The 56,933-nt window shown below is 70.9% G+C and carries 44 protein-coding genes; 19 read left to right on the top strand and 25 right to left on the bottom strand.

Annotation, left to right across the window (positions count from 1 at the left end):
• The first annotated feature begins 3 nt into the window (after positions 1 to 3).
• Entirely contained in the window at positions 4 to 879 is an 876-nt protein-coding gene (locus GTY96_RS02455; protein ID WP_143898116.1) for a DUF2058 family protein, read from the top strand.
• 73 nt (positions 880 to 952) lie between these two features.
• Here the strand turns inward: GTY96_RS02455 and GTY96_RS02450 are convergent, their stop codons facing one another.
• Positions 953 to 2,134, bottom strand: a complete 1,182-nt coding sequence (locus GTY96_RS02450; protein ID WP_143898114.1) for an acyl-CoA dehydrogenase family protein — start codon at positions 2,132 to 2,134, stop codon at positions 953 to 955.
• A gap of 54 nt (positions 2,135 to 2,188) precedes the next feature.
• Positions 2,189 to 3,190, bottom strand: a complete 1,002-nt coding sequence (locus GTY96_RS02445) for a DUF1028 domain-containing protein (RefSeq protein ID WP_161663741.1) — start codon at positions 3,188 to 3,190, stop codon at positions 2,189 to 2,191.
• Positions 3,191 to 3,376: 186 nt separating this feature from the next.
• Here GTY96_RS02445 and GTY96_RS02440 point away from each other — a divergent pair, with 186 nt between their 5' ends.
• Positions 3,377 to 4,141 carry an SDR family NAD(P)-dependent oxidoreductase gene (locus GTY96_RS02440; RefSeq protein ID WP_161663740.1) on the top strand — a complete coding sequence of 255 codons (765 nt, stop codon included), beginning with the start codon at positions 3,377 to 3,379 and terminating at the stop codon, positions 4,139 to 4,141.
• 87 nt (positions 4,142 to 4,228) lie between these two features.
• On the opposite strand, the gene GTY96_RS02435 is transcribed toward GTY96_RS02440, so the two are convergent.
• Together GTY96_RS02435 and GTY96_RS02430 are read right to left on the bottom strand one after the other, a co-directional pair.
• The gene (locus tag GTY96_RS02435; RefSeq protein WP_143898107.1) at positions 4,229 to 6,049 is read right to left on the bottom strand and encodes a methyl-accepting chemotaxis protein; all 1,821 of its coding nucleotides are present in this window, start codon (positions 6,047 to 6,049) and stop codon (positions 4,229 to 4,231) included.
• Between the two features lie 204 nt (positions 6,050 to 6,253).
• Positions 6,254 to 6,994, bottom strand: coding sequence for a PP2C family protein-serine/threonine phosphatase (locus GTY96_RS02430; protein ID WP_143898104.1), 741 nt, complete (start codon positions 6,992 to 6,994; stop codon positions 6,254 to 6,256).
• Positions 6,995 to 7,493: 499 nt separating this feature from the next.
• Between GTY96_RS02430 and GTY96_RS02425 the strand changes: the two genes are divergently transcribed.
• Entirely contained in the window at positions 7,494 to 8,528 is a 1,035-nt protein-coding gene (locus GTY96_RS02425; protein ID WP_161663739.1) for a hypothetical protein, read from the top strand.
• Between the two features lie 61 nt (positions 8,529 to 8,589).
• Here GTY96_RS02425 and GTY96_RS02420 read toward each other — a convergent pair whose 3' ends face one another.
• The 3 genes from GTY96_RS02420 to GTY96_RS02410 form a co-directional block, all read right to left on the bottom strand.
• Complete coding sequence (locus GTY96_RS02420) at positions 8,590 to 9,882, bottom strand: hypothetical protein (protein WP_143898102.1); 1,293 nt, start codon at positions 9,880 to 9,882, stop codon at positions 8,590 to 8,592.
• A gap of 39 nt (positions 9,883 to 9,921) precedes the next feature.
• Complete coding sequence (locus GTY96_RS02415; RefSeq protein ID WP_143898099.1) at positions 9,922 to 10,806, bottom strand: hypothetical protein; 885 nt, start codon at positions 10,804 to 10,806, stop codon at positions 9,922 to 9,924.
• A gap of 161 nt (positions 10,807 to 10,967) precedes the next feature.
• Entirely contained in the window at positions 10,968 to 12,101 is a 1,134-nt protein-coding gene (locus GTY96_RS02410; RefSeq protein ID WP_161663738.1) for an aminotransferase class I/II-fold pyridoxal phosphate-dependent enzyme, read from the bottom strand.
• A 166-nt stretch (positions 12,102 to 12,267) separates the two neighbouring features.
• Here GTY96_RS02410 and GTY96_RS02405 point away from each other — a divergent pair, with 166 nt between their 5' ends.
• Together GTY96_RS02405 and GTY96_RS02400 are read left to right on the top strand one after the other, a co-directional pair.
• On the top strand, positions 12,268 to 12,774 hold the full coding sequence (locus tag GTY96_RS02405) for a peroxiredoxin family protein (protein ID WP_143898097.1): 507 nt from the start codon (positions 12,268 to 12,270) through the stop codon (positions 12,772 to 12,774).
• A gap of 49 nt (positions 12,775 to 12,823) precedes the next feature.
• On the top strand, positions 12,824 to 13,864 hold the full coding sequence (locus GTY96_RS02400; RefSeq protein ID WP_143898095.1) for an SDR family NAD(P)-dependent oxidoreductase: 1,041 nt from the start codon (positions 12,824 to 12,826) through the stop codon (positions 13,862 to 13,864).
• 27 nt (positions 13,865 to 13,891) lie between these two features.
• On the opposite strand, the gene GTY96_RS02395 is transcribed toward GTY96_RS02400, so the two are convergent.
• Positions 13,892 to 15,001 (bottom strand): MJ1255/VC2487 family glycosyltransferase, encoded by a 1,110-nt coding sequence (locus GTY96_RS02395; protein ID WP_161663737.1) that lies wholly within the window; start codon positions 14,999 to 15,001, stop codon positions 13,892 to 13,894.
• 72 nt (positions 15,002 to 15,073) lie between these two features.
• On the opposite strand from GTY96_RS02395, the gene GTY96_RS02390 reads away from it, so the two are divergent.
• Both GTY96_RS02390 and GTY96_RS02385 read left to right on the top strand, forming a co-directional pair.
• A complete protein-coding gene (locus GTY96_RS02390) occupies positions 15,074 to 15,385 on the top strand; it encodes a hypothetical protein (RefSeq protein WP_161663736.1) in 312 nt (103 codons plus the stop codon).
• A 107-nt stretch (positions 15,386 to 15,492) separates the two neighbouring features.
• On the top strand, positions 15,493 to 16,392 hold the full coding sequence (locus GTY96_RS02385) for a LysR family transcriptional regulator (protein WP_143898089.1): 900 nt from the start codon (positions 15,493 to 15,495) through the stop codon (positions 16,390 to 16,392).
• A gap of 34 nt (positions 16,393 to 16,426) precedes the next feature.
• On the opposite strand, the gene rsmB is transcribed toward GTY96_RS02385, so the two are convergent.
• From rsmB to GTY96_RS02365, 4 genes are read right to left on the bottom strand one after another with little or no spacing between them, the layout of a single operon-like run.
• Positions 16,427 to 17,743 (bottom strand): 16S rRNA (cytosine(967)-C(5))-methyltransferase RsmB, encoded by a 1,317-nt coding sequence (gene rsmB, locus GTY96_RS02380; protein ID WP_143898087.1) that lies wholly within the window; start codon positions 17,741 to 17,743, stop codon positions 16,427 to 16,429.
• Entirely contained in the window at positions 17,740 to 18,690 is a 951-nt protein-coding gene (locus GTY96_RS02375) for a type II 3-dehydroquinate dehydratase (RefSeq protein WP_201755761.1), read from the bottom strand. Before GTY96_RS02375 ends, rsmB begins: the two co-directional genes overlap by 4 nt.
• Before the next feature lie 49 nt (positions 18,691 to 18,739).
• Positions 18,740 to 19,675: a methionyl-tRNA formyltransferase gene (gene fmt, locus GTY96_RS02370; protein WP_161663735.1), complete on the bottom strand. Its 936-nt coding sequence runs from the start codon at positions 19,673 to 19,675 to the stop codon at positions 18,740 to 18,742.
• A gap of 48 nt (positions 19,676 to 19,723) precedes the next feature.
• Entirely contained in the window at positions 19,724 to 20,314 is a 591-nt protein-coding gene (locus GTY96_RS02365; RefSeq protein WP_143898084.1) for a signal protein, read from the bottom strand.
• 103 nt (positions 20,315 to 20,417) lie between these two features.
• On the opposite strand from GTY96_RS02365, the gene GTY96_RS02360 reads away from it, so the two are divergent.
• On the top strand, positions 20,418 to 22,013 hold the full coding sequence (locus GTY96_RS02360) for a HEAT repeat domain-containing protein (protein ID WP_161663734.1): 1,596 nt from the start codon (positions 20,418 to 20,420) through the stop codon (positions 22,011 to 22,013).
• 198 nt (positions 22,014 to 22,211) lie between these two features.
• Here GTY96_RS02360 and GTY96_RS02355 read toward each other — a convergent pair whose 3' ends face one another.
• Positions 22,212 to 24,410, bottom strand: a complete 2,199-nt coding sequence (locus GTY96_RS02355) for an FUSC family protein (protein WP_161663733.1) — start codon at positions 24,408 to 24,410, stop codon at positions 22,212 to 22,214.
• 113 nt (positions 24,411 to 24,523) lie between these two features.
• Positions 24,524 to 25,156, bottom strand: a complete 633-nt coding sequence (rpsD, locus tag GTY96_RS02350; protein WP_143898081.1) for a 30S ribosomal protein S4 — start codon at positions 25,154 to 25,156, stop codon at positions 24,524 to 24,526.
• 344 nt (positions 25,157 to 25,500) lie between these two features.
• Between rpsD and GTY96_RS02345 the strand changes: the two genes are divergently transcribed.
• Positions 25,501 to 27,288, top strand: coding sequence for a M4 family metallopeptidase (locus GTY96_RS02345; protein WP_143898074.1), 1,788 nt, complete (start codon positions 25,501 to 25,503; stop codon positions 27,286 to 27,288).
• A gap of 69 nt (positions 27,289 to 27,357) precedes the next feature.
• Here GTY96_RS02345 and GTY96_RS02340 read toward each other — a convergent pair whose 3' ends face one another.
• Positions 27,358 to 29,805 (bottom strand): arylsulfatase, encoded by a 2,448-nt coding sequence (locus GTY96_RS02340; protein WP_235685288.1) that lies wholly within the window; start codon positions 29,803 to 29,805, stop codon positions 27,358 to 27,360.
• A gap of 92 nt (positions 29,806 to 29,897) precedes the next feature.
• Positions 29,898 to 30,932 (bottom strand): aldo/keto reductase, encoded by a 1,035-nt coding sequence (locus GTY96_RS02335; RefSeq protein ID WP_161663732.1) that lies wholly within the window; start codon positions 30,930 to 30,932, stop codon positions 29,898 to 29,900.
• 165 nt (positions 30,933 to 31,097) lie between these two features.
• Here GTY96_RS02335 and GTY96_RS02330 point away from each other — a divergent pair, with 165 nt between their 5' ends.
• The 4 genes from GTY96_RS02330 (at position 31,098) to GTY96_RS02315 (ending at position 36,652) form a co-directional block, all read left to right on the top strand.
• Positions 31,098 to 32,909, top strand: coding sequence for an ABC transporter ATP-binding protein (locus GTY96_RS02330; RefSeq protein WP_143898069.1), 1,812 nt, complete (start codon positions 31,098 to 31,100; stop codon positions 32,907 to 32,909).
• A complete protein-coding gene (locus tag GTY96_RS02325) occupies positions 32,906 to 34,717 on the top strand; it encodes an ABC transporter ATP-binding protein (protein WP_161663731.1) in 1,812 nt (603 codons plus the stop codon). Before GTY96_RS02330 ends, GTY96_RS02325 begins: the two co-directional genes overlap by 4 nt.
• A gap of 204 nt (positions 34,718 to 34,921) precedes the next feature.
• Positions 34,922 to 35,710, top strand: coding sequence for an SDR family NAD(P)-dependent oxidoreductase (locus GTY96_RS02320; protein WP_161663730.1), 789 nt, complete (start codon positions 34,922 to 34,924; stop codon positions 35,708 to 35,710).
• 63 nt (positions 35,711 to 35,773) lie between these two features.
• Positions 35,774 to 36,652 carry an aldo/keto reductase gene (locus GTY96_RS02315; protein WP_161663729.1) on the top strand — a complete coding sequence of 293 codons (879 nt, stop codon included), beginning with the start codon at positions 35,774 to 35,776 and terminating at the stop codon, positions 36,650 to 36,652.
• 10 nt (positions 36,653 to 36,662) lie between these two features.
• On the opposite strand, the gene GTY96_RS02310 is transcribed toward GTY96_RS02315, so the two are convergent.
• The gene (locus GTY96_RS02310) at positions 36,663 to 37,259 is read right to left on the bottom strand and encodes a TetR/AcrR family transcriptional regulator (RefSeq protein ID WP_161663728.1); all 597 of its coding nucleotides are present in this window, start codon (positions 37,257 to 37,259) and stop codon (positions 36,663 to 36,665) included.
• 106 nt (positions 37,260 to 37,365) lie between these two features.
• On the opposite strand from GTY96_RS02310, the gene GTY96_RS02305 reads away from it, so the two are divergent.
• Positions 37,366 to 38,973, top strand: coding sequence for an FAD-dependent oxidoreductase (locus GTY96_RS02305; protein ID WP_161663727.1), 1,608 nt, complete (start codon positions 37,366 to 37,368; stop codon positions 38,971 to 38,973).
• Between the two features lie 55 nt (positions 38,974 to 39,028).
• Positions 39,029 to 40,405: a spondin domain-containing protein gene (locus GTY96_RS02300; RefSeq protein WP_161663726.1), complete on the top strand. Its 1,377-nt coding sequence runs from the start codon at positions 39,029 to 39,031 to the stop codon at positions 40,403 to 40,405.
• A gap of 24 nt (positions 40,406 to 40,429) precedes the next feature.
• On the opposite strand, the gene GTY96_RS02295 is transcribed toward GTY96_RS02300, so the two are convergent.
• Both GTY96_RS02295 and GTY96_RS02290 read right to left on the bottom strand, forming a co-directional pair.
• The gene (locus GTY96_RS02295) at positions 40,430 to 41,821 is read right to left on the bottom strand and encodes a TerB family tellurite resistance protein (RefSeq protein ID WP_255441806.1); all 1,392 of its coding nucleotides are present in this window, start codon (positions 41,819 to 41,821) and stop codon (positions 40,430 to 40,432) included.
• A gap of 178 nt (positions 41,822 to 41,999) precedes the next feature.
• On the bottom strand, positions 42,000 to 42,866 hold the full coding sequence (locus tag GTY96_RS02290; protein ID WP_143898057.1) for a metal-dependent hydrolase: 867 nt from the start codon (positions 42,864 to 42,866) through the stop codon (positions 42,000 to 42,002).
• Positions 42,867 to 43,076: 210 nt separating this feature from the next.
• Between GTY96_RS02290 and GTY96_RS02285 the strand changes: the two genes are divergently transcribed.
• The 3 genes from GTY96_RS02285 (at position 43,077) to GTY96_RS02275 (ending at position 46,660) form a co-directional block, all read left to right on the top strand.
• Positions 43,077 to 44,927: an HSP90 family protein gene (locus GTY96_RS02285; protein WP_161663725.1), complete on the top strand. Its 1,851-nt coding sequence runs from the start codon at positions 43,077 to 43,079 to the stop codon at positions 44,925 to 44,927.
• Positions 44,924 to 46,036, top strand: coding sequence for a hypothetical protein (locus tag GTY96_RS02280; protein WP_161664119.1), 1,113 nt, complete (start codon positions 44,924 to 44,926; stop codon positions 46,034 to 46,036). Before GTY96_RS02285 ends, GTY96_RS02280 begins: the two co-directional genes overlap by 4 nt.
• Before the next feature lie 261 nt (positions 46,037 to 46,297).
• Positions 46,298 to 46,660 (top strand): hypothetical protein, encoded by a 363-nt coding sequence (locus tag GTY96_RS02275; protein ID WP_161663724.1) that lies wholly within the window; start codon positions 46,298 to 46,300, stop codon positions 46,658 to 46,660.
• Between the two features lie 439 nt (positions 46,661 to 47,099).
• On the opposite strand, the gene GTY96_RS02270 is transcribed toward GTY96_RS02275, so the two are convergent.
• Positions 47,100 to 47,432, bottom strand: coding sequence for a hypothetical protein (locus GTY96_RS02270; RefSeq protein WP_161663723.1), 333 nt, complete (start codon positions 47,430 to 47,432; stop codon positions 47,100 to 47,102).
• A gap of 245 nt (positions 47,433 to 47,677) precedes the next feature.
• Positions 47,678 to 47,977 (bottom strand): hypothetical protein, encoded by a 300-nt coding sequence (locus tag GTY96_RS02265; protein WP_161663722.1) that lies wholly within the window; start codon positions 47,975 to 47,977, stop codon positions 47,678 to 47,680.
• Positions 47,978 to 48,388: 411 nt separating this feature from the next.
• Here GTY96_RS02265 and GTY96_RS02260 point away from each other — a divergent pair, with 411 nt between their 5' ends.
• Positions 48,389 to 49,630 carry a Kelch repeat-containing protein gene (locus tag GTY96_RS02260; protein ID WP_161663721.1) on the top strand — a complete coding sequence of 414 codons (1,242 nt, stop codon included), beginning with the start codon at positions 48,389 to 48,391 and terminating at the stop codon, positions 49,628 to 49,630.
• Between the two features lie 372 nt (positions 49,631 to 50,002).
• Here GTY96_RS02260 and GTY96_RS02255 read toward each other — a convergent pair whose 3' ends face one another.
• From GTY96_RS02255 to GTY96_RS02240, 4 genes are all read right to left on the bottom strand, one after another.
• Positions 50,003 to 52,300: a Tex family protein gene (locus GTY96_RS02255; protein WP_161663720.1), complete on the bottom strand. Its 2,298-nt coding sequence runs from the start codon at positions 52,298 to 52,300 to the stop codon at positions 50,003 to 50,005.
• Positions 52,301 to 52,464: 164 nt separating this feature from the next.
• Positions 52,465 to 54,600, bottom strand: a complete 2,136-nt coding sequence (locus GTY96_RS02250; RefSeq protein WP_143898044.1) for an alkaline phosphatase D family protein — start codon at positions 54,598 to 54,600, stop codon at positions 52,465 to 52,467.
• Positions 54,601 to 54,892: 292 nt separating this feature from the next.
• Positions 54,893 to 55,978, bottom strand: coding sequence for a recombinase RecA (gene recA / locus GTY96_RS02245; protein ID WP_143898042.1), 1,086 nt, complete (start codon positions 55,976 to 55,978; stop codon positions 54,893 to 54,895).
• A gap of 112 nt (positions 55,979 to 56,090) precedes the next feature.
• The gene (locus GTY96_RS02240) at positions 56,091 to 56,708 is read right to left on the bottom strand and encodes a hypothetical protein (RefSeq protein ID WP_161663719.1); all 618 of its coding nucleotides are present in this window, start codon (positions 56,706 to 56,708) and stop codon (positions 56,091 to 56,093) included.
• Between the last annotated feature and the right edge of the window lie 225 nt (positions 56,709 to 56,933).

Below are 56,933 nucleotides of genomic sequence, written 5' to 3'. Positions count from 1 at the left end.
CCCATGCAGAACCTGCGAGACAAGTTGTTGAAAGCGGGCCTCGTCTCCGAGGAGCAGGCCAAGAAGTCCGACGCCACGCCCACGCCCTCGCGGCGCCCGGAGGACCACCGGGGGAGCGCTCCACGCGCGCCTGCCCAGCGGGGACGTGATGAGAATCGGACAGCCGGAGGCCCGCCCCGAGGTGCCGGAGGTCCACCCCGCCGCGAGGGCGGTGGAGGCCCGCCCCGAGGTGCCGGAGGTCCGCCCCGCCAGGGCGCGGGCGGTCCGCCGCGTCAGGGCGGAGGCTTCCGGGGGCCGCAGGGCGGGTTCGCCGCGTCCGGGCGTCCCCCGGCCACGACCGACAAGCCCATCCCCAAGCTGCCGCCCATGCCGGGCTCCAAGGCCTACCAGCGCGCCGAGTCCAAGAAGCAGGTGGAGCTGGACCGGGCCCTGCGTGAGCTGGTGCTGGGCGCCCAGGTGCCGCAGGAGCCGGGCGAGACGGCCTTCTACTTCATGACGCGCAAGGGAAAGCTGCGCCGCATGGAGCTGAGCCCCGCGCAGGCCAAGCAGCTGGAGGACGGCGAGCTGGGCGTGGTGGAGCGCCCGGAGCCCGCTCAAATCGAGCACTCGCTGGTGCCCTCCACGGTGGCCGAGCAGATGTACGCGCTGTCCGCCAAGGCCGTGCGCTTCTTCAACCGCAAGGAGAACCCCGTCGGCTTCATGAACGACGAGGAGCTCAAGGCGCAGCAGGCCGCCGAGGCCTCCGGTACCGCCACGGAGGTCCCCGACGAGCCCGAGGCCTCCGAGGCTCCGGAGGGCGGCGACACCTCCGAGGACGCGCCCGAGGCCTCCGAGGACACCCCCGCCGAGCCGTCCGGCGAGGGCAGCCCCCAGTCCTGACGTCTCCTTCCCGTGCCCTCCCCTCCTTCCCCTCCGGGAGCGAGGGGAGGCGCGGCTTCCACCGGCGTCCGCGTCAGCCGAACGCGTCGATGCCGGTGATGGCCTTGCCCAGCACCAGCGTGTGCACCTCGTGGGTGCCCTCGTAGGTGAAGACGGACTCCAGGTTCAGCATGTGGCGCACGGGCGGGTAGTCGTCCGTGATGCCGTTGGCGCCGTAGATGCTCCGGGCCACCCGGGCGATGTCGAGCGCGCTCTTCACGTTGTTGCGCTTGGCCAGGCTCACCATCACGGGGTTGCTCTTGCCCTCGTCCTTGAGGCGCGCGAGCCGCAGGCTCAGCAGCTGCGCCTTGACGATCTCCTGGAGCATGTCCGCCAGCTTCTCCTGCGTGAGCTGGTAGCCGGCGATGGACTTGCCGTCGAACTGCGCGCGGGACAGCGCGTACTCACGCGCGCCCTCGAAGCACGCGATGGCCGCGCCCGTCACCGCGAAGGCGATGCCCGCCCGGGCGTTGTTGAGGCACGACAGCGGCCCCTTGAGGCCCACGACGCCGGGCAGCACGTCGCGGTCCGGCACGCGCACGTCCTGGAAGGACAGCTCGCTGGTGCGGGAGGCGCGCAGGGAGAACTTGCCGGGGATCTCCCGCGCGCTGAAGCCCGGCAGGCCCTTCTCCACCAGGAAGCCGCGCACGGACTCCGGGCCGCCGTCGTCCGTCTTCGCCCACACCACCGCGACGTCCGCGATGGAGCCGTTGGTAATCCAGGCCTTGGTGCCGTTGAGCACCCAGCTGTCGCCATCCCTCCGCGCGCGGGCGCGCATGCCGCCGGGGTTGGAGCCGAAGTCGGGCTCGGTGAGGCCAAAGCAACCGATGATCCGCCCCTTCGCCATGCCCGGCAGGAAGCGCGCCTTCTGCTCCTCGCTGCCGTAGGCGTGGATGGGGAACATGCACAGCGAGCCCTGCACGGACGCGAAGCTGCGCAGCCCGGAGTCGCCGCGCTCCAGTTCCTGGAGCACCAGCCCGTAGCTGACGGTGTTCATCCCCGCGCAGCCGTACCCCTGGAGGTTCGCGCCCAGCACGCCCAGCTCCGCGAGGCCGGGAACGAGGTGCGCGGGGAAGGTGCCGTCGCGGAAGTGCCGTCCGATGATGGGCAGCACCTCCGCGTCCACGAAGCGGGCCACCGCGTCGCGGGCGGCCTTCTCCTCGGCGGACAGCAGGTCGTCGATACGGAACAGGTCGGTGATGTCGGCGCGGGGCATGGCCGCGTGCTTAACGTCGCCGTCCTCGGGCCGTCAAACCCACCCGTCCGGGCGTCATGGGGACGCGGGAGCGAGCGCATCCAGGTCCGCGTCGCGCAGGAAGTCGACCAGCGGACCGTCGATCCTCCGCACGCCGCCCACCACCTGGGTGGGCTTGAGGAAGAAGAGGTTGTTCCAGTTGAAGTCGTAGAGGGCCTGCTCGGCGGCGTCGTTCCAGGCGCCGTCCATGCGCCCGCCGTAGTAGCCCAGCCTGCGCAGCACGCGCTTCACGTCCCGGACGGTGTCCCGGTCGAGCGGGATGAGGTCGGACGCGTACGGCGCCGCGACGCCGGCCTGGTAGCGGTTCATCTCCACGCCCAGCTCCCTCAGCGCGTTCTTGCTGCCGTGGACCACGGCGTCCGCGAGCACGTGCGTGTAGAAGGCCGCCTCGTTCTCGGCGCTCCAGACGCGGATGACTCCGGAGCGCTCGCCGTTGCGATCTCCGCCCACGCGGGCCCCCGCCTTGAGCGCCGCGTAGAGCCGCTGCGGCAGGCTGCCCCTGGCGTGCTGGAAGCCCACGGCCATGGCGTCACAGATGGCGGGGGTGGTCATGTTGTTGGCCTGCACCACGAACGTCGCCCCCTTCACGGCGCAGCGGTGCGAGGCGTTCTCCGCGCCGGTGCGCTGGCCCACCGTGACGGTGCCGTCGGGAAGCAGCTTCACCGCGGCCAGCTGGCGGTAGTCCGCGTACGGGTCCACGGAGAACACGAAGTCGATGGCGGCCTGCGGTGTGTCGCCCGCGTCGGTGCGGGAGAGGATGGCCTCGGCGTCATCCACCGAGGGATAGAACATGGTCGCCACCGCCACATCCGGACGGCCGTAGGGCACCAGCCCGCTGATGCCCGCGGGGAAGGAGATGACCGCCACGCCGCAGGACTTCTCCACGGGGTCGCAGGCGACGATGGCGCGCGTGCCCAGCAGCCGCGAGTTGACGGTGCCGGTGGGCGGAGCCGCCGCGAGCGCGGCGGAGGCCCACACGCATGAGACCGCCAGCAAGCCAAGCTTGAGAGACTTCATACGCAACGAACCTCCAGCCAATGGGTGATGACGGGAAGAGCCGCGGGAACGGCGGGTGATGCATTTCACGGAGCCGCCGTCCGACTGTTCGCGGGAACGCACGCGCGCCCCTCGCGTCCCGAAAAAGTCCCGGGGGGCTCGTGGAATCGCGGAGCCACTTCAGGCGCGGGGCTATGCTGCCCGCCCATGGCAAGCGAGACGACGAAGACGGTGGTGGTGACGGGCGCCAGCCGGGGCATTGGCCGCGCGGTGTCCCTGGCGTTCGCGCGCGAAGGCTATGACGTGTGGGCGCTGGCGCGTTCAGCGGAGTCACTGGAGGCGCTGCGCAAGGAAGGCGGCGAGCGCATCCGCCCCCACGCGGTGGACGTCGCGGACGAAGCGGCGCTGCTCGCGGCGTGCAAGGTCATCCTCGCGGCCGGGACGCCCCGGGTGCTGGTGAACAACGCGGGCATCACCGTGTCCGCTCCGCTGACGAAGACGACCACGGCGGACCTGGCGAAGGTGATGGCCGTGAACGTGACGGCGCCCTTCATCCTGTGCCGGGAGCTGATGCCCGCCATGGCGTCCGCGGGCGGCGGGCGGGTCATCAACATCGGCTCCATCACCGCGACGCGCGGGGCGAAGTACACCTCCGCCTACTGCGCGTCCAAGCACGCGCTGCTGGGCCTGACGCGCGCGCTGTCCGTGGAGTACGCGCGCAAGAACGTCACGGTGAACAACGTGAACCCGGGCTGGGTGGAGACGGACATGTTCGCGGGTGCCACGGCCGCCATCACCCAGAGCACGGGCCGCACCCAGGAGCAGGCCCGCGAGGCCCTGGCCTCCATGAACGCCATGGGCCGCATCATCCAGCCGGAGGAGGTGGCCGCGATGTGCCTCTTCCTCGCCTCGGAGGCGGCGGGCGCCATCACCGGCGCGGCCTACGCCATCGACGGCGGCGAGGCGGCGTAGCGGGCCTCCGCGCGGCGCCCGGCCGACGGCGCCGCAGGGGCCCCGGCGCGGCTCGCGGGCGCAATCACCTTCCGCGCCGCGCCATCGTCACAGCCGGTACTGCCCCACGATGTTGCTGACCTCGTGGGACGCGGTGGTGAGGCGCGCGGCGGCCACGGCGCTCGTGGCCACGCGCTCCACCGTCTCGTCCGCCAGCCGCGTCAGGTCGCTCAGCGCGGCGAAGAGCTCCGCGATGCCCGCGTCCTGCTGGCTCACCATGTCCGCGATGCTGCGCACGGACTCGCTGTTGTTCTGGATGACGGCGGCCAGCGCGCGCAGGCTCTCGCCCGCCGCCCGGGCCTGATCCAGGCCCCCCTCCACCTCGCGGGTGCCCCCCTCGCTCGTCTTCACCGCCTCGGAGATGGCGAGGCCGATGTCCCCGAGGATGGACTGCACGCGCGACGTCGCCGTCGCGGACTGGTCCGCCAGCGAGCGCATCTGCCGGGCCACCACCGCGAACGCCCGGCCCGCCTCGCCGCTGCGCGCCGCCTCGATGGCCGCGTTGAGCGCCAGCACGTTGGACTGGTCCGCCAGGTCCTTCACCGTGCCGGTGATGTCTCCCACCTGCCGCGTGCGCTGCCGCAGCTCCGACACCGTGTTGGAGATGCGCTCCACCTGCGAGCGGATGTGCGTGAGGCCGCCCACGCTGCCCGCCACCGCGGACTCGCCGGCCTGCCCCACCGCGCCCGCCTTCTCCGCCTCGCGAAGCACGCCCGACGCCCGCTGCGCCGCCGCCCGGGAGCTCTCCTGGAGCTGCCGCGCGGCGATCTGCGTCTGGTGCAGCGCCGCCGCCTGCCGCGTCACCGCCAGGTTCTGGTCCGAAGCGGAGTTGGCCAGCTCCAGCGCCGTCGCCTCCAGCTCCTGCGCGGACCCCTTGAGCGCCACCAGCACCGCGCGCAGCCGCGCCATCATGTCCCCGAAGGACCGGGCCAGCTGGCCAATCTCATCCTGGGAGTGGACCTCCAGCGTGCCGCTGAAGTCGCCCTCGGCCACCACCCGCGCCGCCGCCGCCGTCAGCGCGCCCAGGGGCGCCATCATCCGCCGCACCAGCAGGAAGACCCCTCCGCCCGCGAGCAGCGCCACCAGCAACCCCAACGCCAGCACGCCCACCAGCGTGGTGCGCAGCCGGCCCCACTCCGCCTCCGCGCCTCGCGCGAGCACCAGCTCCAGCCCCTCGCCCACCTGCACCCGCGACACGTGCAGGGACACCCCACCCACGTCCGCCTCGGCGCCGTTCGCCCCGCCCGGGGCCACCCCCAGCAGGGCCGGCGCCGTCACCGTGTGCACCGACTGCGCCACCAGCCGCGGGCCCACGCGCAGCAGGGCTTCCAGCTGTTCGCTCCCCTCCCCCAGCCGCCCCAGGTCCTCCGCGCCCAGCTCCGCGCCCACCACCAGGAAGCCCACCGGAGCGCCGTTGGCCTTGAGCGGCTGCGCCACCGCGAGCAGCGGCGCACCCGCGCCCGGCAGCAGCACCTTCCCCTTCTGGTGCACCACCTTGTCCAGCCCCGGCAGCGTCCGCTCGCCCGTGGACGCGACCACCGCGCCGTCCACGCCCACCAGGACCAGCAGGTCCACGCCCAGCACCGCGCGCTGTTCGTTGAGCAGCGCGGCGGCTTCGGAGCGCTCGCGCGAGAACACGCGGAGCAGCGCCGGATTGGACAGCGCCACGTGCCCCAGCTCCGTCAGGACCCGCACCTCCTGGTCCTCCAGCGCCTGCCAGCGGGTCGCGTCGCGCGTCAGGGCGGAGGCCATCTCCGACTCCACGCGCGAGCGCAGCGACAGCCCCATCAGCGACACGGTGAGCAGGGTGAGGGCGATAACGACGGCGGTGAGGGCCGCGGTCAAACGCGCGGCGAGGCTGAGCGTCATTCGCAACGGGTGCTCGGACAAGGGAGGGGGACGCGAGGGGGGAACCCCGAGATTAACCTGGAAATATCGAGAGATTGAAGTCCCTGTATCTGGCGACTCCCCCTCCGTCCGGGAAGACCCATCATATCGGGTCGGTGGTCCGCTCCGACCTGACGGGTCCCGCTCGCGTGCGCACCTGTCGGATGACGCGGCGGGGAGAGGCGCTCAGGCCGCCACGCGCAGCACCACGGCGGTGATGTTGTCGCGGCCGCCGGCCTCGTAGGCGGCGGCGACGAGCGCGTCACACGCGGCCTGGGCGGTGGGGGCGCGCAGCTGCTCCTTCAGCGCCTCCGGGCCCAGCGGCTCATAGAGGCCGTCCGAGCACAGGAGGAAGACGTCTCCGGGCCAGGGCTCCAGCCGCTGCACGGTGGGCTCCGCGTTCTCCGTGCCCAGCGCGCGGGTGATGAGGTGGCGCAGGTTGGCGGGGTTGCCGGGCGGTTCGCGGCCCGCGGCGCGCAGCTCCTCGATGAGCGAGTGGTCGCGCGTGAGGGGCTCCAGACGTCCCTCGCGCAGGCGGTACAGGCGGCTGTCGCCCACGTGGGCCACCGCCGCGCTCCGCTCCCCCACCGCGAGCGCCACCACCGTGGAGGCCATCTCCTTGAGCTTGCCCACGCGGCGCACGCGCAGGGTGCGCTGGGCGAGCGCGGTGCACGCGGCCAGGTAGTTCTCCTCGCGGCTCTTCGCGGGATCCACCGCGTCCGGCCACGTGCCGTCCCGGTCCCGGTCCAGCCGGTCGCTGAACCCCGCGAAGGTGTCCACCACGCACTGGCTGGCGACCTCTCCCCCCTCCTGTCCACCCAACCCGTCCGCCACCACGAACAGGCCCCGCTCCGGCAGGACGCAGTACGCATCCTCGTTGTGCGGCCGCCGGCCGATGTGGGTCTGCCCCGCGCTTTCGAACCTCATGACTGCCACCTCCTGGCTGGGCTCCCTGAGAGCAAACGGGAGGCCAACGTCCCTGTCGCTTCACGCCCGGGGCGCCCCCTCGGGGTTGTCTCCCAGGGAAGACGCCCGGGTGCGCGTTCACTGCGAGTCCGCGGACGCCCCTGTCCGCCGACCGACATCGCGGGCGCTCCGGCGCCGTGCCTCCGTGGGGCTCCCACGAAGAGGACGTCCCGGAGGTCCTGACGGGCGTCGCGGGCGGAGGGGAGCTGGGAGCGCGGCCCCGGCGGAGGAGTGGGAGTCATGGGCATCGACGACCTGGAGGCAAACGGGATGATGTCGCACCTGCTCATGGCACGGGAGGCCGGGGAGGATACCGGGCATCGCGGCCAAAGGGTGTTTACGAAGGATCCAACGGAGGGCAGGGAGGCGGATTCTGGCGGCGCCCCCCTAGCAACTCTTCCCGGGCCCGGCGGACAATGAGAGAGCCGCCCGACGTGCGGGCCATCACCCGAGGACACCCATGACATCCATCCGCCGCGTGGGTTCTGGCATCGCGACGTCCAGGGCCTGGTCCATCTCCGCCGAGCTGGAGGTCACCGCCCCGGTGCGCCAGCAGCCCATGGCGCCGGTGGAGCCGGTGCGGCGCGGCTTCTCCGACGAGAGCGACTTCCAGGCGGACGCCGACGGCGACCTGGCCGGCGCGCTGCTGGCGGACGCGGGGTTCACGGAGACGCCCTCGGGAGCGCCCGGGCGCGCCTCGGCGCTGGAGGCCCCGGAGCCCCGCGCCGCGCTGCTGGAGAACGCGCAGCTGCGCACCTTCGCGGGCGTGAGCGAGTTCGAGGCCGCGGCGCCCTCCTACGCGCAGCGGCTGGGCATGCCGCAGGCCCTGTCGTCGCCGCTCATGCAGGCGCGCTTCTCCAATCCGGCGCGCCGCGCGGAAGCCGAGCCGGCGGATCCCTCGCTGGACCCGTCCGACATCCTGTCGCCCGACGCGGCCGCGTGGGAGCTCCAGAACCTGGACACCATGCCTCGCACCGTCTCCGCGCAGGAGGCGGAGGACCTGCTGTTCCTCCTGGAGTCGGGAGACCTGTCCAGCCTGAGCGACGAGCAGCTGCGCGCGCTGAGCGAGGAGATGGACGCCGATGACGCGGGCGGTGCGTCCGACCTGCTGGACGCGTCCGGCGCGCACGAGGATCCGAACGGGTTCATGGCCACGCTGGACGACGGTGGACCGGAGCTGCCGCTGGAAGGGTCCATGAACGTCCCGCCTCCGGACGACTTCCTCGCGGACGTGAACGACTTCACGCTGGACGCGGCGCCCGAAGCACTGGAGGCCCCTCAGGCCCGCGCGCACGAAGAGGCCCGCGTCGTGGTGGCGCCGGACGTGGACGCGCGCGACACCCTCGAGGCCCAGGCCACCGCCCAGGCATCCCCGGCGGAGCCCGAAGCCCTCGCGCACGCGGAGGCCCCGGCGGAGTTCGAGGACGTGCAGGACGCCGACCTCGTGGAAGTGGACGCGGCCGGCACGCCGCCGCCCCCTCCTTCCGAGTCCTGAGCCCACCCCGGGCGGCCCCGCGGAGGCGGAGCGACGGACTCCGCCTCACGGGCCCTGACGCTCAGGGCGCGGGCCTGCCCGCGAGCACGGCGTCCAGCTGCGTCTGCGCCTCCACGACGTCCTTCTCCAGCTCGGTCGTGTAGCGGTCGCGCTCCGCGCTCCTCCACTCCAAGGAGGAGAACTGCTGGAGCGAGTACGCGCGCGTGGTGTGCACGGGGCCGCGCATCGTGACCATCAGCTCGCGGTCGGGGTCTCCCATCTCCTTGAGCAGGAAGCCCTCCACGTCGCGCAGGGTCAGCGGGAACGCGGGCGCCTCGTCGCGGATGAGCTTGCCGAAGACGTTGAGCTTCACCTCCTGCATTCCCTCCTGCAGCTCCTCGTTGAACGACACGGACGCGAACGGCACGCCGCCCTCGTCGTCCAGCCGGCCGGCCACCACGTACCGGCCCGCCTTGCGGACCTGGACGGACAGGTACAACTCCAGGGAGCCCGCCTCCAGCACCTCGCGCACCCGGCGGGTGAACGTGGCTGGCGGCGCGGGCGTGTAGAGCACGTCGAAGAACGTCGCGTCCTCCACGTCGCCGGAGCGCACGCGCACGTCCACGCGCAGCGTGCCGGAGAACATCGCGAAGCCCTGCTTCGACGGCTGGAAGCGCCCGGTGAGCATCCCGTCGCCCGCCACCACGTCGCCGTCACGGCCCAGGTCTCCGAACGCCAACGGCACGCCCGGCACTCCGCCCGCGCCGGTCAGGTGGTCCGCCTCGTGCGCCAGCGCGGACACCACCTCGCACGGACGGGGCGAGCGGCGCGAGTCCTCGCACGCCACGGTGAAGAGCACCGCCTCGTCACCGACGACGAACACCTTGTCCTGCTTGAGCCGCAGCTGCACGTCGGACGTGCCGTTCTCCGCGGCCTTTGGACTCAGCGGCCGCGTGCGCTCCGGCTCCGCCAGCTCCATCTGATCCGGGTGCTCGCGGCTGGGCCGGGACTCGGGCGGATAGCGCGTGGCCGCCATGTACGACTCCAGCGAACGCCTGGCGCGCTCCAGGCGCTTCTGCCACAGCTCGCGGCGAGCCTCGCGCTCGCGGGCCTCCGGGCTGAGCAGCGACGGCGCCGCGGACTCCGCGGGCGCGGGCGTGCCTCCACGCCCGGCCGCGGACCGCGCCACGTCGCGCGGCTCGGGAGCCGGGGCGGAGGCAGGCTCCGCCACGCCACCCTCCGGCGCTTCGGCCCCTTCACTTGCCTGCCACCAGAAGACCCCTCCGCCCATGAGCACCAGGGGCACGAGGGCAAGAAACCACCGGCCGTGGCGCAGCCAGGGAGAGGAAGGGACGGGGCCGTCGTCGCGTGTCATGTGAGGGCTTCGCCGGAGGGGGCGATGGAGACCGTCAGCCTAGTACGCGTACTTGACGACGTCCTCGCGCACCTTGGAGACAATGCCGGCCCAGTTGCCGTTGGCGTAGTGATTGAACCCCTCGCTGTCGTCGCGGAAGGACACGGAGTGGAAGCTCCACTTCGCCCGACCGTCGCTGCACGCCGCCGTGCCCGTGTTGAGCGTGCCGCCGCAGAACCAGTCGCCCGGGTTGCAGTAGGACCCGTTGCCGCTGCCCGACACGCCGCCCGTGGAGTGGTAGGCCACCGCCTCGTCGTCCTGGCCCGGGAGGATGCCGGAGTACAGCGTGCCCTTGGAGCCCGCGAACATGTAGAACCACACGTTGCGCGTGGTGTTGTGGTTGAACATGGCGCGCGCCGTCGTGGTGACCAGGTCGCTCACCAGCGGATCGCTCACCGCCCACTCGCCGTAGTCCGCCAGCTCGCTGCCGCCGCCCGCGCCGGACGCCACGTCCACCCACTTGATGTTCCAGCCCGTCTGCGTGGAGCCGTCCGTGTTGCCGCACTCGCCGTTGGCGTTGGGCGTGGCGTTCTTCTTCTGGCGCGCGCTCCCGCCGTACAGCGACAGCGCGTAGCCGATCTGCAGGTCACCCGCGCTGTGCGCCGCGACGTAGCACCAGTTGGCGCCCGTGCAGAAGCAGTCCAGCGCGTTGCGGATCCGGTAGTTCTCCGTCCCCACGCGCTGCGTGCCGTTCCAGTTGACCGCCTTCTTGTTCACGCCCGCCGCGGTGGTGGAAGGTCCCCAGTAGCTGAAGTCGGCGTAGTTGCCCGCCTTCGTCGTGTTGCCGTTCTTGCCGTGGATCCACAGCGTGTAGTTCGTCGCGGCGGCCTCGGTGCTCACCAACAGCGTCGCGGCGGCGACGGCCGCGCCAATCAGCGTCTTCATCGGGGTGTGTCTCCTGGCCTCTCGGGGGGGATGAGAGGGCTTCCGCGCGGCCCCAGGCCGAGCGAGGGGACAACCACTCTAGAGGTTGTTTCAGATGAACGCGACAAGCCGGAAGTCCGGCCGTCAGTGAATTACCTGACGCGACGCGCCGTCGGGCGGCGTCAGCCCAACGCGTCCAGGGCGCCGTCGTGAACGAAGCGCTCCAGCCGCCCCAGTGCTTCCGGCAGGTTGGCGCGGCCCAGGCCCAGGCGGAAGTGGTTGCCGGGAAAGGCATACACGTCGCCCGGCAACAACAACACACCCTCACGGGTAATCAGTGACTCAGTGAAACGTGCCACGGGGATGTTTCGCAGCAGGCGCGGGAAGGCCACACTGCCGGCGCGCGGGCGCACCCAGTGGAAGGTGTCCGCGTGGCGGGCGAAGAAGCCGTCCAGCAGCGCCAGGTTCGCGGTGAGCAGGTCGCGGCTGCGCGCGAGGACGCGCTCGCGGGCGCGCAGGGCGATGAGGGACAAGAGCTCGCTGGGGGCGCTGTTGCAGAGCGAGGTGTAGTCCTTGAAGGCGCGGCAGCGCGCGAGCAGCGCCGCGTCCCGGGTCGCGAGCCAACCCACGCGCAGCCCCGCCATGCCAAACGCCTTGGACATCACGCCCAGGCTCACGCCCCGCGCGAAGCACGACGCGGCGGGCGGCAGCGTGTGGCCCGGATCGTACTCCAGCAGGCGGTACACCTCGTCGGAGAACAGGGGGATGCCGCGGGCCTCGCAGAGCGCGCACAGCCGCTGGAAGGTGGCGCGGTCCGGCAGCGAGCCCGTGGGGTTGTGGGGGAAGTTCACGACGACCATGCGCGTGTCGGGGCGCAGCGCCGCCGTGAGCGCGTCCAGGTCCAGCGCCCAGCCGTCCTCTTCGCGCAGGCGCAGCAGCGTCACGTCCGCGCCGGTGGCGCGCGCCACTTCGTACAGCGACTGGTAGCCCGGCCAGGTGACGACGGCGTGCGTGCCCGGGCCCAGCTGGACGTTCATCGCGACGAACAGCGCCTCCTGCGCGCCCGCGAAGGTGAGGATGTCGTCGGCGGACAGCCCCGGGTACATCCCGGCGATGGCCTCGCGCAGCGCGGGCAGGCCGGGGGTCTCCGTGTAGCCGAGCGTCAGGCCGTCCCAGCGGGCGCGGTCCTCCGGCGACGCGAGCGCGAGCAGGTCCGCCATGCGCCAGCCCTCCACGTCGGAGGCGCACAGCAGGTAGGGCGCGGCGAACTCCCAGCGCGCGAAGTACCGCTCCAGCTCGAAGTCGGGGATGTGCATCACGCCCTCCATGACGCCCGCCTGCCCACCCGGGGGCGGAGCGGGGCTCCGGGCCCTGCCGGACAGGCGAGCGGACGAGCCCGCCGCCGGGAGCAGCCGATGCCGCATGCATAGCTTGAGTCGCGTCCCGTTGAAGCGCTTTCCACCTCTTCCCAGGGGAGCCCGCATGGCCTCGAAGAAAATCCCGCTCACCCTCCTGGACCCGGATGGCGGCTGGGTGAACGCCCCCGTCCACGTCTCGGAGCTCGATGGACTGCCCGTCCTGCTGCACTTCTGGACCATGGACTGCGAGGACTGCGCCGCGCAGTTCGAAGCGGTGAACCAGTGGGTCGTGGAGTACGGCCCCAGGGGCCTGAAGGTCATTGGCGTGGACGTCACCCACTCCGACACGGAGCTGCGGGACACCAACCGGGTGGAGGGCTTCGCCCGCGAGCACGGCCTGCGCTACCCCATCGCCATGGACGACGGCTCCATGGCCAAGGCGTACGGCGTGGACAAGCACCCGGCCTTCCTCCTCTTCGGCCCGGATGGGCGGCTGAAGAACCGCGTCTGCGGCAAGGACGCCCTGCGCCGCGTCCGCGCGCTGCTCAAGGACCTTCCGGGCCAGGAGCCTCCGGCGCTCTCCGGCGAGGTGTCCCGCGAGCAGGAGGACTCGTCCGTGGCCAGCCCGTAGCGGCCCCGCGCGCCGCAGCCCCACCCTCCTCCCTTCCAGGAGTCGCACCATGGCCGAACGACGTCACACCGAGCGAAAGGGCTTCTCCCTGGGCGCGCTGGCCGCGGGGGTGGGCGCCGCCGTGGGGCTCTCGCGCGTGCTCCGCCCCCGCTTCAGCTTCCGAGGACGGACGGTGATCATCACCGGCGGCTCCCGGGGGCTGGGGCTGGTGATGGCGCGCCTGTTCTCGAAGGAGGGGGCGCGGGTGGCCATCTGCGGCCGCGACCCGGAGTCGCTCCAGCGGGCCCGCGCGGACCTGGAGCGCGGCGGGGGCGAGGTGCTGGCCCTCCGCTGCGACGTGCGCGACCAGGTGCAGGTGGACGCGATGGTGGGCGCGGTCCACGAGCGGTGGGGCGCGGTGGACGTGCTCGTCAACAACGCGGGCGTCATCATGGTGGGCCCGCTGGAGTCCATGACGTTGGAGGACTTCGAGGAGGCGGTGGACGTCCACCTGTGGGGCCCGCTGTACACGACGCTCGCGGTGGCGCCAGCGATGAAGGCGCGCGGCGAGGGCCGCATCGTCAACATCGCCTCCGTCGGAGGCAGGGTGAGCGTGCCGCACCTGGTGCCGTACTCCGCCAGCAAGTTCGCGCTGGTGGGCCTGTCGGAGGGCCTGCGCACGGAGCTGGCCCAGGACGGCATCCTCGTGACGACGGCGTGCCCGGGCCTGATGCGCACGGGGAGCCCGCGCAACGCGTCCTTCAAGGGGGACCACGAGAAGGAGTACGCGTGGTTCCACGTGAGCGATTCGATGCTGGGCGTGTCGATGAGCGCCGAGCGCGCGGCGCGACGAATCATCGAAGCGTGCCGCCGGGGGGACGCGGAGGCCCTGGTGGGCCTGCCCGCGAAGCTCGCCACGGTGGGCCGGGCCCTGGCGCCCAACCTCACCGCGCGCGTGCTGGACGCCGCCAACCGCCTGCTGCCCCAGGACAGCAACCCGGACCGCCACCGGGGCAGCGACAGCGAGACGCCCCTCACCCGCTCCTGGTTGACGGAGCTGAGCCGCCGCGCGGCGGAGCGCAACAACGAGAACGAGGTGTCCCTGCACTGACCCCAGGGACACCGGGACCGGCGAGGCTCAGGCCTTGCCGTCCATCTCCGCCAGCTCCATGCGCCAGTGGCCGCGGTGCTCGTACGCCTGCCCCAGCTGTTCGTTGAGGGCGGCGAGCATCTTCGTGTTCCCCTCCTGCTCGTAGCCCTTCAGGGCCTCCTCGCAGGCGGGCACGCGCGACAGGAACGTCTTCAGCGCGTCCAGGCTCAATTCCTTCACATACATCCCGTACCCCAGCTTCTCCAGGTACAGGGCATTGAGGACCTGCTCGAACTGGCCCCCCACCGGGATGCTCAGGAGCGGCTTGTGCAGGTAGACGGCCTCGCTCATCAGCGTGTAGCCGCCGCCCGCCACCACGGCCCGCGCGGTGCGCAGGTCGTCGATGAAGCCCGCCTCGCTGAAGGGCCGGTAGGTGAGGTTGCCCTCCACCACGTCTTCCTTCAGGTCGCGCCGCAGGCCATACACGCGGCACGGCACGCCGGACTGCTTGAGGATTTCGGGCAGGTGCGTGTTCGTGGTCGCCGTCTGGTACACGAGCAGGTGCTCGCCCCGCTCCGGCTTCGCCGCCAGGATTTCCGGCCGGAGGATGGACGGCGCCAGCGTGGTGCGGCGCTTGCGCACGGGCGGGTAGAAGAACGTCGTGGCCAGGTAGTGGAAGGCCCCGGGCAGCTTCGCCTTCACGATGGCGCGCGTGGCCTCGAAGCTCTCCTCGTGGCCAGCGAGCAGCGCCGGCTCATGCTGACAGCGGTTGATGACCTGCATGTTGTCCACGCTGATGACGGGCAGCCGGTGGTTCTTCGCGAACAGGTAGCTGAACGTCTCGAAGTCGCTCACCACCACGTCCGGCTTGAAGCCCTCCACCAGGTCGAAGTACTGGCGCACGTTCTGCGGCCAGCCCTTCACGGCGCCCTGCAGGTTCTGCAGCACCGTCTGCCATTTCTTCACCGAGTTCCCCTCGTAGGCGATGGTCAGCCCCCAGATGCCGTGCACGTTCTGGAAGCGCTGGGCCAGGTAGCTCTGCGCCCGCCCCGACACCACGATGTGGACCTCGTGCTCCTTCGTCAGCGCCTCGAGCAGCACGCGCGAGCGCGTCGCGTGCCCCATCCCTTCGCCGACGACCCCGTACAGGATTCGCATGGTCCGGAAGCATACGCCCGGGACGCCCTCCCCTGTCCCCTCCAGCCCGCGTCGGTGCTACGCCTCGGGGCCATGACCTCCCTGCCCTCGCCCCGGGGTGCCTCCGTCCTGCGCGCCGCGCTGTTCGGCCTGCTGACGGCCCTGCTGCTGGGGGGGCTGGCCTTGCTGGCCCTGGGCGCCAAGGCCGTCTTCGTCCCCGCGGACTGCGCCGGCCTGTCCCCCCAGGAGTGCCAGCTCGACCGGGAGACCGACCGCGACCTGGGCCGCGTCCAGACCTTGTCCGGCGGTGCGCTCGTCGCCCTGGGCGCCGCCCTCTTCGCCCTCACCCGCCCCCGCCCTCCCCCCCACGACGCACCTCCTGGCGATGACGATGCCAGCGTTTGAGAGCCCAAGGATTTCGCCGCGGCGCGCAACCCGTCACCCGCGCCTCCACGAAGTGCTACTAATTACCACTGGCCCGGCCATTAGGTTTGAGGGTAGGAGACGGCCTTATGCAGCTCGAATCGTTGAAGATGTTCTGTGACGTGGTCGAGACGGGCTCGTTCTCGCGCGCGGCGCAGCTCAATCACGTGACCCAGTCGGCGGTGAGCCAGCAGATCCGCGCGCTGGAGAACCGCTACGAGCAGAAGCTGCTCTCGCGCAGCGCGCGGCAGGTGACGCCCACGCCGGCGGGCGAGCGCCTGTTCCGGGGCTGCAAGGAGATCCTGGCGCGCTTCGCGGAGGTGGAGCAGGAGATCCGCGAGCAGGCGACGGAGGTCCAGGGCGCGACCACCGTGTCCACCATCTATTCGGTGGGCCTGCACGAGCTGAACGCGGTGCAGAAGCAGCTCCTGAAGACGCACCCCAAGGTCAACATGCGCCTGAACTACCGGCGCAATGATCAGGTGTACGACGACGTCATCCTGGGCGCGGCGGAGATTGGCATCGTGGCCTATCCGCAGCCGCGCGCGGGCGTGGACATCCTGCCGTTCCGCGACGACAAGCTGGCGGTGGTGTGCGCGCCCAACCACTCGTTCGCCACCAAGGCGAAGGTGAGCCTCACCGCGCTGTCGGGCGTGCCCTTCATCGCCTTCGACCGGGAGGCCCCCACGCGCAAGGCATTGGACCGCCTGTTCCGCGAGAAGAACATCGACATCACGCCGGTGATGGAGATGGACAACGTGGAGACCATCAAGCGCGCGGTGGAGATGGGCCTGGGCGTGGCCATCCTCCCGCTCGCCACGGCCCACGCGGAGATCAAGGGCGGCTCGCTGATGGCGAAGCCCTTCGCGGAGGGGCCCGTGTCGCGCCCCATCGGCCTGCTCATCCGCAAGGGCAAGTACCTGGACCGCGCGTCCGCCGCGGTGCTGGAGGCCTTCAAGCAGGCCGCCCTGATTCCGCAGGAGGACTGAGGCGTCCTCCCGCGGTGGGCGCGCGGGCGCGGGCTCAGTACAGCTTGCGCAGCCGGGCGGCGAAGAAGCCGTCGTAGCCCTCCGGCCCCGGCAGCGTGCGCAGCCACGCCTGGGCGAGCGGCAGCTTGAGCCCCGGCAGCACGGGCGGCTCCGCCGTCCACTCCGGGTGGCTCCTCAGGAACATGTCCACCTGGTCCTGGCCCTCCTGCGGCTCCGGCGTGCACACGGCGTAGACGAGCAGTCCGCCGGGCGGCACCGCTTCCTGGCAGTTCTCCAGGATGCGCCGCTGGAGCGCCGCCAGCCGCGCCACGTCCTCCTCCTTGCGCCGGTACCTCAGCTCCGGGTGGCGGCGCAGCGTGCCCAGCCCCGAGCACGGCGCGTCCACCACCACCGCGTGGAACTCGCCCCAGGCCTCGGGGAAGGGCTCCGCGGCGTCGTGCGCGAACGCCTTCAGCCGGCCGGACAGCCCCAGCCGCTGGGCCTCCCCTTCAATCTTGCGCAGCTTGTTGGCGTGCAGGTCCACCGCGACGACGTCGTGCGTCTCCGCCTGGTGGCAGGCCTTGCCGCCCGGCGCGGCGCACGCGTCCAGCACGCGCGCGGACTCCGGGATGGCGCCGTAGACGCCCACGAGCTGCGCGGCCTCGTCCTGCACCTGCCACAGCCCCTCCGCGTAGCCGTACACGTCCTCCACCCGGCCCACGGACGGCAGGATGATGCCCACGGGCGAGGACTCCGTGGGGCGCGCGTCCACGCCCACGTCCTTGAGCTGGGCGAGCAGCGCGTCGCGCGTCACCTTGGAGGTGTTGGCGCGCACGACGACGGCGGGCGGCAGGTTGTTGGCCACGAGCATCGCCTCGGCGCGCTCCCGGCCGAACTGGCGGATCCACCGCTCCACCAGCCAGCGGGGGTGGCTCTCGCGCACGGACAGGTACTCCACCGCGTCCGTCCGCGCGGGCAGGGGCGGCGAGGGCAGCTCCGACAGCTTGCGCAGGATGGCGTTGGTGAAGCCCGCCGCGCGCCCCAGGCCCACGTCCTTCAGGGCCTGGACGGTCTCCGCCACGGCGGCCCGCGCGGGCACGCGGGTGTGGAAGAGCTGGTACGCGCCGACGCGCAGCGCCGCCAGCACCTTGTCCTCCAGGGCGTCCAGCTTGCGGTCCGCGAAGCGGGTGATGGCGTAGTCCAGCGCGAGCTGCCGCCGGGTGGTGCCGTAGGCCAGCTCGGTGACGAACCCCGCGTCGCGCGGGTCCTTGGGCGGCGTCTCCGACAGCACCGTGTCCAGCACCACGTTGAGGTAGGCATCCGTGGCGCGCACGCGCGACAGGATGTTGATGGCGAGGATACGGGCGTTCATCCTTCTTCCAGCCGGGTCATCAGGTCCACCAGTTGCTCGTCCGACATCCGGGTCGCGGGAAGATGGGACAAGGTGAGGCTCTGGAGGCTGTCCTCCAGCAGCTCGCGGTGGCCGCTCTCCGCCGGCTCACCACGCTGGACCTGCTGATACTTCGCGCGGGCCCAGGTGGCCAGCTCCGCTTCACTGAGCCGCCCCGCCAGCCGGTCCGCGATCTTCTGGCGCACGAGCGCCCGCGTGAGCAGGTCCGACGCGGGCAGGCCCCCCGCCTTCGCCGCGCGCCCCAGGGACTTGCCCGCCCGGCCCTCCTGCTTCGCTTCGGTGGAGGACGCGGCCTTGCGGCCCAGCGTCTTCAGCGGCCCTCCGGCCTCCGCCGTGCGCGCCAGGGAGCGCGCGGGCGCGGCCACTGGCGCCGGATCCCCGCCCTTGAGCGGGTGCACGCGGCCCACCAGCTTCGGCCTGGGGCGCTCCTCCTCCTCCCCACCGCCCTTGCCCTTGCGGCGGCCCAGCGTCTTCAGCGGCCCGGGGATGGCGGGGTGGAAGATGCCGCTCGCGAAGGTCTCCAGGGCCTGGATGTACGGGTCGAACCCGTGCAGCCCCAGCACCTGCATCGCGCACGCCTCGGCCACCACGGACTCGCGGGCGGGCGGCTTGAGCAGCACCTCGATGGCGGGCAGGCCCACCGCCTCCAGCGCCTCCTTCAACGCGTAGGACGTGAAGAGGCCCGCCGGGTTGATGAGGACGCCCTCCACCCGCTTGCGCTCGGCGTGCAGCGTGTCGATGAGGACGCCTTCGTGGTTGGACTGGACGATGGTCAGCTCCAGCCCCAGCTGCTTCGCCTTCGCGCGCAGCGCCGCGTCCAGGTCCGCCAGCCGGCCCCCCGCGACGTCCTCGCGCTCCCCCAGGAGGTTGAGGTTCGGCCCGTGCAACACCAACAGCTTCATGCCCATCCGTGAGACTCCCTGCGGCAAGGATTCCACATGGCGCACCGGGGCGCGCTCACGACGTGAACGGCTGACTGCCCGGCTGCAATTTGTTGCCGGACAAGAAGTCGCCCGCGCGCATCACCCGCTTGCCCTCTGGCTGGACCTCCAGGAAGACGAGCGAGCCCTCGCCGCACGCGACCTCGATGCCCTCCGGCCCCGCGGACAACACCGTGCCGGGCTCGCCTTTTCCCGCGGCGGGCCGCATCCGGTGCACCTTGAAGACCTTGCCCGACAGCAGCGTGTACGCGCCGGGCCACGGGGTGAAGGCGCGCAGCCGTCGGTCCAGCTCCACCGCCGGCTTCGTGAAGTCCAGCTTCGCGTTCTCCTTGTCGATGATGGGCGCCAGCACCATGCCCTCGGAGGGCTGGGGCTGGGGCGTCAGCTCCCCGTTGAGATAGCGCGGCAGGGACTCCCGCAGGAGGTCTCCGCCCAGCGCGGACAGCTTCGCGTGCAGCGTGGCGCTCGTCTCATCCGCGGCGATGGGCAGCCGCTTCATCGCCAGCACGGGCCCCGTGTCCAGGCCCTCGTCCATCACCATCAGGGACACGCCCGTCTCGCTGTCGCCGTGCGCGATGGCCCACTGGATGGGCGCGGCGCCCCGGAAGCGCGGCAAGAGCGACGCGTGCACGTTGACGCAGCCCTTCGCCGGCAGGGACAGCAGGTCCTTGGGGAGGATCTTCCCGTAGGCCGTCACCACGCAGACGTCGGGGGCGTACTGGCGCAGCTCCTCGGAGAAGGGCGGCGTGCGCAGCTTCTGCGGCTGGAGCACGGGGATGCCCTTCTCCAGCGCGCGCTCCTTCACGGGCGGCGCGGTGACGGCGTTGCCACGGCCCTTGGGCTTGTCCGGCTGGGTGACGACCGCCACGACGTCACCCACGTCGAAGCAGGCCTCGAGCGAGGACACGGCGAACTCGGGCGTGCCCATGAAGACGATGCGGGGTCGGCTCATGTGAGGGGAATCTCTTGAAAGAAAGGGGGGAAGAGGTTGCGTCCGGGCTCACGCCACGGACTTGAAGGCGGCGGGCGGCGCGGAGGTGTCCACCGCCTGCCGCTTGCGCGTGCGCAGCGCCTCCAGCGTGGACAGGGCCTCGCGCGCCTCGGGCGTGGTGGCCACGTCCTTGAGCGCCGCCAGGGCCTTCTCCAGCGCCAGCGCTTCGTCCGCCTCGCGCTGGCGGATCCGGTCCACCGCCTCGCTGAAGCGCGCGAAGAAGGCGCGCAGCTCGTCCTTGCGCCGCAGCGGACGCAGGCGCGGATAGCGGCCCGCCGCGAGCGCCGCGACGTAGAGGCTCATCACATGGACGGGGCCCGCCACACGGTGCGTGAAGAGCAGCCCGAACAACCCCAGCGCGATGCCCAGGCCCACGGTGGCGACGCCGGTGAGCCACCAGAGCGACTCCTCGCCGGACAGCCCGCCTTCGGCCGCCATGCGGTTCACCTGCTGCGCGAGCACGCCGAACAACAGCATGCTCCCGGCGCCCATGCCGGTGAGCAGAAGGATGTATTTGAGCTGGAATTCGCGGTCGAGCAGGTACGTCCGGCGCGCAAGGGCCGGACGCGACGCGTTACGACTGTCTTCGGCATGGGCCATGTCGTTGACCAGCGTACCCCAGGAGGTGGTGGAGGTTTGCGTCCTTCGTCAGGAGAGGTCTACACCCAACGGAAGCCCAGACTCTCGGACGCAAAGGAGCCCCATGTCCCGCTCACTCGTCGCCCTGTCCCTGGCGGTGTCCTGCCTCGCACTTGGAGGCTGCAAGAAGGAGGACCCCAAGACGCCGGAGTACTGGCAGTCCAGCCTGGAGGGGGCGCGGCGGCCGGACGACCGGGTGCGAGTGATTGAGTCCATGCGCACGTCGGGCAACGTCAACGAGCAGTTCCTGCCCTTCCTGCACGCGCGCCTGTCCTCGGAGCGCAAGCCGGAGGTGAAGGCGGCGGTGGCCCGGGCGCTGGGCGACCTGCATCACCCGACCTCGCTGGAGCCGCTGACCGCGGCGTTGGACCCGGGGGCGGCGGACGTGCCCGCGCAGCAGGTGAACAAGGCGGTGGTGGGGGCGCTGGGGCGCATCGGGGATGCGCGCGCGGTGCCGTCGCTGGTGCCGCTCCTGCGCAGCAAGGACAACTACACGCGCATCGAGGCCATCCAGGTGCTGGGCGCGCTGAAGGCGACGCCCGCGGTGGATTCGCTCATCCAGCTGGCGACGGACGAGGCCGCGGAGCCCTTCCTCAACAAGAAGGCCATCGAGGCGCTGGGCCAGATTGGCGACCCGCGCGCGGTCCCCGCGCTGATGCGCACGCTGACGAAGGAGCGCCGGGGCGTGTCCTTCTACGTGGAGAGCAGCTTCGCGCTGTACCAGCTGGGCGCGCCCGCCGCGGAGGCGCTGCTGCCGGTGCTGGATGGCAAGGACGCGGAGCTGCTCTTGTGGGCGAAGGCCCAGGGCGTCAACCCCGCCAGCTACCCGATGAAGGCCGCGCAGGTGCTGGGTGACCTGCGGGAGAAGCGCGCGGTGCCGTCGCTGGTGAAGCAGCTGTCGTTCACCCATTCGGATCCGCAGATCCAGGCGCTGGTGCGGATGCAGGCGGCGGACGCGCTCGGGCGCATGCGGGCCCCGGAGGCGGTGAAGCCGCTCACGGCGCTCGTCGCGGAGCCGGACCCCACGGTGCGCGACGCGTACGTGCGGGCGCTGACGCTGGTGGGCAGCCGGGACGCGATTCCCGCGCTGGAGAAGGCGGCGGGCAGCGGGGACTGGTACGCGCGCGAGGTGGCGGTGAAGGGCATCGCGCTGATTGGAGATGCGCGCGAGCAGCCGGTGCTCGCGAAGCTGGCCGCCGCGGAGCCCGCGCGCACCGCGGCGGACTGCAACGCGACGGGCGAGGAGGGTTGCGAGAATCCCGCGGCGCTGGGCAAGAAGCGCGCGGACCAGCTGCTGGGCTATGGGGCCGTGCTGGAGGCGGTCCAGGCGTGTACGGGCAACGCGGGCTGCTGGTCGCAGCGGATCCCCAAGGCGGACGCGGTGCTGTTGCAGCGCGCGGCGCTGGAGGTGGGGCGCGCGGGGAGCGCGGAGCAGGGCCCGGCGCTGGCGGCGCGGCTCACCGAGCGCGACACGGAGGTCCGCGCCACGGTCATCCAGTCCGTGGACTGGCTGACGGACGCGCCCGGCGCGGCGAAGAAGATCCGCGAGGCGGCCCTGCCCGCGCTGAGGAAGCAGTTGGAGGATGAGAAGGGCAACTCCAACTTCGTGCGCGTGAACGAGGACCTGCGCCGGCTGCTGGTCAAGCTGGAGCGGGCCTGACCGGCCCCCGGCGCGTCTTCCGCGAGAGCCCGTCGCATCCCGGGTCACGCGGAAGACACGCCGGATGCCGCGTCGCGAAGGGCCTGCATCCGGCGCCCCGCCCGCTCCCGAGCCCCGCGCTCCCGCGGCGGAAGGCCCCGCGCCAGGGGGCGGGAGCCATGCGCTTCCTCCTTACCTCCAGGCCGCGCCCTTCGCGGGTCACGTGGGAGCGGGCCCCGCCCCATCCCCCGAGGCCCGCAGCGCGGGCGGCATGCGCTCCACCGCGTGGTGGAGCACGCCCAGCTGGCGCACCAGCCGCGTCACCTGCGTGCGCGCCAGCGCGTCCGCGCCCTCCACCGCGGGCGCCTCGTGCCTGAGGCGTGAGGGCACGCGGCGCGACACGAGCGCCGCGGACAGCTCCGCCAGCGCATCCGACGCATAGCGCGACACCGGCCCCAGGTCCGGCCCCGGGTGCCAGACACGGCTCGCCGCCAGCGCCGTCACCGCCGCCGTGAAGCGCCGCGCGAAGGTGATGAGCGCCATCCCGGGCTCCAGCTCCTTCGCCGGCCCCTTCCACTCGCTGAGCAGCCGCTGGAACGACGCCTCCGCGGCCAGGAGCGCCACGCCCACCTTGCGCCGGGCCTCGCGCAGCGCCGGCTCCGAGGGCACCGGCGTCCGGGCCACCTCCCGCAGGTAGTCCCGGTCCGCCTCCAGCACGCTGGCCACCTCCTCCGGGAAGCGCGCATGCTCCGGGCTGGGCCAGAGCAGCCGGATGCCCAGCAGCGCCAGGCCGCCCCCCAGCAGCGTGTTGAGGATGCGCACCCCCGCGAGCGTCCAGTCCCCGGTCTGGATCTCCGCGAGCAGCACCAGCGCGGGCGCCAGCAGCACCTGGAAGACGGTGAAGTTGAGGGGCCGCACGCTCACCGACACGCAGATGAGCACCACGATGGCCGTCAGCACCATCCACCGCGCGGGCAACACGTGCACCAGCCCCATGGCCAGCACGCTGCCCACCAATGTCCCCGCCACGCGCTGCAGCCCCTTCTCTGTCGTCAGCCCCGCGTACGGCTGCAACACGACAATCACGGTGATGGTCACCCAGTACCAGTGGTTGAGCCCCAGCCCCTCCGCGACCGCCGTCGCCACCGTCGCGGTGAGCCCCAGCCGCAGCGCGTGCCGGAAGACCACGGACTCCGGCGTCAGGTGGTCCCGCAGCACCTCCCACCACGAACGCGGCCGCGCCTCTTCCGGGGCGAAGGGCTTCGTGTCGCGCTCGGGCAGGGGCTCGCCGCTCTCCAGCCGCGAAGCCACGTCCAGCGCCACGGCGCTGTACTCCCGCAGCCGCCCCAGCAGGCCCGCGCCGTGCGAGTACTGCGAGCGCGCCGGCTCCGGGAGGCCCCCCTCCGACTGGATCATCCGCGTCACCCGCTCCGCGTCCCACGACGTCGGCGCCGGCACCGAGCCCCGCACCAGCGCCCCCACCACGCCCCGCAGGTCCACCGCCAGCGCCCCCAACGCATGCTGGGCCTCGAGCCGGACCTTCCGGCAGGCCCCCTGGCGAGGGGCTTCATCCAGCGACTCCGACATCGCCGTGAGCAGCAGCGACAGCGCGTCCGCGTCCTCCAGCAGCACCAGCAGGTGCTCTCCCCGGCCGCTCTCCTCCTGCCGCCCCTGGCGCGTGGCGCCCAGCGTGGCGCGCGCCGTCTCCAGCGCCTGCCGCATGCTCGCGGCCCGCTGCACCGCCGCCCAGGAGCCCACCCGGGAAGGGCCCTCCATGGGCCAGCCCGCCACCGCGTCCGCGACCTCCGCCAGCTCCTCGTAGCAGGCCGCGATGGCCAGCCGCGCCGGGCGGTAGGGCCGCAACGGCCACAGCACCAGCGCCAGGAACATGGACCACAGGCCGCCCGCGACGAAGTACGCCGCCTGCAGCAGCACCCCTTTCAGCCCGTGGGACGGCAGTGCCAGCGACACCACGAACAGGTTGGCCAGCAGCATCCCCACGATGCCCGGCACCTCGCCGTAGCTGCGCGCGAAGCCGCACGCCGTCACCCAGAAGAGCGTCAGCGCCACGTCCACCCAGAGGGGGCTGGGCAGCGCGACGACGAACCCCACGACCGCGCCCAGCACCGTCATCGCGCCCATGGCCCGCGCGCGCGTGCGGTACGGCCCGCCCTTGTCCACCAGCGCGACGAAGAGCCCCGCCATGCCCGCCCACGACGCCTGCGGCATCTTCAGCAGCGCCGACACGAGCAGCGGAATCCCCAGCGCCAGGCCCGTGCGCAGCCCCGCGGCCACCGCCGGCTGGCCCGGCTGGAAGCGGAAGAGCCCGGCCACGTGGCGCGGCAGGTGCCCCCGGGCAAGCCTCCCTCGGGGCGCCACCCACCCTTCGGCCCCCGTCTCGCCTGGCACCCCGCGCATCCCCACTCCTTCCCGCCAAGAACGCCCTCGGGAAGAAGATGGGGCGCGCGAGCGCCGGACACCGCCCCTGCCCGCCATCAGGCTCGGCGGACGGGCGACGGAGGGCCGGAGCGTCAGCTCCGCTGGGCGTAGTACTCGACGATGAAGGGCTCGTTCACGTCCACGGGGATCTCCTCGCGCTCGGGCAGGCGCACGTAGCGCATGCCCTCTCCCTCGCCCAGGACCTGCACGTACGCCGGCACCTGGCGGCCCTTCATCCGGCTGAAGGCCTCCTGCACCACCGGGAGCTTCAGGTGCGAGGAGTGGAAGCGCACCTCGTTGCCGGGCTTGAGCCGGAGGCTGGGGATGTCCGCGCGGCGGCCGTCCACCTGGAAGTACCCGTGGCGCACGAACTGCCGCGCCTGACGGATGCTCGTGGCCAGCCCCGCGCGCAGCACCATCGCGTCCAGCCGGCTCTCCAACAGCTGCATCAACACCTTGCCGGTGTTGCCCGGGGACCGGCGCGCCTCCAGGAAGGCGCTGCGGCACTGCTTCTCCAGCAGCCCGTAGTACAGCTTCAGCTTCTGCTTCTCCCGCAGCCGCTGCGCGAAGTCGCTCACCGAGACCCGCGCCGTCGCCCCGTGCTGGCCCGGCGGATACGGCCGGCGCAGCACCGGATCCTTGTCGGGGTCCTTCGCGCTGATGCGCGAAAGCGGAATCCCCAACCGCCGACACAGCTTCCCTCGCGGTCCCAGTTCACGTGCCACGGCGTGCTCCTCCGGACTTCCTGTTGGCTCGAGCCAAGTTGAAGTTGATAATCACTATCAATTTCAATACCCGCAACGGCGGCAGGCGGTCAAGCGTCCAGACACGGGGTGTGGGTGGACGCACGGAGCGGATCAGGCCGAAAATGAACGGAAATAGAACCCGCGCTCCGGCCTCCCTACCGGTCGGAATGTTGCCGTGCGGTGGATGTGGGACGAACACTTCAACCGTGAATTCATGAGTTTAAGCCCTCTCATGACCGTGTACGCAGCCACCCACACGCAACATCCGGGCGGCTGACACGAGAATCAAATTGTCCGCGTCACCTTCCCCCTGAGACCACCCCATGGCCCTGCGCACCGACCTCTCGAAGCCCGTTGTCGCCACCCAGAACCGCACCGACACCCCGGCGACGAACACCGTCGCGAAGAACAAGGGGCCGGTGGGCATGAGCTCGCAGTCCAGCTTCAGCACCGGGGCGCCCGCCAAGGCGAAGGCGACGGTGGCGCTGAACGGCGTGGGCGCGAAGCTGACGCCGGGCCCGGTGGACCTGACGAGCCCGCAGGCGCAGGAGGCCGTGCAGAAGACCGTGTCGTACGTGAACCAGAAGAACCCGCAGCTGACGGGCATCACGGGCGGCGCGTCGTTCTCGCCGCGCTCGGTGGAGCGGGATCAGCTGGGCATGACGCACGTGCGCATGGACCGCATGCACGAGGGCGTGAAGGTCGCGGGTGAGCAGGTCATTGGCCACCTGGACGCGAAGGGCCAGTTCGACAGCCTGACGGGCGACGTGTCCAACATCCCGGTGGGCCTGGGCAAGGCGCCCACGAAGCTCTCCGCGAAGGACGCGCTGTCGGTGGCGCAGAAGGACTTCGCCGGCGACACCACGCGCGCGCCCACCGCGGAGAAGGTCATCGTCAAGGGCAAGGATGGCCAGTACCGCGCCGCCTTCCACGTGACGCTGACGGACACGTCGGTGTCCAACGGCAAGGACCCGCGCTCGATGAACTACTTCATCGACGCGAACACGGGCGAGTCCATCAAGCAGTACAACACCATCAGCCACTTCGACCGCGCGGAGGCCAAGCGCCCGGGTGGCACGACGGGCACGCCTCCGAAGACGCCCACCCCCACGCCGGCCCCCAAGCCGGGCACGGGCCGCGTGGCGGACGACCAGACGATGTACAGCGGCAAGGTCGACCTCCAGACCACGAAGAACAAGGACGGCACGTACTCGCTGGAGGACAAGACGCGCGGCAAGGGCATCGTGACGTACGACGCGAAGAACCAGGAGAACGCGTCGGGCACCACGGGCTTCACCGACAAGAACGACGTCTGGGGTGAGAAGACCGACCCGGCTCGCGCCGCCGCCGCGGTGGACGCGCACTACGGCGCGGAGATGACGTACGACTTCTACAAGGAGATCCTCGGCCGCGACTCCATCGACGGCAAGGGGGAGAAGCTCATCTCCTACGTGCACACCGACAAGAACCTGGTGAACGCGTTCTGGGACGGCGAGAAGATGCAGTACGGCGACGGCGACGGGAAGGACTCCGGCCCGCTCACCACGCTGGACATCGCCGGCCATGAAATCAGCCACGGCCTCACCGAGCGCACCGCGGGCCTGGAGTACGAGGGCGAGTCCGGCGGCCTCAACGAGTCCTTCAGCGACATCATGGGCACGGGCGTGGAGTGGTACGCGAGCCAGAAGAACAAGGCCGTGAAGTTCGACTGGTCCGTGGGCGAGGACGCGTGGACGCCCAACAACGGCGACAACACGGACGCCCTCCGCTACATGAACGACCCGACGTCGGACGGGTACTCCATCGACAACTACAAGAACTACCCGAAGCAGACGGAGGTGCACGGCTCCAGCGGCATCGCCAACAACGCCTTCTACCTGCTCACCGAGGGCGGCAAGAACAAGACGTCCGGCCTGGAAGTGAAGGGCGGCATCGGCATGGAGAAGAGCCTGAAGATCTTCGGCCGCGCGCTCACCACGTACATGACGCCGCAGACCAACTTCTCCCAGGCCCGCGCCGCCACCCTCAAGGCCGCCACGGACCTGTACGGCAAGGACTCCACCGAGGTGAAGAAGGTCGCGGACGCCTGGACCGCCGTCGGCGTGAAGTAGCCGCCGTCCCATGATTCAAGGTCCGGACGGGAGCGCCCCCCTCTCCCGTCCGGGCCCGTCGTGCTTCCGCTACTGCTTCGCCAGGGCCGACCGCTGCTCCGCCTGGGCGTCGCGCACGTGCTCCCCGGAGACGTCCACCGTCACCTGGTGCAGCGTGCCGGTGAACTCGAAGGGCGCGGTGTAGAGCTGGCTCACGGCCGAGCTCTCATCCCGGCCGCACGTGAGCCCCTCCCCCAGGCTGATGGCGAGCGGCATGGTCGCGTCGATGGTGCTCTGGGCCACCAGCTCTCCGTTGATGTAGAGCCGGCCGCGCCCGGGAGTGCCTCGCCCCACCGCCAGGTCGGGCTTGCCGGTGGGCTCGAACTCGAACTTCAGCTCCGAGCGCCCCTCCGGCACGTCCACCGCGGACTCGATGTGGAACTCCTGTTCGCCGACGAAGTTGTAGACGTAGTGCAGCTTCCGGTCCTGGATGAAGAGCGTGTAGCCCCCGGTGAGGCCGCCGTGGCTGAGCAGCACGCCCTCCGTCCCGGCGTCCACCTCCGCGTCGGCGATGATGGCGTGGGGCCGGTTGAGCACGTGCACCGCCACGTTCTCCGGCGCGGGCGACGTGTGCGGGCGGTACACGTAGCGCTTGCGGTCCTTTGTCAGCTGCGGGCGCTCCAGCGCGAACACCTCGCGGGTCGGCGACGCGAGCGGCAGCACCTGGTAGCGCCCGGCCTCCGTGTACCAGAGGGCGATCATCTCGATGAGCTTGCCCCGGTGCTCCTCCGCCACGTTCCGGGTCTCCGCGGCGTCCTCGGCCACGTGGTACAGCTCCCAGCCGTGCGCATCCAGCTCGCGCAGCCGGTCCTCGTCGAGCATCGACTCGCCGAACGCCTCGCCGGCCTCCGTGAAGGACGGGCCCGGGAACGGGCACACCGCGCGCCAGCCGTCGTGGTAGATGGCGCGCGAGCTGAACATCTCGAAGTACTGCGTACGGTGACGGCTCTTCGCCTTCGCGTCGTTGAAGGTGTGCCGGAAGCTGACGCCTTCGATGGGGGACTGGGTGACGCCGCGAATCTCCCCCGGCGCCTCCAGGCCCAGGCAGTCCAGCACCGTGGGCACCAGGTCGATGGCGTGCGCGTACTGCGTGCGCACCTCGCCCTTCGCCCGGATGCCCTTGGGCCAGTGGACGAGGAACGGATCCGTGGTGCCGCCGCGGTACGTCTCCCGCTTCCAGCGGCGGAACGGCGTGTCGCCCGCCCAGGCCCAGCCCCACGGGTAGTGGTTGAAGTGCTTCGGACCGCCCAGGTCCTCCATCGCCGCCAGGTTCTGCTCCAGCGACTCCGGCGTGTTGTTGAAGAACTTCAGCTCGTTCACCGAGCCGTGCGGCCCGCCCTCGGCGCTGGCCCCATTGTCGGACAGCACCATGATGAGCGTGTTGTCCAGCTCCCCTGACTCCTCCAGGAACTTCAGGAGCCGGCCGATGTGGTGGTCCGTGTGCTCCAGGAAGCCCGCGAACACCTCCATCATCCGCGCGTAGAGGCGCTTCTCCTCCGCGGGCAGTGAATCCCACTGCGCCACGTCCGGATCATGCCGGGACAGCTTCGTGCCCTTGGGGAGGACCCCCAGCTCCAGCTGCTTCTGGAACACGCGCTGCCGGTAGGCGTCCCAGCCGTCGTCGAACTGGCCCGCGTAGCGGTCCGCCCACTCCTGGGGGACGTGGTGGGGGACGTGCATGGCGCCGGTGGCGAAGTAGAGGAAGAAGGGCTTGTCGGGCGCGACCTGCTTGGTGTCCGCGATGCAGTCGATGGCGCGGTCCACCAGGTCCGGGGTGAGGTGGTAGCCCTCCTCCGGCGTCGCGGGCGGGCGGACGGTGTGGTTGTCGTGGACGAGGTCCGGGTAGTACTGGTGGGTGTCTCCGCCCAGGAAGCCGTAGAAGCGCTCGAAGCCGCGCCCCAGCGGCCAGCGCGAGTACGGTCCGGCGGCGCTCGTCTGCTCCGCGGGGGTCAGGTGCCACTTGCCCAGGGCATACGTGTTGTAGCCCGCCTCCATCAGCATCTCGGAGAGGAAGCCGTTCTCGAACGGGATGGTGCCGTTGTAGCCGGGGTAGCCCAGCGACGTCTCGGTGATGGTGCCCATCCCGTTGGAGTGGTGGTTGCGGCCGGTGAGGATGCACGAGCGCGTGGGCGAGCACAGCGCGGTGGTGTGCATGTTGTTGTAGAGCAAGCCGCGCTTCGCCAGCCGGTCCAGGTTCGGCGTGCGGATGGGCGAGCCATAGCAGCCCAGGTGCCCGAAGCCCGTGTCGTCCAGGATGATGAAGAGGACGTTGGGCGAGCCGGGTTTCGAGCGCAGGGGCGAGGGCCACGCGGGAGACGACTGCTCCCAGGTGCGGCCGATGACGCCAGGGAAGGAACTGCCGGGCTTGTATTCCTTGAGGGACATGAGCGAGCGCGCCTCCACGCGAAGCGAAGCACCGCCCGGCGGGCCCGCGACCCACGGGCCCACCGGAAACGGCTTCGTCAGCAAGAGGTGCATCGCCCTTGAGGACAGTGAATCTGCCCTCTGGACGGAGCCGGGCGGCCCCAGGCCCCGTCCGCTTCCTCCCGCCGCGCGACGCCCGCGCCGGCTCAGGTCACGGGGAAGGGATTGCGCTCGGCGAACTGCCGCTGGTGGAAGTACGGGTACGGCCAGGGCACGGTGCTGGCGGCGTCCAGCGTGGCCACCTGCGCGGGCGTGAGGTTCCAGCCGAGGGCGCCCAGGTTCTGGCTCAGCTGCTCTTCATTGCGCGCGCCGATGATGACGTTGGCCACGGTGGGCCGCTGGAGCACCCAGTTGAGCGCCACCTGCGGCACCGTCTTGCCCGTCTCCTTGGCTACCGCGTCGAGCGCGTCCACCACCCGGAACAGGTGCTCCTCCGGCACCTGCGGGCCGCCGCTCGCGGTGGCGGGGTTGTTCAGGCGGCTCGTCTCCGGACGCGCCGCGCCCCGGCGCAGCTTGCCGGTGAGCCGGCCCCAGCCCAGCGGGCTCCACACCACCGCGCCCACCTTCTGGTCCTGCGCGAGCGGCATCAGCTCCCACTCATAGTCGCGGCCGACGAGCGAGTAGTACGCTTGGTGCGCCACGTAGCGCGCCAGGTTGTAGCGCTCCGACACCGCCAGCGACTTCATCAGGTGCCAGCCGGAGAAGTTGGAGCAGCCGATGTAGCGGATCTTCCCCGCGCGCACGAGGTCATCCAGCGTGTTGAGCGTCTCCTCCACGGGCGTCGTCGCGTCGAAGCCGTGGAGCTGGAACAGGTCGATGTAGTCCGTCTTCAGCCGGCGCAGGGCGACCTCCACCGCGCGGGTGAGGTGGAAGCGCGAGGAGCCCACGTCATTGGGGCCCGGGCCCGCGCGGAACGTGGCCTTGGTGGAGATGAGGGCCTGGCCCCGCCGGCCCTCCAGCGCCTTGCCGAGGATCTCCTCCGCGAGCCCGCCGGAGTACACGTCCGCGGAGTCGAACATGTTCACGCCCGCCTCCAGCGCGATGTCCACGAGCCGCGTGGCCTCCTTCACGTCGCTGGAGCCAAAGCCCTTGAAGAAGTCCCCCGCGCCGCCAAACGTGCCCGTGCCCAGGCTGAGGACGGGGACCTTGAAACCAGAACCACCGAGCTGTCGGTATTCCATGACGTTCACCTCGTGACGAACCGGGAAGAATGGCGGCCCAGGTAACGACCCGTGGCGCGGCGCGCAACCGTCTTCGCGCACCGCGCGTCGTGCTTGAAGCGGCGCGAGGGGACGCCCATCATGCGCGCGCCTTCCCGGCCAGGGAGGCGGGGGTTTTTCCGCCACGTGAGTACGTCCGCGCCAGCATCCGGCCGCCCGGCTTCAGGGGCTCCTGGAGCAGGGGCCTTCGCCGCCATCCTTCGCGCCCTGGGTTACCTGCGCCGCTACCGGCTGGACGCCATCGGGGCGCTGCTGTCGCTGCTGCTGGTGTCGGTGGCGAACCTGGGCGCGCCGCAGATGATCCGCATCGCCATCGACCAGGGGCTCGCGCGGGGCGAGCAGGGGCCGGTGTGGCTGGCGGTGGGAGGGCTCATCGCCATCGCGCTGGGGCGGGGCCTGTTCAACTTCCTCCAGGGCTATCTCGCGGAGCGCGCGTCGCAGGGCGTGGCGTTCGACCTGCGCGACGCGCTCTTCGCGCGCATCCAGCGGCTCTCCTTCAGCTACTACGACCAGGCGCAGACCGGGCAGCTCTTGACGCGGCTGACCAGCGACGTGGAGGCGGTGCGCACCTTCGTGGGCAGCGGCGTGGTGCAGTTCGCGGCGGCGGCGGCGATGCTCGTGGGCTGCTCGGGGCTGCTGGTGTACCTGGATCCAGTGCTGGCGCTGGCGGCGCTCGCGGCCGTGCTGCCCATCCTCGTGGTGCTGCGCGCGTTCGTGATGAAGATGCGCCCGCTGTTCGGCCAGCTCCAGGCGCTGCTGGGCACGCTCAACACCACGCTCCAGGAGGACCTGCGCGGGCTGCGGGTGGTGCGGGCCTTCTCCGGCGAGGCGCGGGAGCAGGAGCGCTACGGCAGGACGAACGCGGAGCTGCAGGAGAAGAACCTGCGGCTGGTGGACGTGCTGTCCAGCAACTTCCCCTTCGTCACCTTCTTCGCCAACCTGGGGACGCTGATGGTGGTGGGCGTGGGCGGCTGGCGCATCTTCCACCAGCGGCTCACGCTGGGGGAGCTGGTGGCCTTCAACAGCTACCTGGCCTTCCTGTTGATGCCGCTGATGACCCTGGGCTTCATCGCGGCCAGCCTGTCGCGGGCGAGCGCCTCCGCGCTGCGCGTCTTCGAATTGCTGGACACGGCGGTGGAGGTGACGGACCGCCCGGGCGCCGTGCCGCTGCCGCCGCTCCAGGGCCGCATCGAGCTGCGCGACGTGCGCTTCCGCTACGCGGGCAGCGACCGGGAGATCCTGCGCGGCGTGAGCGTGACGCTGGAGCCCGGGCAGTTGGTGGCGCTGCTGGGCACCACCGGCTCCGGCAAGAGCACGCTCATCAACCTGCTGCCCCGCTTCTACGACGTCACCGGGGGCGCGGTGCTGCTGGACGGCCACGACGTGCGGGACGTGACGCTCTCGAGCCTCCGCTCGCAGATGGGCGTGGTGTTGCAGGACGCGCTGCTGTTCTCCGGCACGGTGCGCGACAACATCGCCTACGGCCGTCCGGACGCCACGCAGGCGCAGGTGGAGGAGGCGGCCCTGGCGGCCCAGGCGGCGGAGTTCATCCAGGAGCTGCCCCAGGGCTACGACACGGTGGTGGGCGAGCGGGGCGTGGGGCTGTCCGGTGGACAGCGGCAGCGGCTGGCCATCGCGCGGGCGCTGCTCACGGATCCGCGTCTGCTCATCCTGGACGACAGCACCTCGGCGGTGGATGCCCGCACGGAGACCGCCATCCAGGGGGCCCTGGACGCGCTGATGCGGGACAAGCGCAGGACGGCGCTGGTCATCGCCCAGCGCATCAGCACCGTCCGGGACGCGGACCTCATCCTGGTGCTGGACGAGGGCCGCATCGCCGCGAAGGGGCGGCATGAGGAGCTGATGGCCACCAGCGAGCTGTACAACGACATCCTCGGGTCGCAGCTCCTGCCCGCGCGCCAGCAGGGGACGACATGAGGCGGCCGGGCAGCATCGAGGCGCTGGCGGAGCTGGAGACCGGCCGCGCGCTGCGGCGCGGGAAGGTGTTCCGGCGGCTCATGGGCGAGATGCGTCCGTACGCGCGCACGCTCGCGGTCGCCATGGCCTTCATCCTGGTGGGCGCGGCCTGTCAGGCGGTGGGGCCCTATCTGGTGAGCCGGGCCATCGACCGCGACATCGGCGCGGGCGACGGCTGGGGGCTGCTGCGGACGTTGACGGCGCTGCTGGCGGTCTACGCCGTGGGCGCGCTGTCGCAGCGGGCGCAGACGCGGCGCGTGGGCCACACCGGGCAGCGCGTGCTGTCGGACCTGCGCCTGCGCCTCTTCGAGCGGCTCCAGCGCCTGCCGCTGGCCTGGTTCGACCGCCGGCCCCTGGGCGACCTGATGAGCCGGCTGCTCAGCGACGTGGACACGCTCAACCAGCTCTTCGCGCAGGGCATGACGCAGCTGCTGGGGTCGGTGCTGGGCCTGGTGGGCGTGCTCATCGCGATGCTGGCGCTCAACGCGCGCCTGGCGCTGGCGTGCTTCTCCCTCATCCCCGCCATCGTGTTCACGACGTGGTTCTTCGCGGCGCGGGCGCGCAACGCCTACCGCAAGACGCGCCAGACGGTGGGCGACGTGACGGCGAACCTCCAGGAGGAGATTGGCGGCGTGCGGCAGGCGCAGGCGTTCAACCGCACGGAGAAGAACATCGAGCGCTTCCGCGACCGCAACGCGGCCAACCGCGACGCGAACGTGGCGGCGGTGGGCATCACCTCCGCGTTCTCGCCGGCCATCGACCTGCTCTCCACGCTGTCCACGGCGCTGGTCATCGGCTACGGCGGGGTGCTGGCGCTGGACGGGCGGCTCACCGTGGGAGGGCTGGCGGCGTTCCTCATCTACGTGCAGCAGTTCTTCCGGCCGGTGCAGTTGGCCGCGTCGGTGGCCACGCTGGCGCAGTCCGCGCTGGCGGGGGCGGAGCGCATCTACGGCATCCTCGACGAGGCGCCGGAGCCGCCGGACGCCGAGGGCGCCGTGACGCTGGGGCCGCCGAGGGGCGAGGTGGTGTTCGACGCGGTGTCCTTCGGCTACGACCTGGAGCGGCCGGTGCTGCGCGACGTGTCCTTCCACCTGGAGCCCGGCCAGACGCTGGCGCTGGTGGGGCGCACGGGCGCGGGCAAGACGACGGTGGCGAGCCTCGTCCCGCGCTTCTACGACGTGACGGCGGGCGCGGTGCGCATCGACGGAGAGGACGTGCGGCGGGTGACGCGCGGCAGCCTGCGCCAGCGGATGGCCATGGTGCTCCAGGAGCCCTTCCTCTTCAGCGGCAAGGTGGCGGACAACATCGCGTACGGCAAGCAGGGGGCCACCCGCGAGGACGTGGAGGCCGCGGCGAAGGCGGTGCACGCGCACGACTTCATCACCCGGCTGCCGCAGGGCTACGACACCGTGCTGGGCGAGGGCGGCGCCACGCTCAGCCAGGGCCAGCGGCAGTTGCTGGCGTTCGCGCGCGCGGTCATCGCCGATCCCCGGGTGCTCATCCTCGACGAGGCGACGGCGAACGTCGACACGCGCACGGAGGGGCTCATCCAGCTCGCGCTCGGGAAGCTGCTCTCAGGCCGGACGAGCATCGTCATCGCGCACCGGCTCAACACCATCCGCCACGCGGACCTCATCCTGGTGCTGGAGCATGGCGCCGTCGTCGAGCGCGGCAACCACGACGAGCTGCTGGCGAAGGGCGGCCTCTACGCGGAGCTGTACCACCAGCAGTTCCGTGACACGCCGGAGACGGTCAAGGCCCTGGGCTGACCGCTCGCGAGAGGGCTCCACGGCGCCGCGCCGGGGCCGCCCTCACGCCGCGGCGCATCTGGCTTGCACGGCCCCTCTTCCCCCGTTACCCAGCGGGCGAGGGTGCGGCCCCGGCGGCCCGCGCTTCGCGGCGGCGGTCGCCATCTCCAGCATTCATTGCGGTGGAGAGCGGCCCGCATCCTCTTCAACCTCCAGGGAGCAGGCATGGCAGGCAGTCGAGGGACAGCGTTGGTGACGGGTACGTCCGCGGGAATCGGCGCGGTGTATGCGCGGCGGCTGGCGGGGCTCGGGTATGACCTCGTCCTCGTCGCACGGCGGGAGGAGCGGCTGCGGGCGCTCGCGGCGGAGCTGACGGCGGCGCACGGCGTCCGCGCGGAGGTCCTGAGGGCGGACCTCACGGCGGACGCGGACATCCACCGGGTGGCGGCGCGCGCGGGGGGCGAGGACCTCACCCTGCTCGTCAACAACGCGGGCGTGGGAGGGTACGGGCCCTTCGCGCAGGTGGAGCCGGACGCCCTGGAGGGGCTGGCCCACCTGCACATCCTGGCGCCCATGCTGGCCACGCGCGCGGCGCTGCCCGGCATGCTGGCGCGGGGACGGGGCGCGGTCATCAACGTCGCCTCCCTGCTCGCCTTCTCCGGCGCGATGCCGCCGGGTCCCCTCCCCCACCGCGCCACCTACGCGGGCGCGAAGGCGTTCCTCGTCCACTTCACCCGCACGCTCGCGGGCGAGCTGCGCGGCACGCCGGTGCGCGCGCAGGTCGTCTGTCCGGGCATGACCTTCACGGAGTTCAACGGCGGCTATCCCGGCACGATGTCGCCGGAGGACGTCGTCACCGCGTCGCTCGTGGCGCTGGAGCGCGGGGAGACGGTCTGCGTTCCGGGGCTGGCGTCCGCGGAGGCCGTCACCGCCCTGGAGCAGGCCGAGGCCGGGATGCTGCGGGGCGGCCAGTACACCCTCGCCGAACGCTACCGGAGCCCCGGCACGACCTGAGCCAGCAACGCATTTCCTGCACATGCATCCATTCCTGGTGAACCCTGCACGGAGGAAGCACCCATGAGCGGCACTTCAACGCGTCCCGCGGAAAAGAGTGGCACCTTCAAACTGGGCGGAGACCTGCCCATCCACCGCCTGGGCTACGGCGCCATGCAGCTCACCGGCCCCGGCATCTGGGGGCCGCCCAAGGACCGGGCGGAGGCGGTGCGCGTGCTGCGCCGCGCCCTGGAGCTGGGCGTGGACTTCATCGACACGGCGGACTCCTACGGCCCCTACTACAGCGAGGAGATCATCGCGGAGGCCCTGTCCCCGTACGCCAAGGGCGTGGTGGTGGCGACCAAGGCGGGCCTGGTGCGCACGGGCCCCAATGAATGGCATCCGGTGGCCGCGCCGAAGTACCTGCGCCAGGAGCTGGAGATGTCCCTGCGCCGGCTGAAGCTGGAGCGCATCGACCTGTACCAGCTGCACCGCATCGACCCGAAGGTCCCCGTGGAAGAGTCGCTGGGTGAGCTGAAGGCGCTCCAGAAGGAGGGGAAGATCCGCCACATCGGCCTGTCGGAGGTGTCGGTGCCGGAGATTGAACGGGCGCGCAAGGTGGTGGACATCGTGTCGGTGCAGAACCGCTACAACCTGACCGACCGCGTGCACGAGAAGGTGCTGGACTACTGCGAGAAGGAGGGCCTGGGCTTCATCCCCTGGTTCCCGCTGGCGACGGGGGGACTGGCGAAGGCCGGGGGCGCGCTGGACTCCGTGGCGAAGAAGCACCACGCGGCGCCCGCGCAGATCGCCCTCGCGTGGCTGCTGGCGCGCTCGCCGGTGATGCTGCCCATCCCGGGCACGTCCTCCGTGAAGCACCTGGAGGAGAACCTCGCGGGCGCGGAGGTGCAGCTGGGCAAGGAGGAGCTGGCGGCCGTGGACGCCCAGGCGTCAGGGCGCTGAGGCGGCCCGGCTACTTCCGCTTCACGTAGCGCAGGAGGAGCGTCACCAGCTCCTCCTGGAGCAGCCCCTGGGACAGGGCCTCGGGGCGCTCCACCACCGCGCGGTGGATCACCGCGTGCGACACCGTGTCGATGAGCCACAGGGCCAGCTCCGGGTCCGGCACGTCGGTGCGGAAGTGGCGGAGGGCGTCCAGCATCGGCGCGTCCTCCGGCTCCCATTTCCGGGCGCGGCGCGCGGGCAGCTCCTCCGTCAACGCATGGTGCAGCTTCGGCGACACCGCGTGGGCCGCGAAGCCCAGCGCCACCAGCGTCCGGATGAGTTCCTCCAGGGTGTCGAAGCCGCGCGTCGCCAGCACCTCCCGAGCGGCCTCGCGCTGCGCCTTCACGTGCCGGCGCGACACCTCCGCCACCAGCGCTTCCTTGTTGGGAAAGAACTGGTACAGCGACGCCACGTTGACGCCCGCGCGCTCCGCGATCCGGTTCGTCGTCAGCTTCGCGGCGCCGTCGCGCACCAGAATGTCAGCAGTCGCCTGCACCAGCGCGTCCACCGTCGCGCGCGAGCGCTCCTGCGTGGGCATCTTCCGAGGAGAGAGCTTCGCGCGCGGCATGACGGACTCCTGGAGCGGGAACGCAAGCTGACAATATAAGCACTTCCTTACATTTTCATCTCCATTGACGCGAGCCCCCGCGGGGCCGTCGCGACAGGAGATCGCCATGTCCTCCCCTCCCCTCCCGGTGCTCATCGCTGGCGCCGGGCCCACCGGCCTGACGCTGGCCTGTGACCTCGCACGCCGGGGGCTCCAAGTGCGTCTGGTGGACGCGGCCCCGGGCCCGTTCGCCGGCTCGCGCGGGAAGGGGCTCCAGCCCCGCACGCTGGAGGTGCTGGACGACCTGGGCGTGCTGGACGCGGTGCTCGCCGCGGGCACCGCGTACCCTCGGCTGCGGCTCCACTGGCGGCGCTTCGTCGTGGGCCGCTGGACGATGGTCCCCCGCCATCCGGTGACTCCGGACGTGCCCCACCCCGACCCCTGGCTCGTGCCGCAGGCGCGCACCGAGTCCATCCTGCGCGACCGGCTGGCGTCGCTTGGCCACGGGGTGGAGTTCGGCACGGCGCTCACCGGCTTCACCCAGGACGACACCGGCGTCACCGCCACCCTGGCCCGAGGCGATGCGGTGGAGACCGTTCGCGCGGAGTACCTGGTGGGCGCGGACGGGGGCCACAGCCGCGTGCGCAAGGTCCTGGGCCTGGCGCTCCACGGCGAGACGCACGAGGAGGAGCGCATGGTCGTGGGCGACGTGCGCGTGGACGGGCTGGACCGTGAACACTGGCACGTCTGGCCCTTCGCGAAGGGCGGCATGGTGGCGCTGTGCCCGCTGCCCGGCACGGAGCGCTTCCAGTTGGTCCTCCAGGTGAAGCCCGGCGGCACCGTGCCGGAGCTCACCGAGGCCGCGTTGAACGAGCGGTTCCAACACGCGGCCCGCCCTGGCCTCGCGCTGCGCCTCCACGACGCGAGCTGGCTGTCCGTGTACCGGCCCAACGTGCGCATGGTGGACCGCTATCGCGTGGGCCGCGTCTTCCTCGCCGGGGATGCCGCGCACGTGCACCCTCCCGCGGGAGGCCAGGGCCTCAACACTGGCGTCCAGGACGCCTACAACCTGGGCTGGAAGCTGGACCATGTCCTCCGGGGCGCGGACCCCGCCCTGCTCGACACCTACGAGTCGGAGCGGCTGCCCATCGCCGCGAGCGTGCTGGGCCTGTCCCAGAAACTCTTCCAGGGCCTGAGCCAGAGCGGCCTGAGCGCCCAGCGGCGCGGGGCGGAGACGCGGCAACTGGGCCTGAGCTATCGCGGCGGTCCGCTCGCGCCCGGAGCCTCCGTCGACACCGCCCGTGTGCGCGCGGGAGACCGGGCTCCGGACGCGCCGGGCCTGGATGCACGGGGCCATCCCTCGCGGCTGTTCGATGCCTTCCGAGGCCCTCACTGGACGCTGCTCGCCTTCGGGCCGGAGTCCTCGGATGTGGCCGCATGGGCCCGCTCCTGCTTCGGCGACGTCGTGCGGACCCTCTCCATTCGCGCGAAGGGAGCGCCCGTGGCCACCGGCGCCTTCCTCGATGCGGAGGGGCACGCGCACCGGGCCTACGATGTGGCCCCGGGCGCGCAAGCGCTCATCCTGGTGCGCCCCGATGGCTACGTGGGGCACGCGTCCCGGACAGGCCAGCGCGAGGCCCTGGAGCAGTTCCTGAAGCCGCTCCTGCCCCTGCCCGTGGCCCAGCCCCGGGTGGATGCCGCACCGGCCGTCACCGCTGGATTCACGGATGCGTAGTGGGGAGCAATCCTGTCACGCTTCACGCTTCCGCGAAGCCCTGGAGACTCCCACCATGTCCATCCACTCCTTCCGCGGAGGCGTCGCCTCCGCCGCCGCGCTCGGCCTCCTCACGCTGTCCGCCTGTGGCTCGGGTGATGGCGCCGACGCTTCGGCCCGCGAGGTGCGCGTGCGCATCGAGAACGTGGCGCCGTTCCAGCAGCTCAAGTCCGGACGCTTCGACACGAAGCTGAGCGGCACGTCGCCGGGCCCGCTGGCGCCGGGGGACGCCTACGAGTTCAGCTTCACGGCGGGCGTGAAGCACCGGCTGACCTTCGTCGCGATGTTCGGCCAGTCCAATGACTGGTTCTTCGGAACGGAGCCCCAGGGCATCCCCCTCTACTCCGCCGACGGCCGGCCCCTCTCCGGCAACATCACCGACCAGGTGCTCCTCTGGGACGCGGGCACGGAGGTGGACGAGGAGCCCGCGGTGGGCCCGCACACCGGCCCGAAGCAGGCGACGTCCACGGACGGCCCGGGCGCCAAGGACTTCAATCCCAACGTGCGGCGCGTGGGCCCGCGCCCCGTGCTCACCAGCGGCCAGACGTTCGTCCTGCCCGCCATCGCGTCGATGATCCGCGTGCTCGTGGCCTCCGACGCGGCCACGCACCGCTTCACCGTGCGCATCGAGAACATCTCCGACGACCGCGTCACCCTCACCACCTCCGAGGGCATCAAGCCCGTGCGCATCTCCCCGGGCGTCTGGACGGTGAGCGACGGCAACGAGACCCTCTTCACGGAAGGCCAACCGGACCGGGGCCTGGGCCTGGAGGCCATCGCGGAGACGGGCGACGCCGCGGCCCTCCTCGCCTACCTCACGCCGCTGACGGGCGTGGCCACGCCGCTCTCACCGGGCATCTTCGCGCTGCACAACGCCGCCGCGCCGCTCTTCACCGAGGGCGCGCCGGACCGGGGCCAGGGGCTGGAGCTGCTCGCGGAGACGGGGGATGTGTCCCGCCTGGCCAGCGCCCTCTCCGCGAGCCCGCCCACGGGCGTGCGCACGTCGGGTTCGTTCAACTCGCCCGTGGGTGCGTCCGCCCCCGGTCCCCTCCTGCCGGGCCACGCCTACGAGTTCGACGTGAGCGCCCGCCCCGCCGAGCGGCTGTCCTTCGCGATGAGGTTCGGCCAGTCCAATGACTGGCTCTTCGGCACCGACGAGCAGGGCATCGCGCTGTTCGACGCCTCGGGCACGCTCCTGACGGGCGACGTGACGTCCCGCGTGTCGCTGTGGGACGTGGGCACGGAGTTGGATGAGGAGCCCGCGGTGGGCCCGCACCAGGGTGCTCCGGAAGGCGGCCTGGACCCCGACAAGACCGTGCGCCGGGTCCCCCCGTCGCGGTACGGCACGCCCGTGTCCCAGCACCTGCGCGTCACCCTCACCGAGGTGAAGTAGACGCTCCGGGCGCGGGCGGGGGCCTCACCGCGCCTCGCGCTCGGCGGTGTCCTCGCCGTCGGGGTCCACGGCGGGGCCGTCCTGGAAGGAGCTGGGCAGGAGGCTGAAGGGCAGCACCTTCGCCAGCGCCGCCAGCAGCAGGATGCCGCCCGGCGCGGCGAAGATGGCCAGCGCGGGGATGGCCTTCGCCACGTCGATGAGCTGGGCGCGCATGCGCTGGCGCTCGTCGGCGGTGAGCTTCTGGCGCCGCGCCGCCTTGGTGAGCAGCACCGCCAGGTCGCCCGTCTCGCGCGCCTCCTGCATCAGCCGGTGGAAGTTCTTCTCCAGCGTCTCCTGCATCCCGGCCATCAGGTCCTCGCCCATGGCCCCCGCCGCGTCCGACACGGTGAAGACATCCACCAGCGAGCGGTGCCGCGCGTAGAACTCCGCCATCTCCAGCTCCAACCGGCGCAGCTCCGCCTGGGGCACGTGCAGCGCGCCCGCCAGCGTGTCGATGAAGGCCCGCTCCCGCCGCGTGCGCCGGCCGTCCACCAGCGCCGCCAGCAGCGTCTGCTCCAGGAGCAGGTGGCGCATGTCCACGCTGCGCACCCGGCGCACCACGTCCCGCACGTCGCGCTTGCGCTCGAAGGACTGGCGCACCGCGGCCTTCACCTCGCCCTCCAGCGCGTGCGGCAGCTTCAGGCCCTCCACCTGCCGGAGGATGGCGCGGCGCGCGGGCGGGCTGGGCTCCCGGTCCACGCACGCGAGCGCGGTGAGCACGTCCACCAGCAGCGCCTTCTGCCGCGCCGCGAAGTCCCACCGCCGCTCCGCGCCCGCCCGGGACAGCCGCCCGCGGGAGAACAAATCAATGGCCTGCCGGCAGAACAGCTGCGCGTCCGCGTACTGCGCGCCGTTGTGCAGCACCAGCCCGTACACCGGGTCTCCGGCCAGCGACGGCGCCCGCTTGTCGAGCGCGTCCTCCACCCGCCCCACCATCCGCCGGGGCACCGGCAGCCCCGCCGCGAGCCGCGCGTCCAGCGCCTGCGCCAGGTTCAGCTCGCCCGCCAGCACGGAGAAGAGCACCAGCAGCTGCTCCACCCGGGGGCCCTCCGGCGCATCCATCACCCGCGCCAGATCCAAGGCCATGCGCGCCAGCGTGCGCACCACGGCGTGGAACAGCTCATCCTCCACCGCGCGTCCCGGGGTGTCGAAGGGTTCGCCCCCATCCACCGGCGAGGGCAGCGGTACGGGCGTGCCGTAGACGAGCCCCGAGGCCCGCAGCGTGCGCCGCAGGAAGGCGCGGCCCCGGGCGCGGCCCGACGAGGCGTCCGGGAGCGAGGGAAGCGGGACGGGCGCGGGGGCCTGCGCATGCGCGGCGACCACGTCCGCCAGGAGCGTGGCCAGCCAGGTCCCCCTTCCAAAAACCAGCACCGACACCGGTACACCCCTCGAAGCGCGCGGCCGGCCTTCCCCGCCGGGACGCACTTCGCGGGGAATAACCCAGCCGCTCCCGGGATGCCACCCGGCCCCGGGACGGCGGCGGCGTCCTGCAACGGAAGCTGATGGAGGGGGTGAAAGACACCGCGCCCGTCCACTCGGAGCGGACGGGTGGGGCCTACAGGGAGGCGGCCTTGCCCGGCTCCAGGGCGAGCACCTTGGCGGTGCCCCGGGCCTTCTTCAGCTCGGAGGTGAACGTCTCCGGGGTGCCGGTGAGGGCGGGGAAGGTGCCGTAGTGCATGGGCACCACGGACTTCACCTTGAGCAGCTTCGTGGCGACGGCGGCCTGCGCGGGGTCCATGGTGAAGTGGCCGCCGATGGGGAGCATGGCCACGGTGGGCTTGAACTGCTCCGCGACGAGCTCCATGGACTGGAAGGCCCCGGTGTCCCCGGCGTGGTACAGCGTGGGGCCGTTGGCGATTTCAATGACGAAGCCCAGGGGCGCGCCGGCGTACTGCGACGGGGCCTTGGGGTCCGCCTGGTAGCTGCTGGAGTGCACCGCCTCCACGAAGTGGATGGTGGCGTCCTTCACCTGGAAGGTGCCGCCGGCGTTGCCGCCCATGTTCTGCGCGTCCGGCACGCCCAGCAGCGACACCAGCTCGAAGGAGCCGAACACCTTGGCCTGGGTCTTCTGGGCCAGGGCCTTCGTCTCCCCCACGTGGTCGAAGTGACCGTGGGAGACGAGGATGGCGTCCAGCGCCTCCGGCCAGGTGGCGCCCTGGGGCGCCTTGGGGTTGGTGAGCCACGGGTCGATGGCGATGACCGCGCCGCCCGGCGTCTTCACCACGAACGCGGCGTGGCCCCACCAGGTGACCTCCGTCTTGCCCGCCGTGGCGGGGGCCTTGCCCGCCTTGCCCGCGGCCTTGTCCGCCGTGGGGGCCTTGGCCGCCGGAGCCGCGGGCGTCGTCGGCGTGCCCTGCGCGAAGGCCACGCCCGAAACACCCAGCACCGCGCCCACCACCACTGCCTTCAGCTCGTTGCGCATCGTTGTCCACTCCAGGAGGAAGGAAAGAGACGACATGTCGCCGTGCCGCCCGGGGGCGCCGCACGGCTGGGGCGCCACATAACACTCCGACAGGGGGGCGGAAGGGGGCTGGCGCGTCCGGCTGCTCCGGGAAGGACAGAGGCCTTCATCCACCCACGGCGGGGGAATGTGGTTCCCTGGGGGAGGCAGCGCGCTACGCTCGACAGCCGCGTGGACCATCGATTCCAAGTCAGCCTCCGAGGGGTCATCGACCTCCTGTCCCACCACCTGTACAGCTCGCCGGGGGTCTACGTGCGGGAGCTGCTCCAGAACGCCACGGACGCGATTCGCGCCCGGCAGCAGTTGGAGCCCGGGGCGGTGGGGGCGGTGGGGCTGGAGCTGCGGGAGAAGCAGGACGGCGGGCCCCCCACCCTGCTCTTCACCGACGAAGGCGTGGGGCTGACGGAGGAGGAGATCCACCGCTTCCTCGCCACCATCGGCGAGTCCTCCAAGCGGGAGCAGCTGGAGGCACGCCGCAACGACTTCATCGGCCAGTTCGGCATCGGCCTCCTGTCGTGCTTCATGGTGTGCGACGAGCTGCTGGTGGTGACGCGCTCGGCGAAGGGGGATGGGCGGACGCTGGAGTGGCGGGGCCGGCATGACGGCACCTACGACGTGCGCGTCTCCGAGCACCCGCTGAACGCCCCCGGGACGCACGTCTACCTGGTCGCCCGCCCGGACATGGGGGAGTGGTTCACGCCCGAGCGGGTGCGCCAGCTCGCGAAGCACTACGGGGGCCTGTTGCCCTTCCCGGTCCGGCTCACGGTGGGGGGGCAGACGGAGACCCTCAACCCGGACGGGCCGCCCTGGCGCCGCCAGTACGAGACGGCGGGAGACAAGCGGCAGGCGCTGCTCGCATACGGGCGCGAGGTGTTCGGCACGGACTTCCTGGATGTGATTCCGCTGCGCTCAGAGGCGGGGGGCGTGGACGGGGTGGCGTTCGTGCTGCCGGCGTCGCCGCACTTCAACGCGAAGCAGAAGCACCGCGTGTACCTGAAGCACATGCTCTTGTCGGAGAGCGCGGAGAACCTGCTTCCGGAGTGGGCGTTCTTCGTGAAGTGCGTGGTGAACGCGAACGGCCTGAGGCCCACCGCGAGCCGCGAGTCCTTCTACGAGGACGCGGTGTTGTCCCGGGCGCGCGAGGCGCTGGGCCAGTCGCTGCGCCAGTACCTGATGGACCTGGCGCGCGAGGAGCCCCGGTCGCTCCAGCGGTTGATCGCCCTGCATGGGCTGTCGGTGAAAGGGCTGGCGCTGGACGACGACGCCTTCTACCGGCTGGTCATCGACTGGCTGCCCTTCGAGACCTCGCTGGGGGTGATGACGTTGGCGGACTACCGGCGTTCGTGGCCGGTGGTGCGCTACACGCCGACGCTGGACGGGTTCCGACAGGTGGCGCGGGTGGCGGCGGCGCAGGGGCTGTGCGTGCTGAACGCGGCGTACACGCACGACACGGCGCTGCTGGAGAAGCTGCCACACGTGGTGGCGGACGCGCAGGTGGCGGCGTTCTCGTCGGCGGACCTGCCGCAGAGCTTCGAGGAGCTGACGTTGGACGAGCGCGAAGCCCTCTACCCGCTGCTGCGATTGGCGGAAGGGGTGCTGGCGCCATTCCGGTGCGGGGTGGAGGTAAAGAAGTTCTTTCCGGCGGAGGTGCCCACGCTCTACAGCGCGGACGCGGAGGGCGCGTTCCGGCGGGACGCGGAGCGGGCGCGCGAGGGGTCGGATGATTTGTACGCGGGCGTGCTGGACGGGGTGCTGGCGGGGGCGGGGGGACAGGAGCGGGCGCTGTTGTGCCTCAACCTGCACAACCCGGTGGTGCGCCGGCTGGCGGGAGTGGAGGGGCGGGAGCTGTTGAAGCTGTCGGTGGAGATGCTCTACGTGCAGGCGCTGCTGTTGGGACAACACCCGCTGAACGCGCAGGAGATGGCGTTGTTGAACCATGGGCTGCTGGGGCTCATCGCCGCGCGGTTGGATGAGGGCGGCGGGGGTGGTTCGTCGGGTCCGGGGTCTCGGGGGATGCACTGATGGAGGACTGGCGCCAGCAGGTGGATGCATTGCGCGCGAGGGCGGACGAGCTGCCCGAAGGCGACGCGAAGGTGCGCGCGCTGGAGGAGGCGGTGCGGCTGACGGACGTGCACGGCGACGGGGTGCTGGGGTACGAGCTGCGGGACGCGCTCATCGACGCGGCGACCTTCGGGGGATATCCGGACAAGGCGCTGGTGGCGTTCGCGTGGTGCCGGGTGCAGCAGAAGAAGGACCCGGTGCGGTTCGAGCCCGAGGAGATGCTGTGGAAGCAGAAGTGGGTGGTGGGGCGGCTGGACGAGTTCCCGCACATCAGCCGAAAGCAGATCGCCGACGCGCTGGATGACGTGGAGCAGAGCTTCGCGAAGCTGGACGCGGGCGAGCGGGCGGCGCTGAAGCTGCGCTATCAGATGGCGCGGGACATGGGTGACGCGGCGGAGGCGGAGCGCCTGTGGCAGGCGTGGCTGGTGGCCCCGAGGGACCACCTGACGGACTGCCGCGTGTGCGAGCTGGACGACGAGCTGGATCATCACGTGGACAAGGGTGAGTGGGAGCAGGCCATCCGGAAGGCGAAGCCCATCCTGGAGGGGCGGCAGTCCTGCGCGGAGATCCCGCACCTGACGTTGGGAACGCTGCTGTACCCGTTCTTCAAGCTGGACCGGATGAAGGAAGCGCGGGACTGCCACGTGCGCGGCTACGCGATGGTGGCGAAGAACCGCGAGTTCCTCTCCACGGTGGGAGAGCACCTGGAGTTCCTGGCGCTGACGGGCAACCTGTCGCGAGGGCTGACGCTGCTGGAGAAGCACCTGGGCTGGGCGCTGGAGCACGCGAGCCACCGAGACCGGTTCACCTTCTACGCGGCGGCGACGTTCCTGCTGGGTCAGGTGGTGGCGGAGGGACGCGAAGAGGTGAGCCTGCGACTGCCCCGAGCGTTCGCGCTGCACGCGGCGGACGGTGGCTACGCGACGCGGGCGCTGAAGGACTGGATGGCGACGCAGGCGCGAGACATCGCGGCGCGGTTCGATGCGCGCAACGGGACGCAGCGGTTCTCGGCGTTGCTGGCGCGAAGTGAGGCGCTGGCGAAGGAAGTCCGGTTGTTCCCGCTGGATTGAGCGGACGTCGCATGCCCTGGCTCTCCAGGAGGCCGCTTCGCTTGACGAAACCAACAAGGCGCCACCCGTGTCCGACACAAACCGCGAGTGGGGCGAGTCGCTTCTCTGCTCCGGAGCCCACTTGCCTACGCGTGAAGCACGAAAGTCTTTTCGTGCCGCGGAGGCAGGCCTTATCCATCCAGATTCATGGAAGGCATGCAACGTCGCCTGACTGGATCGCAAGCTCGAGCCGGGCGTTCACTGACCTGCTTCGGAGTCCCCATGTTCTTTTCGATCATCCCTGGGATGCGCGCGGCTCGAAGGATCGGTGCGGCGGAGCGGAAGCAGAAGGCTGGCGACCTCGCGGGAGTGATGACGGTGTGCGCGGAGGCGCTGGAGATTCTGGGCGCGCCCGGAGTCGAGCTGGAGATGCCGTGGTGTCGCTCAGCGGCGCCAATGGCCCTCGCGGGCTATTGCCAGGCGGGACGCCAGTTGGAGCGGAGGGAGGATGTCCTCCGAATGCTGACCCGCTGGCGGCCTACGTATCTGGCATGGATGAAGGAATCCCTGGCTCCCCAAGAGGCCGCATGGTTCCAGTGGTTCGAGGAGGCCTTAGGCGCTCTGAGCAGCGATCCACGGCCCTGAGCCTCAGCGCTTCAGCACCGCAGTCTGCAATGCCTTACCCTCCGCGCCGTTCGAAAATCGTGAGCGGTCGTTCAGGAGCCGGCCCATCCAGGAGCCCCTTTGGAAGCAGGCCAGAGGAACTGGCTTCGAAGGCTTGAGCATCCTTGACGAGTTGCCGGACCGACGCGTCGCGCAGTTCCCCTTGGTATGCCAGGGTGTCTTCACATCGGAGAAGCAGCCACTCGATATCCCCATGAGGGGTGCCTGGCCTCTTCAAAAGCCCGTGAAGAACTCCGGCCAGGGCGCGAGTCCATTTCTCTGTCTCACTGCCAGCCATCTCGCCTCCTACCTGTGAACATCAAGATGCAAGCCTTCGACATGGACGGAGCCGCACCTCGAGTGCAGTCCGCCGTGCCTGCATGTTGCCCTCCGCACCCCACGTCGAGGTCGCGTTCGAGAGCTACGAGCCGATGTCATTCCACGAGCAGCGTTCGAAGAGCCAGCGCAGAGCGAGGTCCTCGACGTATTGCTGATCACCTCCACGCCGGCCGTCGAAATCGAGTGAAGTGTCGGTGTTGCCGAACTCTCCAAGCAGCACCTCGAACTCCCAAGCGCCGGGCGGATCTTCAACTGGAGTGAAGCGTAGGTAGCGCGTCACCCCTTGGACCTCGCGCGAGATCTCCAGGCGTTCGATTCCCGCTAGACGGACGTTTTTGATTCGCAGCGAGTTGCCGGATGCGAGCTGTTCAGACCACGAACGAAATGTTCTCTCTAGGGCATTCAGTTTCGACATGGCGCTCTGTCAGCGACGAAGGAGTGAGAGCCCAGAAGATAGAGCAGTTGCACGGACGTCACCGCACCGTTTGGTCCGCCGTGCCGGCATGTTGCCCTCCACGAAAGGAGCCGTTGGACGCGCTGAAGCGTCGGGACCGACAGTCCGTCCGGGTGTTGAGGCGAGCTCGCGCCCTGCAGTTGCTGGGAGAGGACTGGACCGGGGTGGCCGCCGCGGAAGCAGCCGTCCTCTTGCAGAGTTCAGGTTCACTTATCCGTCGTGGTTCCGAGGATTGGCGCATGGAAGCCGCGCTCTACATCGACCCGCACTTCACCGCTGCTTTCCACGAGCACCAGGATCCGGGCATCCCCGATCCGCATCCACCACTCGCGTTCGCTGAGTTGCTCGATATGCAACCAGTGGTCGACGACCAGTTCGTCAAACACCCCTTCGTTCTTCACATCTACGTCACCTGATTGACGATGAGCCAGCAATCGCCATTCCCGGCCAGGGGATTCAGCAAGGCGGAGGGCTCTTGCAGCTTCGTTCTCATTCTTTTCGCTCATGACTCTCACCGTTTCGGAGACACCTCAAGAGCATCTTCGAGCACTTCCGCGAGACTGGAACTTCCTGTTGCGCGAACATCAACCTGTATGGCCGCACCCCACGTCGAGGTCGCGTTCGAGAGCTACGAGCCGATGTCACTCCACGAGCAGCGTTCGAAGTGCCAGCGCTGAGCGAAGTCCTCGACGTACCGCTGTTCACCCCCACCACCGGGACTCGCTCCCCCGGCGTCCTCAGGTTGAACAGCGTCGCCTGCTGCTTGGACCGTCCGCGAATCGCGTCCTCCGATGTGCGGGCGCCCCCGCGTCGGTGCGGGTGTCGCTCCCCATGAGGGGTTCCTCCGCAGTGGCGGACTTCACTGCGCGTGAGGCAGACTGCCGCGCCCCCATTCCCTGTCACAGGAGGAAGTCCCCGTGGCGCTGTCGAAGCATCACGCAGTGAAGCCGTTCCGGATGCACCTGATTCCAGGCCTGCTCCTCCTGACGCTGGCCGGTTGCTCGAGTTCGAAAGAGGAGACGGGCCCGGATGACCTGGAACCCGCACAGCAGCAGGGCTCCTGGACGCCCCTCCCGTCGGGCTCGCCGCTCTCCGCCAGGCTCGAAGTGGCGAGTGTCTTCGATGGCCAGAACGTCCTGCTCTGGGGCGGACGAGGCAGTTGCCCCCCCGACGGCGTCTGCGGAGATGGCGCCCGGTTCAACATGGCCGAGAAGACCTGGACGCCCCTGTCGGCCCAGGGGGCATTGTCCGCGCGCACTCAGCATTCAGCGGTGTGGACCGGCAAGAAGATGATCGTCTGGGGAGGACTGGGTTGCGGCGGCCCACAAAGCCCCTGTGGCGATGGCGCGCTCTACGACCCCGCGACCAACACCTGGAGCCCCCTCAAGTCCAACTACGCGCCCTCTCCGCGTGGGGGACACAAGGCCGCCTGGACGGGTGAGGTGATGCTGGTATGGGGCGGCCAGGATCCCCAGCAGCGGCGCATCTTCGGGGACGGGGCCATCTACTACGAGAAGGAAGCCCTCTGGACGACCATGAACTTCGTCCAGGCCCCCGTGGGGCGCCGCGACCACACTGCGGTGTGGATGGACAATGTGCTGCACATCTGGGGCGGAAATGGCGGCAGTCCCTACGACGTAGCCCTGGCGGACGGGGCGACGTACGGCCCCTTCTTCGACAAATGGGCGGTGCTGCCAACCGAAGGGGCGCCCACGGGCCGCTGGTCGCACACGGCGGTGTGGACCGGCGAGCGGATGATCATCTGGGGCGGGATCGGCTGCGGCGACGCCCAACAGAATCCGCCGATCTACTGTGACAAGGGCGCCGCGTTTGATCCGGTGTACGGCAAGTGGTCCCCTGTCTCCACCAAGGGCGCGCCCTCACCGCGCATCGGCCACTCCGCCGTGTGGACCGGCTCGAAGATGGTCATCTGGGGTGGCACTTCGCCGAACTGCGGCTCCGGCGGAGGCGTCTGCTCGGACGGCGCGGCCTATGATCCGGTCACGGACACGTGGGCGCCGCTGCGCACCGAAGGAGCCCCTTCCGCGCGCTCCGGGCACGTGGGCCTGTGGACGGGCAACGCCTTGTTCATCTGGGGAGGAATGGGCGCCGGCGGTGCGGATGCGCCCCTGTCGGATGGCGCCCTCTGGGTGCCGTGAGTGCGCGACGGTCGCGGCACAAGTGTCCAAGCCTGTGCCGCCCCGTGCAATGACAGGCCTCGAACTGCATCCCCGCTTCAGCAGCTCGCCAGGAACTCGGGCCCGGAAGCGGCCCCCCACCCATACTCGCGCATTCTCGGATCCAAGCAGGAAAGGACGCCTTGAACGGAACATCTTCAAGGCATCGCCAATCAGTGGCGTCGCAAGCGTTGTGGACGCCAGGGAGGCGTTGCTTGAGCTGCGGAAGGCCCTCGATGAGGAGTCGCCAGAGCGAGTGAGCGCCAGTGCCAGGCGGTTCATCGCCAGCACTGGCGTGTCGACTCCGGCAGCCACCCGGGAGCCCCCGCGAACCTGACGAAAGTCAGTCGGGATTCAGCGCTTCAGCTTCGAGAACGGATTGTTGAACGGCTCCGGCTTCTTCTGCGCCGCCGGAGGCTGACTCGCGGGCTTCTGCGCGGGCCGCTCCGTCATCCGTGCCTGGACCGGCTGCGCGGGTCGGCCCGACGGCTGCGGCGCCCCACCCTCCAGCACCGCACGCACTGACAACGCCAGACGCTTGCGCGCCAGGTCCACGGTCAGCACCTTCACCGTCAGCCGGTCGCCCACCTTGGCCACCTCCGACGGGTCCTTGATGAAGCGCGCCGCCAGCTGCGACACGTGCACCAGTCCGTCCTGATGCACGCCCACGTCCACGAACGCGCCAAACGCCGTCACGTTCGTCACCACGCCCTGCAACACCATCCCCTCCTTCACGTCCTCCAGCGACCGCAGATCATCCCGCGTCGCGTGCGCCGTGAAGTCACCGCGCGGGTCGCGGCTCGGCTTCTCCAGCTCCGCCAGGATGTCCTTCAGCGTCAGCTCTCCCAGCTCCGGCCCCAGGTAACGCTTCGCCTCGATCTTGCGCACCAGCGCCGCGTTCCCCACCAGCGACGCCACGTCCACGCCCAGGTCCTTCGCCATCCGCTCCACCACCGCGTAGCGCTCCGGGTGCACCGCGCTCGAATCCAGCGGCTCCGGCCCGCGCACGCGCAGGAAGCCCGCCGCCTGTTCGAACGTCTTCGGCCCCAGGCCGCTCACCTTCAGCAGCTCCCGCCGCGTCGTGAACCGCCCCTTCGCCGCGCGGTGCGCCACCAGCTTCTTCGCCAGCGACGGCCCCACGCCCGACACGTGCTCCAACAGCTGCGGCGACGCCGTGTTCACGTCCACGCCCACCGCGTTCACGCACGAGTCCACCACCTCGCCCAGCTTCTTCTTGAGCAGGCCCTGGTCCACGTCGTGCTGGTACTGCCCCACCCCGATGCTCTTCGGGTCGATCTTCACCAGCTCCGCCAACGGGTCCTGCAACCGCCGCCCAATCGACACCGCCCCGCGCAGCGACACGTCCAGCTCCGGGAACTCCTCCCGCGCCACCTCCGACGCCGAATAGATGGACGCCCCCTGCTCGCTCACCGACACCACGGGGACCTGCACGCCCATCGCCTTCAGCGTGTCCCGCGTGAAGACCTCCGCCTCCCGGCTGCCCGTGCCGTTGCCCACGGCGATCAGCTCCGGCTTGTGCTTGCGCACCACCGCCTCCAGCAGCTTCGCCGCGCGCGCCCGCTCGTCCGCGCTCCGCTCCGAGTAGAGCGTCGTCGTCTCCGCCACCATCCCCGTCGCGTCGAGCATCACCAGCTTGATGCCCGTGCGCAGCCCCGGATCCAACGCCAGCACCGCCCGAGCCCCCGCCGGCGCCGTCAGCAACAGGTGCCGCAGGTTCTCTCCAAACACACCAATGGCGCCCTTGTCCGCGCGCTCCTTCAACTCCGCGCGCAGCTCCGACTCCAGCGACGGCCCCATCAGCCGCTCCCACCCGTCCTCCACCGCCGCGCGCAGCTCGCCCGCGAACAACGACTGCGGCCGGGTCACCACCCGCCCCGTGAAGAGCCCCTTCACCTCGTCATCCGGAAGGCCCAGCTTCACCTTCAGCACGCCCTCCTCCTCGCCGCGCAAGAGCGCCAGCACGCGGTGGGACGGGGCCTGGGACAGCGGCTCCTCGTGGCCGTAGTAGTTCTCGAACTTGGTCGTCTCGCCCTTCTTCGCGGGCACCACGTCCGAGCGCAGCGAACCCCGCTTCGTGCACAGGTCGCGCGCTTCACGCCGCAGCCTCGCGTCCTCCGCCACGCGCTCCGCGCAGATGTCCCGCGCGCCCGCCAGCGCCTGGGCCACGTCCGCCACGCCCTTCTCCGCGTCCACGTAGGGCTTCACGCGCGCGTCCAGGTTCTCCCCGCGCGGGACCTCCTGCTTCCACACCAGGTCCGCCAGCGGCTCCAGCCCCTTCTCCCGGGCGATGGCCGCGCGCGTGCGGCGCTTGGGCTTGTACGGGAGGTACAGGTCCTCCAGCTCCGCGCGCGTGCGCGCCGCATGGAGCGCCTTCGACAGCTCCGGCGTCAGCTTCCCCTGCTCCTCGATGCTGCGCAGGATGGTGTCGCGCCGCCCGTCCAGCTCCGCGCGCTCCGTGGCCCGGTCGAGGATGGCTTGAATCTGGACCTCGTCCAGGCCCCCCGTGGCCTCCTTGCGGTAGCGCGCGATGAAGGGGACCGTGCCCCCCTCTTCATGAAGCGCGAGGGTCCGGTCCACCTGCTCCGGCTTGATGCCCAGCTCCTGGGCCAACGCGACGGCATAGACGTGCATGGCGCCCGTCTATACCCCGGTCCTCGCGCGCCTCCCAGCGACGCGCTCCTCCCCAGCCAGGCACCCGACGGAGGGCCTCCAGCCCCTGGAAAGCCCTGCTCGCATGCATGAAAAAAGGGCCGCGCGGGGAGCCCCCCACGCGGCCCTTCTTCACTTCACGGCCCTCACGCCGGCTGGATGTCGCTGTTCTTCACGCGGAAGGTGTGCGTGGCGAACTTCGCCTCCAGCTCGCCGTCCGCGCGCTTGGAGTAGTCCTTGGCCACCTCGGCGGCGGGGATGAGGTGGAAGGTCGCGAGCGTCTCATCCGCCTTCACCTCCACCAGCACGAAGCCGTGCGAGTCCGCGTCCGCGAAGCGCAGGCCCGGATTGGACGCCTTGAGCGTCTTCTCCATCTCCGTGACGGCGTGCTGGTACACCGGCGCCCCCGTGGCGTAGCCCGCGCCAATCAGCGCCAGGCTGGCCAGGCTCTTGATGGAACCAGAGGTGATGCCCGGCGCCGTCAGCGTGGGCACGCCCTCCTCCACCGACGCGAAGGACGCGTGGATGTCCCCGGAGATGAACAGCGTGTTCGTCACGCCCTGCGCCTTGAGCGTGTTGAGCAGCACCTTCTTCTTCGTGGGGAAGCCGTCCCACTGGTCCACGCTGAAGTAGAAGCGCTGGCGCAGCGTCGGGTCGGTGATGTCCTCCTGCTTCGTGAAGTCCCAGATGAGCGCCGACAGCGACGTGGAGCTCACCACCATCTTCCAGGTGTTCGTCGCCGTGGTCAGCGTCTGCTGAAACCACGCCTCCTGCGCGGGGCCGAACACGTCCTCGCTCTTGCCGCCGGACAGCTGGTAGTTCACCGCCGCGAACAGGTCGAAGGTGTCCTTCACCACCACGTAGCGCGAGCCCTGGATGTTGAAGAGCGCCGCCTTGCCCATGTGCGCGTACGCCAGCCCCCGGGGCTTGTCCGCCGGCGGAATCACCAGCGCCTTGTTCACCGCCAGGAGCACCTGGTTCACGTAGTAGAGGGCCACGTTGCCCTTCACCCACTGCGCGGCCTTCGTCGCGGCCTCCGCGTCGGTCAGCCCCGCGGCCTTCGCCTGGCTCAGGTACACGCCCTGCAGCACCTGCTTCTGGGCCGCGTACGCCGCGTCGTCGATGTTCACGTACGCGAACGTGTCCGTCTGGAACGTCGCCTTCACCGCGTCAGGCTGCCCCTGGAGCGCTCCGCCCAGCAGCGTCGCGTCCAACACCACGCCGCCCGGGTACGCGTCCTCCGGGATGAGGTGGTCCGGCCGGTAGCTGCGGTAGTCCGTCACCAGCAGCTTCAGGTGCCGGCCGTACTCGAAGTCGCGGTAGATGCGCGCGTTGGGGAAGCGCGGCTCGTCGTCCACGTTGATGACGCCGCCAGCCGCCTGCGCCGTATCCAGCGGGATGTACTCCAGGAACGCCTGCTCCGCGTTGAGCTTGCGCTGCTTCTGCGTCTCGTCCCGCTTGCCGTCCTCGTACGTCGCCACGTCCTGCCAGCAGTCGTCGGAGAACTCGTGGTCGTCCCAGGTGATGATGAACGGGTAGCGCTCATGCACCGCCTGCAGCTGCCGGTCGCTCCGGACGGTCTTGTACAGGTCGCGGTAGTTGGACAGCGAGTTCGCCGCGAGGAACGCCGCGAGCCCCGTGCCCTGCACCAGCGCGTCCTCCGGCTCGCTGAAGCGCACGGCCCGGCCGCCATCCGAGGACTGGAAGGACGTATCGCCCGTCGTCTCGTAGACGTAGTCGCCCAGGAACACGACGAAGTCCAGGTCCGCGTCCAGCTGAAGCAGCCGCTGCCACGTGTTGTAGTAGCGGCCAATGAAGTCCTGGCAGCTGGCGAAGACGAACTTCACCTGAGCGTCGTCCCCCGCCGCCGGCGCGGTGCGCGTGCGCCCGACCCGCGTGGTGTTCCGCTGGCCGTCCTTCTCGTAGGAGAAGCGGTAGTAGTACGTCGTGCGCGCCGACAGCCCCGTCACCTTCACCTTCACCGCGTGGTCGTGCGCCGCCAGCGCCGTCAGGTCCGTCTTGTCCAGCACCAGGCTCTTGAAGTCCTGCGTCGTGGAGACCTCCAGCCGCAGGGGCAGGTCGTCCCCGGCCCGCGCGCCATCCTCCACGCGAACCCACAACACCACGCTGTCCGGACGCGGATCTCCCGACGCCAGCGACTGCGGGAAGTAGGGCGAACCATCCGAGGCCGCCGACGAGTCGTCGGAGCATCCAAAGGTCGTCGTCGCCGCGACAGCAACCACGGCTTGCAGGAACGTGCGGCGTTTGAAGGGGTTGAACAAGGCGGTGGGCTCCAGCGGGAAGCAGGGTGAAGGGGCTCCCGGGGCGCCAATTCTAGAGGCGCTCCTCCCTCCACACGAAACATCCCCGCGACACCCCCTGCATGACCCCACGCGTCACACGTCCGCGACCTGTCCGCGACACGCCCGCCAATCCCTCTCGTCCCTCGCCCCCCCGCGAAGAAAGAAGGGGCCGGCCGCCATCGCTGGCAACCGGCCCCTTCCTCTCCGCCCGCCACGCCGCTCCCCCCGGAGGTGCGCGGCGGGCCATCACCTCAGGCCCGCGAGGAGCTGACTACTTCACGGCCTTCACGCGCGGACGCTTCTCACCCTCGGCGGGCTCGGCGGCCTCCGCGACCGCGGGCGCAGCGCCAGCGGGCTTGCCGATGCCGTACTTCTCCAGCACCAGCGCTTCGATCTCCTTGTAGGTGTCCGAGTGCTCGCGCAGGTACTCCTTCGCGTTCTCCCGGCCCTGGCCGATGCGCTCTCCCTTGAAGGAGAACCAGCTGCCGCTCTTCTCGATGATGTTGTCGGTGGCGGCCAGGTCGATGAGGTCGCCCTCACGCGAGATGCCCGCGCCGTACATGATGTCGAACTCCACTTCCTTGAACGGCGGCGCCACCTTGTTCTTCACGACCTTCACGCGCGTGCGGCTGCCCACCACGTTCTCGCCGTTCTTGATGGCGCCCACGCGGCGGATGTCCATGCGCTGCGACGCGTAGAACTTCAGCGCGTTGCCGCCCGTCGTCGTCTCCGGGTTGCCGAACATCACGCCAATCTTCATGCGGATCTGGTTGATGAAGATGACGCACGTCTGGCTCTTGGAGATGGTGCCCGTGAGCTTGCGCAGGGCCTGGCTCATCAGGCGCGCCTGCACGCCCATGTGCGCGTCGCCCATCTCACCCTCGAGCTCCGCCTTCGGCACGAGCGCGGCCACCGAGTCCACCACCAGCACGTCGATGGCGCCGGAGCGCACCAGCATCTCCGCGATCTCCAGGCCCTGCTCGCCGGTGTCCGGCTGGGACAGGAGCAGGTCGTCGGTGCGCACGCCCAGCTTGCGCGCGTACCCCACGTCCATCGCGTGCTCCGCGTCGATGTAGCCGCACACGCCGCCGCGCTTCTGCGCCTCCGCGACGATGTGGAGGCACAGCGTCGTCTTGCCGGAGGACTCCGGCCCGAAGATTTCGATGATGCGGCCGCGCGGCACGCCGCCCACGCCCAACGCGATGTCGAGTGAAATCGAACCCGTCGAAATGGCCTGGACGTCCTTCATCATGGGCTCGTCGTTGCCGAGCCGCATGATGGACCCCTTGCCGAACTGACGCTCCACCGCGGCCAGCGCCAGCTCGATCGCCTTTTCCTTCTCCTGATTCACGGCCATTTCTCGTCGCTCCTTGGATGAGCGGACCACCCCGGTCCACCTGAACGCGCTTTTAGTACGCGATGGGTAGACCCTAGTCCACCCCTCTGACATCCGTTTTGGGTCCTGGGCCTCAGCTCTTGCGCAGGGCAGCCAGGAAGGCGGCCACCAGGCCCCCCAAGCCGGCCACCCAACCGGCGGAGATGTCCGGCACCAGCACCATCCCCAACCCGAGCCCGGACACCACCGTCAGCAGCGCCAGGGCCCCGCGATACAGGGGAGTGCCCACCGAGGCAACCGTCAGCAGCGCCAGGGACAGCAGCGACAGGAGCCCCTGCAGGATGAGCAGCCCGCCGGGCGGGACGAGCCCCGCGAGGCCCAGCACCACCTGGACGGCCAGCGCCCCCAGGCCCACCGCGAGCGCCGGGAACGGCCCCCCCTTGGGGGGCTGGAGCCGGGTGCCGGGTACGGCGGCGTTCTTCAGGTGCTCCAGGTCCTCCGGGCGCACCTCCAGCGCGTAGGGGAAGCCCAGCGCCAGCAGCGACTCCACCGCCGTGGCGCGGCAGGAGCGCCCGTCCGCGTCCACCAGCCCGTTGAGGTTGCCGCCCTCCAGGAGCCGGTGGAAGGCGTCCGCCTCCGGCCGTCCCCCACCCTCCGCCGTCAGCTCCGCCAGCAGCTGGTTGAGGTCCGCGGCCAGCCGCTGCCGCTCCGGCCCCTCCGCCCGCCGGGCCTGCTGCGCCAGCAGGAACATGGGCAGCGGTGAGTCCGAGGGCGGGGTGGGCGCGCCGCCCTGCGCCGGGGGCTCCCAGGCCGCCAGGTCCGAAGGAAGGCCTTCGTCCCCTCCAGGCTGGGGGGCCGGTGTGCGCGAACGTGGGCGGGGAGCATCGGACACGGTGGCAAACTGTAACCGGGGCACGGCTTGGGGTTCAAAGTGGAGCGGGCCCGCAACTTCCACCGGGCAACGGGGTTGAAGCCT

It is taken from the genome of Corallococcus silvisoli, from assembly GCF_009909145.1.
Taxonomy (GTDB): Bacteria; Myxococcota; Myxococcia; order Myxococcales; family Myxococcaceae; genus Corallococcus; species Corallococcus silvisoli.
The sequence above is the reverse complement of the archived record's forward strand: the minus strand, read 5'-3'. Positions and strand labels throughout refer to the sequence as shown.

Excerpts from the sequence above, each read along its gene's own strand:
- fmt (WP_161663735.1), bottom strand. The coding sequence starts at position 19,675 with ATGAGCCGACCCCGCATCGTCTTCATGGGCACGCCCGAGTTCGCCGTG.
- GTY96_RS02265 (WP_161663722.1), bottom strand. The coding sequence starts at position 47,977 with ATGAGCGAAAAGAATGAGAACGAAGCTGCAAGAGCCCTCCGCCTTGCT.
- GTY96_RS02290 (WP_143898057.1), bottom strand. The coding sequence starts at position 42,866 with ATGCGCAACGAGCTGAAGGCAGTGGTGGTGGGCGCGGTGCTGGGTGTT.
- GTY96_RS02410 (WP_161663738.1), bottom strand. The coding sequence starts at position 12,101 with ATGCACATCCCCGACTTCGAGCTGGAGCGGTACTTCGCGCGCTGGGAG.
- GTY96_RS02300 (WP_161663726.1), top strand. The coding sequence starts at position 39,029 with ATGTCCATCCACTCCTTCCGCGGAGGCGTCGCCTCCGCCGCCGCGCTC.
- rsmB (WP_143898087.1), bottom strand. The coding sequence starts at position 17,743 with ATGAACGCCCGTATCCTCGCCATCAACATCCTGTCGCGCGTGCGCGCC.
- GTY96_RS02405 (WP_143898097.1), top strand. The coding sequence starts at position 12,268 with ATGGCCTCGAAGAAAATCCCGCTCACCCTCCTGGACCCGGATGGCGGC.
- GTY96_RS02435 (WP_143898107.1), bottom strand. The coding sequence starts at position 6,049 with ATGACGCTCAGCCTCGCCGCGCGTTTGACCGCGGCCCTCACCGCCGTC.
- GTY96_RS02365 (WP_143898084.1), bottom strand. The coding sequence starts at position 20,314 with ATGGCCCATGCCGAAGACAGTCGTAACGCGTCGCGTCCGGCCCTTGCG.
- GTY96_RS02275 (WP_161663724.1), top strand. The coding sequence starts at position 46,298 with ATGTTCTTTTCGATCATCCCTGGGATGCGCGCGGCTCGAAGGATCGGT.
- GTY96_RS02240 (WP_161663719.1), bottom strand. The coding sequence starts at position 56,708 with ATGTTCCTGCTGGCGCAGCAGGCCCGGCGGGCGGAGGGGCCGGAGCGG.
- GTY96_RS02340 (WP_235685288.1), bottom strand. The coding sequence starts at position 29,805 with ATGCACCTCTTGCTGACGAAGCCGTTTCCGGTGGGCCCGTGGGTCGCG.
- GTY96_RS02360 (WP_161663734.1), top strand. The coding sequence starts at position 20,418 with ATGTCCCGCTCACTCGTCGCCCTGTCCCTGGCGGTGTCCTGCCTCGCA.
- GTY96_RS02325 (WP_161663731.1), top strand. The coding sequence starts at position 32,906 with ATGAGGCGGCCGGGCAGCATCGAGGCGCTGGCGGAGCTGGAGACCGGC.
- GTY96_RS02415 (WP_143898099.1), bottom strand. The coding sequence starts at position 10,806 with ATGAAGACGCTGATTGGCGCGGCCGTCGCCGCCGCGACGCTGTTGGTG.
- GTY96_RS02440 (WP_161663740.1), top strand. The coding sequence starts at position 3,377 with ATGGCAAGCGAGACGACGAAGACGGTGGTGGTGACGGGCGCCAGCCGG.
- GTY96_RS02255 (WP_161663720.1), bottom strand. The coding sequence starts at position 52,300 with ATGCACGTCTATGCCGTCGCGTTGGCCCAGGAGCTGGGCATCAAGCCG.
- GTY96_RS02425 (WP_161663739.1), top strand. The coding sequence starts at position 7,494 with ATGACATCCATCCGCCGCGTGGGTTCTGGCATCGCGACGTCCAGGGCC.
- recA (WP_143898042.1), bottom strand. The coding sequence starts at position 55,978 with ATGGCCGTGAATCAGGAGAAGGAAAAGGCGATCGAGCTGGCGCTGGCC.
- GTY96_RS02270 (WP_161663723.1), bottom strand. The coding sequence starts at position 47,432 with ATGTCGAAACTGAATGCCCTAGAGAGAACATTTCGTTCGTGGTCTGAA.
- GTY96_RS02355 (WP_161663733.1), bottom strand. The coding sequence starts at position 24,410 with ATGCGCGGGGTGCCAGGCGAGACGGGGGCCGAAGGGTGGGTGGCGCCC.
- GTY96_RS02455 (WP_143898116.1), top strand. The coding sequence starts at position 4 with ATGCAGAACCTGCGAGACAAGTTGTTGAAAGCGGGCCTCGTCTCCGAG.
- GTY96_RS02335 (WP_161663732.1), bottom strand. The coding sequence starts at position 30,932 with ATGGAATACCGACAGCTCGGTGGTTCTGGTTTCAAGGTCCCCGTCCTC.
- GTY96_RS02385 (WP_143898089.1), top strand. The coding sequence starts at position 15,493 with ATGCAGCTCGAATCGTTGAAGATGTTCTGTGACGTGGTCGAGACGGGC.
- GTY96_RS02315 (WP_161663729.1), top strand. The coding sequence starts at position 35,774 with ATGAGCGGCACTTCAACGCGTCCCGCGGAAAAGAGTGGCACCTTCAAA.
- GTY96_RS02305 (WP_161663727.1), top strand. The coding sequence starts at position 37,366 with ATGTCCTCCCCTCCCCTCCCGGTGCTCATCGCTGGCGCCGGGCCCACC.
- GTY96_RS02420 (WP_143898102.1), bottom strand. The coding sequence starts at position 9,882 with ATGACACGCGACGACGGCCCCGTCCCTTCCTCTCCCTGGCTGCGCCAC.
- GTY96_RS02445 (WP_161663741.1), bottom strand. The coding sequence starts at position 3,190 with ATGAAGTCTCTCAAGCTTGGCTTGCTGGCGGTCTCATGCGTGTGGGCC.
- GTY96_RS02450 (WP_143898114.1), bottom strand. The coding sequence starts at position 2,134 with ATGCCCCGCGCCGACATCACCGACCTGTTCCGTATCGACGACCTGCTG.
- GTY96_RS02430 (WP_143898104.1), bottom strand. The coding sequence starts at position 6,994 with ATGAGGTTCGAAAGCGCGGGGCAGACCCACATCGGCCGGCGGCCGCAC.
- GTY96_RS02395 (WP_161663737.1), bottom strand. The coding sequence starts at position 15,001 with ATGCGAATCCTGTACGGGGTCGTCGGCGAAGGGATGGGGCACGCGACG.
- GTY96_RS02310 (WP_161663728.1), bottom strand. The coding sequence starts at position 37,259 with ATGCCGCGCGCGAAGCTCTCTCCTCGGAAGATGCCCACGCAGGAGCGC.
- GTY96_RS02400 (WP_143898095.1), top strand. The coding sequence starts at position 12,824 with ATGGCCGAACGACGTCACACCGAGCGAAAGGGCTTCTCCCTGGGCGCG.
- GTY96_RS02375 (WP_201755761.1), bottom strand. The coding sequence starts at position 18,690 with ATGGGCATGAAGCTGTTGGTGTTGCACGGGCCGAACCTCAACCTCCTG.
- GTY96_RS02345 (WP_143898074.1), top strand. The coding sequence starts at position 25,501 with ATGGCCCTGCGCACCGACCTCTCGAAGCCCGTTGTCGCCACCCAGAAC.
- GTY96_RS02320 (WP_161663730.1), top strand. The coding sequence starts at position 34,922 with ATGGCAGGCAGTCGAGGGACAGCGTTGGTGACGGGTACGTCCGCGGGA.
- GTY96_RS02390 (WP_161663736.1), top strand. The coding sequence starts at position 15,074 with ATGACCTCCCTGCCCTCGCCCCGGGGTGCCTCCGTCCTGCGCGCCGCG.